Source organism: Burkholderia reimsis (assembly GCF_003294055.1).
Taxonomy (GTDB): domain Bacteria; phylum Pseudomonadota; class Gammaproteobacteria; order Burkholderiales; family Burkholderiaceae; genus Burkholderia; species Burkholderia cepacia.
Genome location: NZ_QMFZ01000033.1, coordinates 57,672 through 101,589, shown reverse-complemented (window position 1 = coordinate 101,589; position 43,918 = coordinate 57,672). Strand labels below are relative to the sequence as shown.

General features: G+C 65.8%; 50 protein-coding genes and 2 tRNA genes (1 of these 52 running past the window's edge). 33 read left to right on the top strand and 19 right to left on the bottom strand.

The annotated features are described in order from the left end of the window. Nucleotides 1–331: 331 nt before the first annotated feature. The 6 genes from rnr (at nucleotide 332) to DPV79_RS30805 (ending at nucleotide 7,540) form a co-directional block, all read left to right on the top strand. Complete coding sequence (gene rnr / locus DPV79_RS30830) at nucleotides 332–2,821, top strand: ribonuclease R (RefSeq protein ID WP_059484518.1); 2,490 nt, start codon at nucleotides 332–334, stop codon at nucleotides 2,819–2,821. A 149-nt stretch (nucleotides 2,822–2,970) separates the two neighbouring features. Then, nucleotides 2,971–3,714, top strand: a complete 744-nt coding sequence (gene rlmB, locus DPV79_RS30825) for a 23S rRNA (guanosine(2251)-2'-O)-methyltransferase RlmB (RefSeq protein WP_021161555.1) — start codon at nucleotides 2,971–2,973, stop codon at nucleotides 3,712–3,714. Nucleotides 3,715–3,811: 97 nt separating this feature from the next. Next, nucleotides 3,812–4,669 carry an N-acetylmuramoyl-L-alanine amidase gene (locus DPV79_RS30820; RefSeq protein WP_059552076.1) on the top strand — a complete coding sequence of 286 codons (858 nt, stop codon included), beginning with the start codon at nucleotides 3,812–3,814 and terminating at the stop codon, nucleotides 4,667–4,669. Between the two features lie 91 nt (nucleotides 4,670–4,760). Then, the gene (rpiA, locus tag DPV79_RS30815) at nucleotides 4,761–5,456 is read left to right on the top strand and encodes a ribose-5-phosphate isomerase RpiA (protein WP_027787641.1); all 696 of its coding nucleotides are present in this window, start codon (nucleotides 4,761–4,763) and stop codon (nucleotides 5,454–5,456) included. A 279-nt stretch (nucleotides 5,457–5,735) separates the two neighbouring features. After that, nucleotides 5,736–6,452: a FadR/GntR family transcriptional regulator gene (locus tag DPV79_RS30810; protein ID WP_021161556.1), complete on the top strand. Its 717-nt coding sequence runs from the start codon at nucleotides 5,736–5,738 to the stop codon at nucleotides 6,450–6,452. 101 nt (nucleotides 6,453–6,553) lie between these two features. Then, nucleotides 6,554–7,540: a Gfo/Idh/MocA family protein gene (locus DPV79_RS30805; RefSeq protein ID WP_113047243.1), complete on the top strand. Its 987-nt coding sequence runs from the start codon at nucleotides 6,554–6,556 to the stop codon at nucleotides 7,538–7,540. A gap of 52 nt (nucleotides 7,541–7,592) precedes the next feature. On the opposite strand, the gene DPV79_RS30800 is transcribed toward DPV79_RS30805, so the two are convergent. The 7 genes from DPV79_RS30800 to DPV79_RS30770 all read right to left on the bottom strand — a co-directional run bounded on the left by DPV79_RS30800 (nucleotide 7,593) and on the right by DPV79_RS30770 (nucleotide 12,885). Continuing rightward, nucleotides 7,593–8,285 (bottom strand): amino acid ABC transporter permease, encoded by a 693-nt coding sequence (locus tag DPV79_RS30800; protein ID WP_039358850.1) that lies wholly within the window; start codon nucleotides 8,283–8,285, stop codon nucleotides 7,593–7,595. 122 nt (nucleotides 8,286–8,407) lie between these two features. Continuing rightward, a complete protein-coding gene (locus DPV79_RS30795) occupies nucleotides 8,408–9,202 on the bottom strand; it encodes a cystine ABC transporter substrate-binding protein (RefSeq protein WP_048020692.1) in 795 nt (264 codons plus the stop codon). Between the two features lie 101 nt (nucleotides 9,203–9,303). After that, nucleotides 9,304–10,341, bottom strand: a complete 1,038-nt coding sequence (locus DPV79_RS30790) for a quinone-dependent dihydroorotate dehydrogenase (protein ID WP_021161559.1) — start codon at nucleotides 10,339–10,341, stop codon at nucleotides 9,304–9,306. A 98-nt stretch (nucleotides 10,342–10,439) separates the two neighbouring features. Further along, a complete protein-coding gene (locus DPV79_RS30785; RefSeq protein ID WP_048020690.1) occupies nucleotides 10,440–11,270 on the bottom strand; it encodes an arginyltransferase in 831 nt (276 codons plus the stop codon). A 33-nt stretch (nucleotides 11,271–11,303) separates the two neighbouring features. Further along, on the bottom strand, nucleotides 11,304–12,068 hold the full coding sequence (gene aat / locus DPV79_RS30780; protein ID WP_113047242.1) for a leucyl/phenylalanyl-tRNA--protein transferase: 765 nt from the start codon (nucleotides 12,066–12,068) through the stop codon (nucleotides 11,304–11,306). 11 nt (nucleotides 12,069–12,079) lie between these two features. Continuing rightward, a complete protein-coding gene (locus tag DPV79_RS30775) occupies nucleotides 12,080–12,625 on the bottom strand; it encodes an NUDIX hydrolase (RefSeq protein ID WP_021161562.1) in 546 nt (181 codons plus the stop codon). 183 nt (nucleotides 12,626–12,808) lie between these two features. After that, nucleotides 12,809–12,885, bottom strand: a tRNA-Met gene (locus tag DPV79_RS30770). Between the two features lie 197 nt (nucleotides 12,886–13,082). Here DPV79_RS30770 and DPV79_RS30765 point away from each other — a divergent pair. From DPV79_RS30765 to DPV79_RS30755, 3 genes are read left to right on the top strand one after another with little or no spacing between them, the layout of a single operon-like run. Then, nucleotides 13,083–13,580, top strand: coding sequence for a heme-degrading domain-containing protein (locus tag DPV79_RS30765; protein WP_048020686.1), 498 nt, complete (start codon nucleotides 13,083–13,085; stop codon nucleotides 13,578–13,580). A gap of 3 nt (nucleotides 13,581–13,583) precedes the next feature. Beyond that, nucleotides 13,584–13,922: a DMT family transporter gene (locus DPV79_RS30760; RefSeq protein WP_021161565.1), complete on the top strand. Its 339-nt coding sequence runs from the start codon at nucleotides 13,584–13,586 to the stop codon at nucleotides 13,920–13,922. A gap of 31 nt (nucleotides 13,923–13,953) precedes the next feature. Then, entirely contained in the window at nucleotides 13,954–15,114 is a 1,161-nt protein-coding gene (locus DPV79_RS30755) for an enoyl-CoA hydratase/isomerase family protein (protein WP_059861797.1), read from the top strand. Nucleotides 15,115–15,229: 115 nt separating this feature from the next. On the opposite strand, the gene DPV79_RS30750 is transcribed toward DPV79_RS30755, so the two are convergent. Further along, nucleotides 15,230–15,658, bottom strand: a complete 429-nt coding sequence (locus DPV79_RS30750) for a hypothetical protein (RefSeq protein WP_006484223.1) — start codon at nucleotides 15,656–15,658, stop codon at nucleotides 15,230–15,232. 340 nt (nucleotides 15,659–15,998) lie between these two features. On the opposite strand from DPV79_RS30750, the gene ssuD reads away from it, so the two are divergent. From ssuD to DPV79_RS30705, 9 genes are all read left to right on the top strand, one after another. Continuing rightward, nucleotides 15,999–17,156 (top strand): FMNH2-dependent alkanesulfonate monooxygenase, encoded by a 1,158-nt coding sequence (gene ssuD, locus DPV79_RS30745; RefSeq protein WP_059496210.1) that lies wholly within the window; start codon nucleotides 15,999–16,001, stop codon nucleotides 17,154–17,156. 17 nt (nucleotides 17,157–17,173) lie between these two features. Further along, nucleotides 17,174–17,986, top strand: a complete 813-nt coding sequence (gene ssuC / locus DPV79_RS30740; protein WP_021161567.1) for an aliphatic sulfonate ABC transporter permease SsuC — start codon at nucleotides 17,174–17,176, stop codon at nucleotides 17,984–17,986. Beyond that, nucleotides 17,983–18,942 (top strand): ATP-binding cassette domain-containing protein, encoded by a 960-nt coding sequence (locus tag DPV79_RS30735; RefSeq protein WP_059484522.1) that lies wholly within the window; start codon nucleotides 17,983–17,985, stop codon nucleotides 18,940–18,942. Before ssuC ends, DPV79_RS30735 begins: the two co-directional genes overlap by 4 nt. 57 nt (nucleotides 18,943–18,999) lie before the next feature. Then, nucleotides 19,000–19,215 carry a TOBE domain-containing protein gene (locus DPV79_RS30730; protein ID WP_113047241.1) on the top strand — a complete coding sequence of 72 codons (216 nt, stop codon included), beginning with the start codon at nucleotides 19,000–19,002 and terminating at the stop codon, nucleotides 19,213–19,215. Nucleotides 19,216–19,353: 138 nt separating this feature from the next. Beyond that, the gene (locus DPV79_RS30725) at nucleotides 19,354–19,551 is read left to right on the top strand and encodes a hypothetical protein (RefSeq protein WP_021161569.1); all 198 of its coding nucleotides are present in this window, start codon (nucleotides 19,354–19,356) and stop codon (nucleotides 19,549–19,551) included. A 55-nt stretch (nucleotides 19,552–19,606) separates the two neighbouring features. Continuing rightward, on the top strand, nucleotides 19,607–19,852 hold the full coding sequence (locus DPV79_RS30720) for a hypothetical protein (protein ID WP_011351864.1): 246 nt from the start codon (nucleotides 19,607–19,609) through the stop codon (nucleotides 19,850–19,852). Between the two features lie 130 nt (nucleotides 19,853–19,982). Continuing rightward, nucleotides 19,983–20,969, top strand: a complete 987-nt coding sequence (dusA, locus tag DPV79_RS30715) for a tRNA dihydrouridine(20/20a) synthase DusA (protein WP_021161571.1) — start codon at nucleotides 19,983–19,985, stop codon at nucleotides 20,967–20,969. Between the two features lie 57 nt (nucleotides 20,970–21,026). Then, nucleotides 21,027–21,102: transfer RNA gene (locus DPV79_RS30710), tRNA-His, on the top strand. Between the two features lie 576 nt (nucleotides 21,103–21,678). Further along, entirely contained in the window at nucleotides 21,679–22,065 is a 387-nt protein-coding gene (locus DPV79_RS30705) for a hypothetical protein (RefSeq protein ID WP_133295745.1), read from the top strand. Nucleotides 22,066–22,315: 250 nt separating this feature from the next. Here DPV79_RS30705 and DPV79_RS30700 read toward each other — a convergent pair whose 3' ends face one another. Next, the gene (locus DPV79_RS30700) at nucleotides 22,316–23,068 is read right to left on the bottom strand and encodes a VUT family protein (RefSeq protein WP_244321837.1); all 753 of its coding nucleotides are present in this window, start codon (nucleotides 23,066–23,068) and stop codon (nucleotides 22,316–22,318) included. Between the two features lie 456 nt (nucleotides 23,069–23,524). Beyond that, on the bottom strand, nucleotides 23,525–23,995 hold the full coding sequence (locus DPV79_RS30695; RefSeq protein ID WP_113047238.1) for a plasmid fertility inhibition factor family protein: 471 nt from the start codon (nucleotides 23,993–23,995) through the stop codon (nucleotides 23,525–23,527). Between the two features lie 325 nt (nucleotides 23,996–24,320). Between DPV79_RS30695 and DPV79_RS30690 the strand changes: the two genes are divergently transcribed. Together DPV79_RS30690 and DPV79_RS30680 are read left to right on the top strand one after the other, a co-directional pair. Continuing rightward, on the top strand, nucleotides 24,321–24,743 hold the full coding sequence (locus tag DPV79_RS30690) for a hypothetical protein (RefSeq protein WP_113047237.1): 423 nt from the start codon (nucleotides 24,321–24,323) through the stop codon (nucleotides 24,741–24,743). Between the two features lie 210 nt (nucleotides 24,744–24,953). Next, nucleotides 24,954–25,580 carry a hypothetical protein gene (locus DPV79_RS30680; RefSeq protein ID WP_113047235.1) on the top strand — a complete coding sequence of 209 codons (627 nt, stop codon included), beginning with the start codon at nucleotides 24,954–24,956 and terminating at the stop codon, nucleotides 25,578–25,580. A 420-nt stretch (nucleotides 25,581–26,000) separates the two neighbouring features. Here DPV79_RS30680 and DPV79_RS30675 read toward each other — a convergent pair whose 3' ends face one another. Next, nucleotides 26,001–26,753 (bottom strand): DUF695 domain-containing protein, encoded by a 753-nt coding sequence (locus DPV79_RS30675; protein WP_059496095.1) that lies wholly within the window; start codon nucleotides 26,751–26,753, stop codon nucleotides 26,001–26,003. Between the two features lie 86 nt (nucleotides 26,754–26,839). On the opposite strand from DPV79_RS30675, the gene DPV79_RS30670 reads away from it, so the two are divergent. The 5 genes from DPV79_RS30670 (at nucleotide 26,840) to DPV79_RS30650 (ending at nucleotide 29,384) form a co-directional block, all read left to right on the top strand. Then, nucleotides 26,840–27,223: a VOC family protein gene (locus DPV79_RS30670; RefSeq protein WP_113047234.1), complete on the top strand. Its 384-nt coding sequence runs from the start codon at nucleotides 26,840–26,842 to the stop codon at nucleotides 27,221–27,223. Between the two features lie 47 nt (nucleotides 27,224–27,270). Next, a complete protein-coding gene (locus DPV79_RS30665; RefSeq protein WP_113047249.1) occupies nucleotides 27,271–27,579 on the top strand; it encodes a phosphatidylserine/phosphatidylglycerophosphate/cardiolipin synthase in 309 nt (102 codons plus the stop codon). Between the two features lie 205 nt (nucleotides 27,580–27,784). After that, nucleotides 27,785–28,027, top strand: a complete 243-nt coding sequence (locus DPV79_RS43780; protein WP_081052453.1) for a hypothetical protein — start codon at nucleotides 27,785–27,787, stop codon at nucleotides 28,025–28,027. Between the two features lie 178 nt (nucleotides 28,028–28,205). Next, nucleotides 28,206–28,748 carry an aspartyl-tRNA synthetase gene (locus DPV79_RS30655; protein ID WP_113047248.1) on the top strand — a complete coding sequence of 181 codons (543 nt, stop codon included), beginning with the start codon at nucleotides 28,206–28,208 and terminating at the stop codon, nucleotides 28,746–28,748. Nucleotides 28,749–28,910: 162 nt separating this feature from the next. Then, nucleotides 28,911–29,384 (top strand): VOC family protein, encoded by a 474-nt coding sequence (locus DPV79_RS30650; protein WP_046545626.1) that lies wholly within the window; start codon nucleotides 28,911–28,913, stop codon nucleotides 29,382–29,384. A gap of 51 nt (nucleotides 29,385–29,435) precedes the next feature. Here the strand turns inward: DPV79_RS30650 and DPV79_RS30645 are convergent, their stop codons facing one another. Then, the gene (locus tag DPV79_RS30645; RefSeq protein WP_113047233.1) at nucleotides 29,436–30,407 is read right to left on the bottom strand and encodes a sensor domain-containing diguanylate cyclase; all 972 of its coding nucleotides are present in this window, start codon (nucleotides 30,405–30,407) and stop codon (nucleotides 29,436–29,438) included. A gap of 264 nt (nucleotides 30,408–30,671) precedes the next feature. Between DPV79_RS30645 and DPV79_RS30640 the strand changes: the two genes are divergently transcribed. Continuing rightward, entirely contained in the window at nucleotides 30,672–30,899 is a 228-nt protein-coding gene (locus tag DPV79_RS30640) for a hypothetical protein (protein ID WP_059484534.1), read from the top strand. Between the two features lie 100 nt (nucleotides 30,900–30,999). Here the strand turns inward: DPV79_RS30640 and DPV79_RS30635 are convergent, their stop codons facing one another. After that, nucleotides 31,000–31,623 carry a phospholipase D family nuclease gene (locus tag DPV79_RS30635; protein ID WP_027787490.1) on the bottom strand — a complete coding sequence of 208 codons (624 nt, stop codon included), beginning with the start codon at nucleotides 31,621–31,623 and terminating at the stop codon, nucleotides 31,000–31,002. Nucleotides 31,624–31,956: 333 nt separating this feature from the next. Then, nucleotides 31,957–32,445 carry a winged helix-turn-helix transcriptional regulator gene (locus DPV79_RS30630; RefSeq protein ID WP_113047232.1) on the bottom strand — a complete coding sequence of 163 codons (489 nt, stop codon included), beginning with the start codon at nucleotides 32,443–32,445 and terminating at the stop codon, nucleotides 31,957–31,959. 169 nt (nucleotides 32,446–32,614) lie between these two features. Between DPV79_RS30630 and DPV79_RS30625 the strand changes: the two genes are divergently transcribed. Both DPV79_RS30625 and DPV79_RS30620 read left to right on the top strand, forming a co-directional pair. Further along, complete coding sequence (locus DPV79_RS30625) at nucleotides 32,615–33,052, top strand: PaaI family thioesterase (RefSeq protein WP_021156998.1); 438 nt, start codon at nucleotides 32,615–32,617, stop codon at nucleotides 33,050–33,052. Nucleotides 33,053–33,200: 148 nt separating this feature from the next. Continuing rightward, a complete protein-coding gene (locus tag DPV79_RS30620) occupies nucleotides 33,201–34,253 on the top strand; it encodes an NADP(H)-dependent aldo-keto reductase (protein WP_113047231.1) in 1,053 nt (350 codons plus the stop codon). An 83-nt stretch (nucleotides 34,254–34,336) separates the two neighbouring features. On the opposite strand, the gene DPV79_RS30615 is transcribed toward DPV79_RS30620, so the two are convergent. Continuing rightward, nucleotides 34,337–35,623, bottom strand: a complete 1,287-nt coding sequence (locus DPV79_RS30615) for an MFS transporter (RefSeq protein WP_104766653.1) — start codon at nucleotides 35,621–35,623, stop codon at nucleotides 34,337–34,339. Between the two features lie 35 nt (nucleotides 35,624–35,658). Next, the gene (locus DPV79_RS30610) at nucleotides 35,659–37,080 is read right to left on the bottom strand and encodes a M20 family metallopeptidase (RefSeq protein ID WP_059496083.1); all 1,422 of its coding nucleotides are present in this window, start codon (nucleotides 37,078–37,080) and stop codon (nucleotides 35,659–35,661) included. Nucleotides 37,081–37,246: 166 nt separating this feature from the next. Here DPV79_RS30610 and DPV79_RS30605 point away from each other — a divergent pair, with 166 nt between their 5' ends. From DPV79_RS30605 to DPV79_RS30590, 4 genes are all read left to right on the top strand, one after another. Beyond that, a complete protein-coding gene (locus DPV79_RS30605; RefSeq protein WP_059484538.1) occupies nucleotides 37,247–38,200 on the top strand; it encodes a LysR family transcriptional regulator in 954 nt (317 codons plus the stop codon). 64 nt (nucleotides 38,201–38,264) lie between these two features. Further along, the gene (gene mnmH, locus DPV79_RS30600) at nucleotides 38,265–39,392 is read left to right on the top strand and encodes a tRNA 2-selenouridine(34) synthase MnmH (protein WP_059858343.1); all 1,128 of its coding nucleotides are present in this window, start codon (nucleotides 38,265–38,267) and stop codon (nucleotides 39,390–39,392) included. Then, nucleotides 39,389–40,447 (top strand): permease, encoded by a 1,059-nt coding sequence (locus tag DPV79_RS30595; protein ID WP_113047230.1) that lies wholly within the window; start codon nucleotides 39,389–39,391, stop codon nucleotides 40,445–40,447. The genes mnmH and DPV79_RS30595 overlap by 4 nt, the downstream gene beginning before the upstream one ends. Before the next feature lie 101 nt (nucleotides 40,448–40,548). Further along, nucleotides 40,549–40,971, top strand: a complete 423-nt coding sequence (locus DPV79_RS30590; protein WP_021157006.1) for a hypothetical protein — start codon at nucleotides 40,549–40,551, stop codon at nucleotides 40,969–40,971. A 37-nt stretch (nucleotides 40,972–41,008) separates the two neighbouring features. Here DPV79_RS30590 and DPV79_RS30585 read toward each other — a convergent pair whose 3' ends face one another. Together DPV79_RS30585 and nodI are read right to left on the bottom strand one after the other, a co-directional pair. Further along, the gene (locus DPV79_RS30585; RefSeq protein ID WP_113047229.1) at nucleotides 41,009–41,842 is read right to left on the bottom strand and encodes an ABC transporter permease; all 834 of its coding nucleotides are present in this window, start codon (nucleotides 41,840–41,842) and stop codon (nucleotides 41,009–41,011) included. A 6-nt stretch (nucleotides 41,843–41,848) separates the two neighbouring features. Beyond that, entirely contained in the window at nucleotides 41,849–42,763 is a 915-nt protein-coding gene (nodI, locus tag DPV79_RS30580; protein WP_021157008.1) for a nodulation factor ABC transporter ATP-binding protein NodI, read from the bottom strand. A gap of 337 nt (nucleotides 42,764–43,100) precedes the next feature. On the opposite strand from nodI, the gene DPV79_RS30575 reads away from it, so the two are divergent. Continuing rightward, nucleotides 43,101–43,598, top strand: a complete 498-nt coding sequence (locus DPV79_RS30575; RefSeq protein ID WP_021157010.1) for a universal stress protein — start codon at nucleotides 43,101–43,103, stop codon at nucleotides 43,596–43,598. Between the two features lie 109 nt (nucleotides 43,599–43,707). Here DPV79_RS30575 and DPV79_RS30570 read toward each other — a convergent pair whose 3' ends face one another. Next, a protein-coding gene (locus DPV79_RS30570; protein WP_113047228.1) for a DUF2939 domain-containing protein crosses the window boundary here: on the bottom strand, nucleotides 43,708–43,918 show its final stretch. It continues 503 nt past the right edge of the window; the window shows 211 of its 714 coding nt (coding positions 504–714); the start codon falls outside the window, past its right edge; it ends in the stop codon at nucleotides 43,708–43,710.

Below are 43,918 nucleotides of genomic sequence, written 5' to 3'. Positions count from 1 at the left end.
CCAGGAGAGGACTCGAACCTCCACGATGTTGCCACCGCTAGGACCTGAACCTAGTGCGTCTACCAATTCCGCCACCTGGGCACGTTTTGCAGTAGCTGCTTGCTGCAAAGAAGCGAAATTATAGCGCCCCAATTAATCGTGTCAACACTTTTTTGCGATGCACTGCAAACCGGGCTCCGCCGCGCCTGCCGGCGGCATTCCCCGTCATTTGGCGACACAGGCGGGTGATAGAATGACCCGCCGCCGTCAATATAGAACTGTCTGAAGGACACCTCTATGTTGATGCCGTGCACCATCAGTCAACGCAACGAGAACAATCATCGACAAACCCTTGAGCAAATATCCGTACCCCATTCCGAGCCGTGAAGAGATTCTCGGCGTGCTGCGTACGAGCGACGCGCCGCTGGCCGCCAACGACATCGCCGAAGCACTGTCGATCAAGCGTCAGGAGCGCGAGGGGTTCTTCCGGCGTGTCGCCGCGATGGAGCGCGACGGCCAGATCCGCCTCGACAAGCGCGGCCACTACCAGTTGACCCATCCGTCGAACTTCGTCGCCGGGCGCGTGCAAGGGCATCGCGACGGCTACGGGTTCGTGATCCGCGACGACGGCCAGGACGACCTGTTCCTGCCGAACGGCGAAATGCAGAAGGTGATGCACAACGATCGCGTGCTCGCGCGGATCGTCGGCTACGATCGCCGCGGCCGCCCGGAAGGGCACGTCGTCGAAGTCACCGAGCGCGCGAACAAGCGCGTGATCGGCCGCCTGCTCAACGAGAACGGCGCGCTGATCGTCGCACCGGAAGACAAGCGCATCGGCCATGACATCCTGATCACGCAGAACGTGAAGAAGGCGAAGGTCGGGCAGGTCGTCGTCGTCGAGCTGACCGATTTCCCGAGCCGCCATTCGCAGCCGCTCGGCCGTGTCGTCGAGGTGCTCGGCGACATCGACGATCCGGGCATGGAAATCGAAATCGCGGTGCGCAAGTACGGCGTGCCGCACGAATTCAGCCAGCCGGCGCTCGACGAAGCCGCCGCGCTGCCCGACAAGGTGCGGCCGACCGACCTGCGTTTCCGCGTCGACCTGCGCGACGTGCCGCTCGTGACGATCGACGGCGAGGACGCACGCGACTTCGACGATGCCGTCTACTGCGAGCCGGTGAAGGTCGGCCGCGGCGACGGCTACCGGCTGATCGTCGCGATCGCCGACGTGTCGCATTACGTACAGCCTGGGAGCGCGCTCGATGCCGACGCGCTCGAGCGCAGCACGTCGGTCTACTTCCCGCGCCGCGTGATTCCGATGCTGCCGGAGAAGCTGTCGAACGGCCTGTGCTCGTTGAATCCGCAGGTCGACCGTTGCGTGCTCGCGTGCGACATGGTGATCACCGGGCGCGGCGAGATCAAGGCGTACCAGTTCTACCCGGCCGTCATCCATTCGGCTGCGCGCCTCACGTACACCGAAGTCGCGGCCGTGCTGTCGAACACGAAGGGGCCGGAGGCCGCGCGCCGCGCGGACCTGCTGCCGCACCTGCAGGATCTGTACGGCGTCTACAAGTCGCTGTTCGCCGCGCGGCAGAAGCGCGGCGCGATCGACTTCGACACGACCGAGACCTACATCGTCTGCAACTCGCAGGGCAAGATCGAGCAGATCGTGCCGCGCCAGCGTAACGACGCGCACAAGCTGATCGAGGAATGCATGCTGGCCGCAAACGTCTGCGCGGCCGATTTCCTGAAGCGCAACAAGCATCCGGGCCTGTACCGCGTGCACGCGGGGCCGACGCCGGAGAAGCTCGAGAACCTGCGTGCGTTCCTGCGCGGCATGGGCCTGTCGCTCGGCGGCGGTGACAAGCCGCATGCGAGCGACTACGCGGCGCTGATGGCGCAGATCCGCGACCGGCCCGATGCACAGATGCTGCAGCCGATGCTGCTGCGCTCGATGCAGCAGGCCGTCTACAGCCCGGACAACATCGGTCACTTCGGCCTGGCCTACGAGGCGTACGCGCACTTCACGAGCCCGATCCGCCGTTATCCGGACCTGCTCACGCATCGCGCGATCTACGCGATCCTGTCCGGCAAGAAATACGTGCCGAAGGCACCGGACGGCTTCGAGCTGAACACCGCGCTGTCGCCTCGCGCCCGTGCGATGCAGCAGGCCGACGACGAAACGCGCGGCCGCTCGCGCTCGAATACGGCGATCTGGGAAGAACTCGGCCTGCACTGCTCGGCGAACGAGCGCCGCGCGGACGAAGCGTCGCGCGACGTCGAGGCCTGGCTCAAGTGCTACTTCATGCGCGACAAGCTCGGCGAGGAGTACGGCGGGATGGTGAACGGCGTCACGTCGTTCGGCATCTTCGTGCAGCTCGACACGCTTTTCATCGAAGGGCTCGTGCACGTCACCGAACTCGGCTCGGACTACTTCCAGTACGACGAAATCAAGAACGAGCTGCGCGGCGAACGGACGGGCATCCGCTATCGTCTGTCGGATCGCGTGCGCGTACAGGTGAGCCGTGTCGATCTCGACGCGCGCAAGATCGACTTCCGCCTCGTGCGCGATACGCCGGTGAAGGCGCCGCGTCCGTCGCCCGCGCCGGCTTCGGCTGGCGGCGGTATCGACCGTAACGGCCCGCGTGTCCGTGCTCTGCCGCAGGCGGAAGAACCCGCGCCGCGCCGCAAGAAGGCCGCGAGCGCGCCGAGCGTCGCGGTGAAGGACGCGCGCGCCGCGCGTGCCGCCGCGAAGAAGAAGGGCGGTAGTGCCGGCAACGGCGGCGGCGGTGCGGCGGCGAAGCCGACCGCGAAGAAGACCCGCGCCCGCAAGAAGTATTGAGCGTTCGGGGCGGCGCCATGCGCACGCCCTGCAGTATCGAGAGACGCCGCGTTACCGGTCATCGGCCGGCAACGCGGCGCTTTCCTTTTCCATGGATCGCGGCTGCGCGCGTCGCGCGGCCGCACGTTTGATCGAAGGTTGTTCCAGTCATGTCACGTCTGAAGGTTCTTTACGGTTTTCATGCGGTGACCGCACGTTTGCGGCACGATGCATCGACGGTTGCGGAGGTGCTGTACGACCAGACGCGCCGCGACCGCCGCATGCAGGACTTCCTGCACGCCGCGAAGGAAGCGGGCGTGCGGCTGATCGCGGCCGATGAAACGCGTCTGTGGGGCCTCGCACATACCGAGCGCCACCAGGGCGTCGTCGCGCGTGTCGAGGACATCCCGCTCGCGCAGAACCTGTCCGAACTGCTCGACGGCATCCAGGGCCCCGCGCTGCTGCTGGTGCTCGACGGCGTCACCGATCCGCACAACCTCGGCGCATGCCTGCGTGTCGCCGATTCGGCCGGTGCGCACGCGGTGATCGCGCCGCGCGACCGTGCGGTCGGCCTGAACGCGACCGCCGCCAAGGTGGCGAGCGGCGCGGCCGATACGGTGCCGTACATCACGGTGACGAACCTCGCCCGTGCGCTGCGCGAGCTGAAGGACGCCGGCGTGTGGGTCATCGGCACGTCGGACGAAGCCTCGGCAACGCTCTACGAAACGAAGCTCGACGGCCCCGTCGCGCTCGTGATGGGCGCGGAAGGCGAAGGCATGCGCCGGCTCACGCGCGACACCTGCGACGAAGTGATGAGCATTCCGATGGCCGGCAGCGTCGAAAGCCTGAACGTGTCGGTCGCAAGCGGCGTGTGCCTGTACGAAGCCGTGCGCCAGCGGCGCGTGAAGGGCTGACGCAGCCCGTCCCGCGCGGCTTGCGCGGGCCTCGAATGACCCGAACGACGCGTGCCGCGATCCGGTGCGGCACGCGGCCCTCCGGAGCGCGCGACCGATGACCCTGTTCCGCATAGGCGCATCCTGCGCCGTGCTGTGCCTGCTGGCTGCCTGCACGTCGCCGACGCTCGTCGAACGCGGCACCTACTATGCCGACACGAGCCTGCACGCGCGCGGTGCCGATTCCCGGATCCGCTTTCTCGTGATGCATTACACCGAAAGCGACGAGGCGAAATCGCTGCGCACGCTGACGGGCGATTCGGTCAGCGTGCATTACGTGATCCCGCCTCAGCCGCGCATCGAGCGCGGGCTGCCCGTCGTCTACCAGCTTGTTCCGGAATCGGAGCGCGCATGGCACGCGGGCGTCAGCGAGTGGCAGGGCACGACCGAGCTGAACGCGGTGTCGATCGGCATCGAGAACGTGAACCGCGGCCCGCTCGATCCGCAGAACCGCACCTGGCAGCCGTATCCGCCCGAGCAGGTCGCCGCACTGACCCGGCTGTCGAAGGACATCGTCGCGCGATACGCGATTCCGCCGACGCGCGTGGTCGGGCACAGCGACATCGCGCCACAACGCAAGATCGATCCGGGGCCGCTGTTCCCATGGCATGCGTTGGCGCAGGCCGGTGTCGGTGCGTGGCCGGACGCCGCGACCGTGGCGGCGCGGCTCGCCGGTCGGGATCCGCATGCGCCGGTCGACGTGCGCGAACTGCAGCTCAAGCTCGCGCGCTACGGCTACGACGTGGCGACCGACGGCGTGCTCGACGAACGTACGCGACGCGTGTTCGCGGCGTTTCAGATGCATTTCAGGCCGGCCGACTACGCGGGTAATCCGGACGCCGAAACCGATGCGATCGCGCAGGCGTTGCTCGACAAGTACTTCGCCGGCACGCAACCCGCGGCAGATGAGCCCTGAACCCGCGGCGCACCGCACGCCGAAAAACGCGGGCCGTCATCCGACTCCGGTAAACTGGCGGTTTTCCGCAATCCCGCAGCTTTACCACTCCATGACTCAAGACGAACTCAAACGCCTCGTCGGCCAGGCCGCCGCCGACTACGTGATCCAGAACGTGCCGGAAGGTGCCGTGATCGGCGTCGGCACCGGCTCGACCGCCAACTGCTTCATCGACGCGCTCGCCGTCGTCAAGGCGCGCTATCGCGGCGCCGTGTCGAGCTCCGTCGCCACGACCGAACGCCTGAAATCGCACGGCATCAAGGTGTTCGACCTGAACGAGGTCGACTCGCTGCAGGTGTACGTCGATGGCGCCGACGAGATCGACGCGGGCGGCGCGATGATCAAGGGCGGCGGCGGTGCGCTCACGCGCGAGAAGATCGTCGCATCGGTGGCCGACACGTTCGTCTGCATCGCTGACGCCAGCAAGCGCGTGCCGGTGCTCGGCGCGTTCCCGCTGCCGATCGAAGTCGTGCCGATGGCACGCACGGCGATCGGCCGGCGCGTGACCGCACTCGGCGGCGTGCCCGTGCTGCGCGTGACGAAGGACGGTGCGCCGTACATCACCGACAACGGTAACGAGATCATCGACGTGAAGGGGCTGCAGATCGCCGACCCGCGCGGCTTCGAAGCGCAGGTGAACGCATGGCCGGGCGTCGTGACGGTCGGCCTGTTCGCCGAGCGCGGCGCGAATCTGTGCTTGCTCGGCACGGAAAACGGCGTTGAAACGATCGTTTATTCGGCTAATTGAAAGATATGGAAAGCAGTCCGTAACGGTATGCCATGTACCGTAATGAACTGAATGTTTAAATCTTGTGGAATTCGGGGCCCGGTAGGCGCAATGCGCTTCCCGGGCCTTATTTTTAGCCGTATAAATCACCCCGTCAAAAAGAGGGATAACCCTGTCAGGTGTTTACCAGATAGCGAAATGTCCTCGAACTCATCAACTTATAGATCATAAGAACAGTCGTAACCAGGGCCGGCGGAACTGCGGAGCAGGTGTTCGCAAATCGACGCACGGGGAGGTGTCATGGAGCAGGGCAAAGACCGGTCACTGGTCGCCAAAGTGATGGATGGGCTTGTCTCGGGTATCGTCGAAGACAAGTACGGCGGCATCTTGCCGCCGCAGGACGTGCTGTCGAAAGAGTTCGATGTGAGTCGCACCGTGATGCGGGAAGCGTTGTCGATGTTGCTTGCGCGCGACATGCTCGACGTGCGTCCGAAAGTCGGCACGCGCGTGCGTCCGATGCGCGACTGGCGCATGATCGACGAAGACGTGGTGAGCTGGCGCTTCCGGGCGAAACCCGATCCGCAGTTCATGCGCGACGTCATCGAATTCCGGATGCTGATCGAACCGCGCGCGACCGCGCAGGCGGCAGTGCGCGCAACGGCGGCGGACATCGCGGGCATCCGTGAAGCGTTCGATGCGTTCAAGGTGCTGCAGCCGGGCGACCCCGGCTACGACACGGCGGACGAGTTGCTGCACACGCGGATCGTTCAGGCGAGCGGTAACCAGTTCTTCCAGCAGATGGCGGCGATCGTACGCGGCGCGGTGCGCCTCGTGAATCCGCGTGTCGTGCAGAAGGAGGGCGCGCACGACGTCGTGGTGAAGGCGCATGCGCGTGTGGTCGACGCAATCGAGCGGCGCGACCCGCGCGAAGCCGAAGCCGCTTCGCTCGCGCTGATCGATTTCAGCGCCGACGAGATCTCGCGCGATTTCTCCGTCGACGTGCCCATGCGCGCCTGACGCGGCGCGTTTCGCTCATCCGTGTGCCGCCGGGCCGTTTATCATGACGTCCGGCCGGCAGCGTGCCGGCCATCGTCATACGACCGACACGGAAGATCTGGATGAACGACAACGACCATCGCCCGGTGCGCTTCGGCATCATCGGCGCAGGCAGCATTGCGCGCCGCTTCGCGCAAAGCCTCGCACATGTGCCGGGCGCCACGCTCGCCGGTGCCTGGGCCCGCCGCGCAGACGCCGCGGCAGCCTTTTGCGGCGCGCACGGCGGTTCGCCTGCCGCAAGCCTCGAAGCACTCCTCGCGAGCGATATCGACGCGGTCTACATCGCGACGCTCCATGACAGTCACGCGCAGTACACGCTGGCCGCGCTTGCCGCCGGCAAGGCCGTGCTGTGCGAAAAACCCGCGACGCTGAACGCGGCGCAGCTCGACACCGTGCTGCAAGCGGCACGCGACGCCGGGCGGCTTTTCATGGAGGCGATGAAGCCGCCGTTCTTCCCGCTGTACCGCCAGTTGCGCGCGCACCTGCAGGACGATCCGATCGGCGAGATCCGGCTCGTACGGGCAGGGTGCGCGTCGTCGTCGGTACCCGGCGACCATTCCGTCTATCGCCTCGATCGCGCGGGCGGTGCGCTGCTCGATATCGGGATCTACGAGACCTTTCTCGCGGTCGACTGGCTCGGTGCGGCGCTCGACGTACAGACGCTCGGCCGCGTCGGCTCGACGGGTGTCGACCTGTTCGCGAGCCTGAACAGCGTGCATGCGCACGGCGGGATCGCACAACTTTTTTGCGGGCTCGACGTGATGGGGCGTGGCGACGCGCTGATTGCCGCAGCCGGCGGCCACGTGACGATTCACGAGAAGTGGTGGAACCCGGTGCGCGCGACGATCCGCTATGCGGACGGGCGCACCGTCGAACTCGACGCACCGGCTGAAGGCGGCGGATTGAACTACGAGACCGCGCACTTCTGCGACCTGCTGCGCGCAGGCAAGACCGAAAGCCCGATCATGACGCACGATCATTCGCGGCAGATGATCGCGATGACCGATGCCGCGCGAGCGGCGCTCGGCGTGCGCTATTCGGGCGAGTAAGCGGGAAGGAAGGCGCCGGGCGCGCGCGGGCGGCCCGGCGAACGGCCGGTGCTCAGTGCCGCGTCGGCAGCGACAGGCGTTTTTCGTACCAGCGCTGCACCCATTCGAGGACCTGGCACAGGATCCAGTACACGGCCGCGGCGGCGAGATAAAGCGGCAGCGGCTGATAGGTCGCCGCGATCACTTCTTGCGCACTGCGCAGCAGTTCGGTCACGGTGATCACGGACACGAGCGACGTGTCCTTGATCAGGCTGATCAGGCTGTTCGACAGGCTCGGCACCGCGATGCGCAGCGCCTGCGGACCGATCACGTAGCGCAGCGTTTGCCCCCACGACAGCCCGAGGCTGTACGCGGCGAGCCATTGGCCGCGCGCGATCCCGTTGATCGCGCCGCGCATGCTTTCCGACATGTACGCCGCGACGTTCGCGGACAGCGCGATGACGCCGGCGGGCGTCGGGTCGAGCGAGATGCCGAGGCTCGGCAGCCCGTAATAGATGACGAAGATCTGCACGAGCAGCGGCGTGCCGCGCATCAGGCTCACGTACGCCCGCGCCAGCCACGCGAGCGCGTTGACCCAGATGCGTTCGAAGCCGTCGAGCGCTTCGCTTTGCCGGATGCCCATCATCGCGAGCACGACGGCGCCAAGCAGGCCGAACACCATCGACAGCACGGCGAACTTGACGGTCAGCACGGCACCCTGGGCGAGCACCGGCAGCGATTGGACGAGCAGGGACGTTGTCGACATGGAATACGAATCGAATGCGTGCGCGAAAGCGCAATCATAAACCGGACGAACAAAACAAAGGGCGGCATCGTTACGGATGCCGCCCTTTCCGGCCCGCCGTCCGGCGGGAAATGCAGGCGTGCTTACTTGATCGGTTTCGTCACGTCGATGCCGAACCATTTGTCGGAGATCTTCGTGAACGTGCCGTCGGCCTCAAGTTGCGCCATCGCGTCGTCGATCGCCTTCTGGAACTTCGGATTGCCCTTCTTGAACGGGATGCCCGACGGGTTCGCCGAGCCGACGTTCGCGCCCGGGCGCAGCGGCAGTTGCGAATTCTTCGTCAGGTACGCGAGCATCAGGCGGTCGTTGAGCGCGGCGTCGAGTCGGCCGGCCGCGAGATCGCGCAGGTACTCGGGCGCGCCCGGGTACGTCTTCACGTCGATGCCGGGCACCGACTTCGCCATGTCCATGTAGTTCGTGCCGAGCGCGACGCCGAGCTTCTTGCCCTTCAGGTCATCCAGCGACTTGAACTCGCGCGTGTCGTCCTTGCGCTGGATCAGCTGCGCGGACGAAAACGTGTAAGGCGGCGAGAAGTCGAGCGTTTCCTTGCGCTTGTCGGTGATGCCGACCTGGTTGGAGATCACGTCGAACTTGCCGGCCTGCAGACCCGCAATGATGCCGCTCCATTCGGTCGTCACGAATTCCGCCTTCACGCCGAGCTTCGCGGCCACGGCTTTCGCGATGTCGACGTCGAAGCCGACGAGTTCGCCTTGCGGGTTCTTCGAGTTGAACGGCGGGAACGTGCCTTCGAGGCCGACCCGCAGCGTGCCGCGTTGTTTCACCTGGTCGAGGAGGTCGGCCGCATGCGCGGTGGCGGCAGCGAGCGACGTGCCGATCAGGCCGGCAACCAGCAGCTTCTTCAGCAGCGCAATCTTCATCGTGTGTTTCCTTGCCCTGTCCGGGTCATTGATTCTGGTAACGAGGGCCGATGATAGCAAAAATGCAATCGACCTCTAAATACCGTTTGTTTATGCCTATATTACGCGGTGCGTTCGCGGGCGACGGCCTTCACGCATTCCGCGACGAGCGCGGGGCCGCGGTAAATGAAGCCGGTATAGAGCTGTACGAGCGCTGCGCCGGCCGCGAGCTTCGCACGGGCGTCCTCGCCCGAGAAAATGCCGCCGACGCCGATGATGGGCACTTCGCTGCCGACTTCCGCGTGCAGCTTGCGGATCACTTCGTTCGACGCGTCGAACACGGGGCGGCCCGACAGGCCGCCGGCTTCGTCCGCATGCGGCAGGCCCTGGACGGCCGCGCGCGACAGCGTCGTGTTGGTGGCGATCACTGCCTCGATCTTGTGGCGCAGCAGCGTGTCGCCGATTTCCTTGACCTGCTCGTCGTCGAGATCGGGCGCGATCTTCAGCGCGAGCGGCACGAGCTTGCCGTGCAGGTCGGCGAGGCGCTGCTGCTTGTCCTTCAGCGCCGCGAGCAGCGCGTCGAGCTCGCCCGCGCCCTGCAGCTGGCGCAGGTTCTTCGTGTTCGGCGACGAGATGTTGATCGTTACGTAGCTCGCGAACGGGTACACGCGCTCGAGGCAGTACAGGTAATCCTCTGCGGCGCGCTCGATCGGCGTATCGGCGTTCTTGCCGATGTTCAGGCCGAGGATGCCCCGATAGCGGGCAGCCTGGACGTTCTTCACAAACTGGTCGACACCGTGATTGTTGAAGCCCATCCGGTTGATCAGTGCCTCGGCCTGCGGCAGGCGGAACATCCGCGGGCGCGGGTTGCCGGGCTGCGGACGCGGCGTGACCGTACCGACCTCGATGAAGCCGAAGCCGAGTGCCGCAAGGCCGTCGATGGCCGCGCCGTCCTTGTCGAGGCCTGCCGCGAGGCCGACCGGGTTGCGGAACGTGAGCCCCATCACGGTGCGCGGCGCGTCGGGCACGCGGGCCGACAGCGCGCAGGCAAGGCCCGTGCGGCCGGCCGCGCCGAGCGCGCGCAGCGTGAGGTGGTGAGCGTCTTCCGCATCCATCTTGAACAGGGATGCGCGGGCCAGCGGATAAAGGGAACTGAACACGGGAATAGGGCGGACAGCCGGAATGGATGACAACCCGCTATTTTACCGGGAGTTGAGCGGCAGGGGCGCGCTTCGCGTCCTCGCCCCCGCAGCGCGTGTCAGCCCGAGCCGGAATGTCCGCCCGGCAATGGCGCGCGGGCCAGTGCCGCGTCGACGGGCGGCAGGTCGATCCGATCCGGATCGAGTATCTTCCAGCGGCCGTCGATCAGCCCTTCGAGCGGGTGGAAGTTCGCCTTGTAGGCCATCTTCGGGCTCTCCCGGATCCAGTATCCGAGATACACGTAGGGCAGGCCGAGGCTCCTGGCCTGCTCGATCTGCCACAGGATGTTGTAGGTGCCGTAACTCGTGTGCTGGTCGTCGGGCTCGAAGAACGTGTAAACGGACGACAGTCCGTCGCCGAGGATGTCGATCATGCTGACCATGCGCAGCCTGCCGGGCTCGCCGCCCGGTGTGTCGAGGTCGCGGAATTCGACGAGGCGCGAATTGATCCGGCTCTGCAGCAGGAATTGCTCGTACTGGTCGCGGCTGTCGCGATCCATGCCGCCGCCCGCGTGGCGTGCGGACTGGTAGCGCATGTAGAGCGCGTAATGCTCTTCGTCGTAGTGCAGCGGCGAAACCGTCGCGACGAGCGTGCGATGCCGCTTCCACATCCGGCGCTGCGTACGCGACGGCGCGAACGCGTCGACGGGGACGCGCACCGGCACGCAGGCACGGCAGCCGTCGCAGTACGGGCGGTATGTGAAGACGCCCGAACGCCGGAAGCCGGCCTTCACGAGCTCGGTATAGATGTCGGAATTGATCAGGTGGCTCGGCGTCGCGACTTGCGAGCGCGCGACGCGGCCGTCCAGATAGCTGCACGGATAGGGCGCCGTTGCATAGAATTGCAGCGCCGAAAGCGGTGAAAGCGGCAGCTCAGTCGGATGAGTCATGGGCAGCTCTCGTTGCAGGGAGGGAGTGCCGCGCTAGCGCTCGATTCCGGAGGGAGGCGCCGTTTCGGCGCGGCCCGTCAGCGCGGCGAGCACGCGCTTGTCGAACTGCCACGGAATCGGCGGTTCGGCTACCGCGCTGCGCACGTGAGCGACAAAGGCCTTGCGTGCGATCTCGCGGCCGCCGAGCGACGCTAGATGCGACGTATTCTGCTGGCAGTCTATCATTTCCAGCCCCTGCTCGCGAAGGTGCGCGACGAGCGTGGCCAGCGCGATTTTCGATGCGTCGGTCGCGTCCGCATACATCGACTCGCCGAAAAACATCCGCCCGAACGACACGCCGTACAGGCCGCCGACGCGTCGCCCGTCGCGCCAGGTCTCGATGCTGTGCGCGTTGCCGGACCGGTAGAGCGACGTGTATGCATCGATGATCTCGGCCGTGATCCACGTGCCGCGCTGCCCGCGGCGCGGCGCCTGCGCGCAGGCGCGCATCACGCCCGGAAAGTCGTGGTCGACGCGCACTTCCCATTCGGGTTCGCGCAGCACGCGCTTCAGCGTCTTGCGCAGCGAAGGCGACACCTTGAACTCGGCCGGCACGAGGATCATGCGCGGGTCGGGGCTCCACCACAGCACGGGCTGGCCGTCCGAATACCACGGGAAGATGCCGCGCAGGTATGCGTCGATGAGGCGCGACGGCAGCAGGTCGGCGCTCGCGGCGAGCAGCCCCGGCGCGCCGGTCGCGGGGCCGAGCGCGCGTTCGATGGGCGGAAACGGATCGTCCGGGCCGAGCCAGGGGACCATGGGGCGAGGGCTCAGCCGTTGCGCAGCGAGCGGAAGATATCGCCGGTGTGCACGCCGTAGTCGCCGGCGGCGCGATCGGCGAAGAAGAATCGCAGGGTCTGGCTGACGGTCGGGAACGCGATCTCGTCCCACGGGATGTCGGCTTCGTCGAACAGCTTCACTTCGAGGCTTTCCTCGCCGGCTTCGAATCCCGGATCGGTGAGCCGCGCGAGGTAGAACAGGTGGACCTGGTGCACGTGCGGCACGTTGAGCAGCGTGAACAGGTTCTGCACCTCGACGCGCGCACCGGCTTCCTCGAGCGTTTCGCGCGCGGCGGCTTCGGCCGTCGTCTCGCCCATTTCCATGAAGCCCGCGGGCAGCGTCCAGAACCCGTAGCGCGGTTCGATCGCGCGGCGGCACAGCAGGATCTGATCGCCCCAGACCGGGACCGTTCCGACGACGTTGCGCGGATTCTGGTAGTGGATCGTGCCGCAGTGATCGCAGACGAAGCGCTCGCGGTTGTCGCCCGGAGGAATGCGCGCGATGACTTCGTGACCGCAGACGGAGCAGAATTTCATGTCGAGTGGAAGGGACGAGGTGATGCGAGTGTATCACCGGGTCGCGGCATTCTTGAACGGCTGCGCATGCCGGCCGCGTGTCGCGCGAAGCGGAAGGTGCGGATGCGCGAAGAGGGGCGGGAAATGCGACGGGAAAACAAAAAGCCCGGCACGGAGCCGGGCTTTTTGCATGAATCTGGACGTTGGTTGCGGGGGTAGGATTTGAACCTACGACCTTCGGGTTATGAGCCCGACGAGCTGCCAGACTGCTCCACCCCGCGTCCGTCGAAGGAGTGAATTATAAGGAGTTACCCGAACGGGTGCAAGCACTTTCTGACAATCGCGCGTCGTGTCTTGTAGGGACGGTACGTCGGGCGCGTGCGCTAGAATCGAACGGTTTGTTTCGCCTCTTCGCCAGCGGCGCCGTGCGCGATCGCATCGGCGCCGTTGCAACTCTCATTACTGCATCGACGGATTCATGGACATCGCTCACGATCTGCAATCGATCGGCGCGCAGGAACAGGCGCTCGTGTTTCCCCATTTCGACCCGGCCCGCGCGTGGGCGCTCGGCAACCGGATGCATGCGCTCGCGGCGTCTCGCGGCCATGCGGTCGCGCTCGACATCGTCACGTTCGGCCAGCCGCTGTTCTACGCGGCGCTCGCCGGCGCCACGCCCGACAACGCCGACTGGGTGCGCCGCAAGCGCAACGTCGTCGCGCATTTCCGCCGCAGCTCGTACGCCATCGGCCTGCGCATGCAGCAGGCGGGCGCGACGCTGGCGGACAAGCACGGGCTGCCGATCGCCGAATATTCGGCGCACGGGGGTTCGTTTCCGCTGACCGTCGCCGGCGCCGGCGTGATCGGCTCGATCACCGCGTCCGGGCTGCCGCAACGCGCGGATCACGAATTCGTCGTCGAGGTGCTGTGTGCCGAGCTCGGCCACGACTACGCCGTGCTGGCCCTCGCAAGGAGCTGAGCGATGCAGCTTCCCGGTTACGCATGGCTCGCGATCGCGATCGTCGCGGAAGTGGTCGGCACGTCCGCGCTGCGCGCGGCGGACGGCTTCACGCGCTTCTGGCCGTCGGCGCTCGTCGTCGCCGGCTACGGCATCGCGTTCTACTGCCTGTCGCTCACGTTGCGCACGATGCCCGTCGGCATCATCTATGCCGTCTGGTCGGGTGCCGGCATCGTGCTGATCACGCTCGTCGCGATGCTGCTCTATCGCCAGGTGCCGGACCTGCCGGCCGTGATCGGCCTCGGCCTGATCATCGCGGGCGTCGTCGTGCTGAACCTGTTTTCGAAGATGCAGGCGCACTGAGCGTGCGACTGCCATTTGCCGGATGGCCCTCATGACCGATTCCACCTCCACTTCCGCAGCCGGTTCCGCCGAATCCGCCCAGCCCGACGTACGCGCGTATGTCGCGAACCGCATCGGCTTTCTCGAACTGAACCGCCCGAAGGCGCTGAACGCGCTGTCGGTCGGCATGATCCGGCTGATGCAGCAGGCGCTCGACGCGTGGCGCGACGATCCCGAGGTCGTCGCGATCGTCGTGCACAGCCCGCATCCGCGCGCGTTCTGCGCGGGCGGCGACGTGCGCTTCTTCCATGACGCATGGCAGCGCGGGGACCGCGATGCGGTCGATACGTTCTTCATCGACGAATACACGCTGAACCACGCGATCTTCACCTATCCGAAGCCTTACATCGCGCTGATGCACGGCGTCGTGATGGGCGGCGGCATGGGCATTTCGCAGGCGGCGCGGCATACGGGCGGCCTGCGTGTCGTGACCGACTCGACGAAGATGGCGATGCCGGAAACGCGTATCGGCCTGTTCCCGGACGTCGGGATGAGCTGGTTCCTCGCGCGCACACCCGGCGCGATCGGCCGCTATCTCGCCGTGACCGGCGCGACGCTCGACGCTGCCGGCGCGCTGTACGCGCAGCTCGCCGACGTCTATCTGCCCGATGCCGCGCTGCCGGCGCTGCTCGACACGCTGCGCCACGCGCGCATCGACAGCGGCGCGCAGGCCGTCGCGTGCGTAGCCGAAGCGGCCGCCGCACACAAGGTCGTGCCGACGCCCGACACGTCGGCGCTGGCCGACGCGCGCGCGGGGATCGACCGGCATTTCGCGCAGCCCGACATCGGCGCGATTCTCGCGTCGCTCGACGCCGAGCAGGATTGCGCGGCCGTCGACGGATGGGTCGAGAAGGCGACTCATGCGATGCGCGAACAGTTGTCGCCGCTGTCGATGGCCGTGTCGCTCGAAGTCGTCGAACGTGCACGCGGCGCGACGATGGCCGATTGCCTGCGGCGCGATCTCGACCTCACGCGCTCGACGTTCGCGCGTGGCGACGTGATCGAAGGCGTGCGCGCGCTGATCGTCGACAAGGACCACCAGCCGGTCTGGCGTTTCAAGTCGTCCGCCGATATCGATCGTGCAGACGTGCTCGCGATGTTCGACAGCCCGTGGACACCTGACACGCATCCGCTGCGGAATCTGCAGGACTGACGTCGGGCCGACCGACGCGCGAGCCGGAAACGAAAAGGCCGCCTGCAGGTGCAGGCGGCCTTTTGCATGGATGTCGACCGCCCGGCGGCCGAAGGGCGTGGCGCTTGCGTCCGCGTTACTCGTCGCCGGCGTCGTCCGACATGAACGCGCGCATGAACACGAGCGCGCCGAAGCCCCATACCGCGTTTGCCGCGAAGCCGGCGGCGAGCACGGGCATCATGTTGCCCGACGGCCAGATCCCGCGCAGCGGATCGATCGCGAACACGCGGGCGGCCGTCAGCACGATGCCGCCGAACACCAGCGCGCCGATCCACGATGCCTCGCGTTCCGGCGAGACGCGCAGCAGCCACGCCATCGGGATCGCACAGCATGCGCTGATCAGCGCATTCGCGACAAATTCAGGAATGCCGAGCGGCGCGAACGGCTGCGTGGAGAAGCCGGTTGCGGCGATCAGGTCGGCCGTATGAAGGAGTGCGAGCGTGGCTTCGCGAAAGAACAGGGCGGCCAGGAAGCCGGACAGGAATGGCAGGATGACTTTCTGCATCGATGAGTGCACCGCAGGCGCGCACGGCCGGGGCTGTACGCGCGGAGTTATTCGGATAGGTGCGCCATTATAGGGCCCGCTCGCGGTGATATTCGCTCCAGCGTCGTGCTAATCACGAAAGCGGAAAACCTAAGCTCAAAAAAATCGTTCCAAAGCCCTGTACCGATCCCTAGACTGATTTCCCAGAAACAGCCGTGCAATCGCGTCCTCGCCCGCTGCACGGCCTGACCGGCGAACCATCCCGATTCGAACGCACACCATGCATGCGCCGCTGATCCGCGACGCGAGCAGGGCGGTGTTTTTTCAAATTCCGGCAAGGACAGTCAAGCAGGAGCAGCAGATGAATGTGTTCTGGTTTATCCCCACGCACGGCGACAGCCGTTATCTCGGTACGGCCGAAGGTGCACGCGCCGCGGATTACGATTACTTCAAGCAGGTGGCGGTTGCGGCCGACACGCTCGGCTACGAGGGCGTGCTGCTGCCGACCGGCCGTTCCTGCGAGGATGCGTGGGTCGTTGCGTCGAGCCTGATCCCGGCGACGCAGCGCCTGAAGTTCCTGGTCGCGATCCGTCCCGGTATCGCGTCGCCCGGGCTGTCGGCGCGGATGGCCGCGACGTTCGACCGTCTGTCGGGCGGCCGCCTGCTGATCAACGTCGTGACGGGCGGCGATGCCGCCGAACTCGAGGGTGACGGCCTGTTCGCCGATCACGACACGCGCTACGAAATCACCGACGACTTCCTGAACATCTGGCGCGGGCTGCTGTCCGCGTCGCACGACAACGGCGGGTTCGACTACATCGGCAAGCACCTGCAGTCGAAGGGCGGCAAGGCGCTGTATCCGCCCGTGCAGCGTCCGCATCCGCCGTTGTGGTTCGGCGGTTCGTCGCCGGCCGCGCATCAGATCGCGGCCGATCACATCGACACCTACCTGACCTGGGGCGAGCCGCCCGAGGCCGTCGCGAAGAAGATCGCCGATATTCGTGCCCGCGCGGAAGCCCGCGGCCGCAAGATCAAGTTCGGGATTCGTCTGCACGTGATCGTGCGCGAGACCGAGGACGAAGCATGGCGCGACGCGGAGCGCCTGATCAGCCGCCTCGACGACGAAACCATCGCCCGCGCGCAGAAGGCGTTCGCGAACATGGATTCGGAAGGCCAGCGCCGGATGGCCGCGCTGCACGGCGGCAAGCGCGGCGGCCGCGAGGCCCTCGAGGTGTATCCGAACCTGTGGGCCGGCGTCGGCCTCGTGCGCGGCGGCGCGGGTACCGCGCTCGTCGGCAATCCGGAGCAGGTCGCGGAGCGCATGCGCGAATACGCGGATCTCGGCATCGAAACCTTCATCCTGTCCGGTTATCCGCACCTGGAGGAGTCGTACCGTTTCGCGGAACTCGTGTTCCCGCTGATCAAGGGCAACGGCGCGGCGAAGGCGACCGGCCCGCTGTCCGGCCCGTTCGGCGAGATCGTCGGCAACAGCTATCTGCCGAAGGCAGCCCAGAGCTGAGTGACAGGAGGCCTGCGATGACAACGAAAACGTCGACGACGGGCGCGGCCCTGGCCGCCCGCGCATGGCGCGGCGTCGCGCCGTGGCTCGTGCCGCTCGCGCTGCTGGTGGCATGGGAAGTCGGCGCCCGCGTCGGCTGGCTGTCGACCCGCGTGCTGCCCGAACCCGTGGCGGTCGTGCGAGCGGCCTGGTCGCTCGTGACGTCGGGGGAAATGTGGGCGAACGTGAAAGTCAGCACATGGCGCGCACTGTTCGGTTTCGCGATCGGCGGCGGTGTCGGCCTCGCGCTGGGGCTCGCGACCGGCTTGTCGAAGGCGGCCGAGGTCGCGCTCGATTCGACGATCCAGATGATCCGCAACATCCCGGCGCTCGCGATGATTCCGCTCGTGATCCTGTGGTTCGGCATCGACGAGAAGGCGAAGCTGTTCCTCGTCGCGCTCGGGGTGTTCTTTCCGGTCTACATCAACACGTACCACGGGATCCGCTCGGTCGACGCCAACCTGATCGAGATGGCGAAGAGCTACGGCGTGCGCGGCTTTGCACTGTACCGCGACGTGATCCTGCCCGGTGCGCTGCCGTCGATTCTCGTCGGCGTGCGCTTTGCGCTCGGGCTGATGTGGGTAATGCTGATCGTCGCGGAAACGATCTCGGCGCAGTCGGGCATCGGCTACATGACGATGAATGCGCGTGAATTCCTGCAAACCGACGTGGTGGTGGTCGGCATCCTGCTGTACGCGGTGCTCGGCAAGCTGGCCGACGTGCTGGCGAAATGGCTCGAGCGTGTGACGCTGCGCTGGCACCCGGCTTATCAATCAGGAGCAAAGGCATGAATGCGACGACTTCGGCGGCCGCCTACGGCCCGCTTGCCGGCGCAGACCTCGAGGTCGAACTGGCGCAGGCGCGTGTCACGGACGGCGACGCGCGGGATGCGGCGATCCTCGACCGTGACGGCAGTGCGTCCATCGTTCCGCTCGCGCGGCGGCGGGCAGGAAGCCCGGCACCCGACGACGCGGTGACGCTGTCGGGTGTCAGCAAGCGCTTCGGCGCACGCACGGTGCTCGACGACGTCGAGCTCGGCATCGCACGCGGCAGCTTCGTCGCGATTGTCGGCCGCAGCGGCTGCGGCAAATCGACCCTGCTGCGTCTCGTCGCCGGGCTCGAGCAGCCGAGCAGCGGCGCGCTCGTGACGCGTGGCGAAGGCGGCGGCGTGCTCGACACGCGGATCATGTACCAGGATGCGCGCCTGCTGCCGTGGAAGACCGTGCTGCAGAACGTGATGCTGGGCCTCGGACGCGGCGCGCGCGACAAAGCGCGTGCGGTGCTCGACGAAGTCGGCCTGCTGGAGCGTGCGAACGACTGGCCCGCGCAACTGTCGGGCGGCCAGCGGCAGCGTGTGGCACTGGCCCGCGCGCTTGTTCACCGGCCGCAACTGCTGTTGCTCGATGAGCCGCTCGGCGCGCTCGACGCGCTGACCCGCATCGAGATGCATGCTCTGATCGAGCGGTTGTGGCGTGAGCACCGGTTCACCGCGCTGCTCGTCACGCACGACGTGCAGGAGGCCGTCGCGCTCGGCGACCGCATCCTGCTCATCGAGCAGGGGCGCGTGGCGCTGGATCAGCCGGTGCCGCTCGACCGGCCGCGCGCCCGCGCATCGGCCGCGTTTGCGGCGCTGGAGGATCGCGTGCTGAAACGCGTGCTCGCCGGCGGGCCCGGTACGGACGCGCCGGGCGAGGTGCACGAGGCAGACAACGTTCGACCGGTCGGGCAGATCCGCTGGGCCGTTTAAATCCGGGCGGCAGCGGCCGCCCGTTCTGAGATCTTTTTCTTCGGAGCGATCAACCTGATGAGCATCACTGCAATCAACGTACGTAACCAGTTCAAGGGCAAGGTGAAGGAGATCATTCGCGGATCCGTGGTCTCCGAGGTCGACGTCGAGACGCCGTTCGGCATCGTCACGTCGGTGATCACGACCCGTTCGGTCGACGAACTCGAGCTGAAGGTCGGCGCGGAAGTCGTCGCGCTCGTGAAATCGACCGAAGTATCGATCACACGCCTCTGAGCGTGTGTCCCGCGCCGGGCGGCGCCGCGGGCAACCTGCCCGTTGGCGCCGCCCGGCATTTGCGCAGCGCGTTTGCCTTGGTATTCGACGTCCGGACGAAGTGCTAGGATGGAGCGACACCGATGCCGGAGGCCACGCATGACCCCCATCCTTTCCCCCGAAGCCATCGAGGCGCTGAAGTGGATCGACCAGTTCGGCGAAAGCCGGCCGGTTCCCGCTGCGTTCGACGACGTCGTCTACGCGTTGCTGAACGAGGGGCTGATCTATCAGGCGGCGGCCGGCCGGGTCGACCTGACGGCCGATGGCAAATCCTTTTTGTCCGACGAATACGATTGAGCGCACGGCGCCGGCCGCGCGGGCGGCCTGGTGCTGCGTCGCCACGGAGCGTGCGATGGAACCGAGAGGCAGCGACCTCGGCGATTTCAGCGAGCCGTATCGCGGCTTCGAGATCGAGGTGAAGACCGAGCAGGTCTGGGACGGCGAGCATGCGCATTACCGCGTGCTGCAGGGCGATGCCGTGCGGATCGACTGGCGGCTCGTCAAGGTGGACGGGATCCTGCTGACCGAGCGACGCGTGATCGAGCGCGTGCTGGACGAGGCGCGGCGGGCGGTCGATGCGGAGCTGGGCGAGGGGTAGCGTGCATGCCGGGCAGGCCTGCCCGCTGTTGCGGTAAAATGCCCGGTTGTTTCCGCGCCGTCTGGCCTGTTGCCCGAAATCCATGTCCGTACCGTCCTCGCTTCCTCCCCGCCGCGTATCCGTCGCGCCCATGCTCGACTGGACCGATCGTCATTGCCGTTCGTTCCACCGGACGCTGACGCGCGATACGTGGCTGTATACGGAAATGATCACGACGGGCGCGCTGTTGTTCGGCGATGCCCAGCGGCATCTTGCGTTCACGCCGAACGAATCGCCGGTCGCGCTGCAGTTGGGCGGCAGCGAGCGCGACGATCTTGCGCGCGCGGCGAAGCTCGGCGAGCAGTGGGGCTACGACGAAATCAACCTGAATTGCGGATGTCCGTCCGAGCGTGTGCAGCGCGGCGCGTTCGGCGCGTGCCTGATGAACGAGCCGCAGCTCGTCGCGGACTGCGTGAAGGCGATGCGCGATGCGGTGTCGGTGCCGGTCACGGTCAAGCACCGGATCGGCGTCGACGCGGTCGAGGACTACGCATTCGTGCGCGACTTCGTCGGCACGGTGGCCGAGGCTGGTTGCGAAACGTTCGTCGTGCATGCACGCAATGCGATCCTGAAAGGGTTGTCGCCGAAAGAGAACCGTGAGATCCCGCCGCTCAAGTACGACTATGCGTATCGGTTGAAGCGCGATTTTCCTTCGCTCGAGATCGTCATCAACGGCGGCATCACGACACTCGACGAGGTTGCGCAGCATCTCGAGCATGTCGACGGCGTGATGCTCGGCCGCGAGGCGTATCACAACCCGTACGTGCTCGCGGAGGTCGATGCACGCTTCTATGGGTCGACCGCAGCGACGCCGACGCGCGAAGAGGCCGAGGCGAAGCTGATCGAATACTGCGCGGCCGAACTGAAGCGCGGCACCTACCTCGGCGCGATCGTGCGGCATGCGCTCGGACTGTATCGCGGCATGCCCGGTGCACGTGGCTGGCGTCGTGTGCTGTCGGACAACAAGAAGCTCGCACGCGGCGATCTGGCCGTGTTCGACGAGGCGCGCGCGCATCTGAACGAGGCCGAAGAAGTTTTTGAAAAAAAAGCTTTGCAAGATTCAAAAGTGTTCGTATAATCTTGTTCTTCGCTGCTGAAACACAAAAGCAGCGAAGAACAAAAAGCAGTAACAGTGGTGGCTGTAGCTCAGTTGGTAGAGTCCAGGATTGTGATTCCTGTCGTCGTGGGTTCGAGTCCCATCAGCCACCCCACAGAATGCATTAACAAAACAGGCGCTCAGGCGCCTGTTTTGCTTTGCGGGAAGGCAATCAGGCGCAATAGCGTCGATTCGAGCCTCGTCGTCTCCAGAGCGTTCTGCTCGCCAGCCAGCCATCCATCCATTTTGTACATCCAGTCGCGAACAACTCGAAGTCGTGCTTGAGCTGCATCGCTCACACGAGCGGGGGCATTCCGGCCAACGGTATCGCGATCGCGTAGACATGCCGCGTGTTGTACGGAAGGGGCGTGTCGTACTTCGTGCAGTCCAATATTGCGGTGCCGGGAATCCGAGTGAAGGAACGCCGCCGCGCCAATGCGCCGAAAGGAGCGGGCGGTCAAATTTTCGGTTGTGTTTTGCGCGCTGTTGGCGGAGCGGCGTTCTACGGTAAATTGACGGGCTCCACAGGATTTGGAATTCGAGGCTTCTCGGGGAATCCATGCGGTCAAAGAGTAAACCCGTTGCCCAGACAACGGAACGGCAAACCGATTCAAGGCCACAGATTACGGGCATGACGACTCTCAGGGTAGTGAGGGCGTCGTTTTATCTGATCGCTGGAGTCGCGCCTGCGATGCCCCTGCTGATCTTGTCGTGGCTCGTGTTTATCCTTTTTTTGCTGAATTGGACCGTGGATTGGCCTATAGCGTGGTCTTTCCTTTTTTCCAACGCAGGCGGCATCGGCTTGCTTCTCGCAACTTGCGTTTTGCCGCAAAAGGCACGGATCAAACACATTGCGGGAGTCAGCGCTCTCTTGATCTGCGGGAGCGTCGTCAGCTTCCCGTCGGCCATTGCCTCGTTTGAAAAAATCGTCGATAACCACCGAATCGGTTATCACATGCACCCGGTGGATTTTGGTGACTTTGCCCTCATCGCGTGCAACGTCGTGGCGATCGTGTATCAGCTGGAAGTGCTTGCAACGCTGCTTGCAAGACGCTTGGCCAGGGTTCCCGCCCGATAGGTTCTGATCCGCGTCATCCTCGCAACGTCATCGCGCTGTTTCCCTTTCTTGAGCAGGTGAGTCAGGCGCTGAAGCTGCCACAAGATGCGGGATGCGCGACGACCTTCATCTATCAAAACGTCGTCGCCGCTATTCGGACGGCAAGCGCATGGCGATGGGGTATGGCGCGACAGATCGGGATTGCTGCTTTTGGGCGGCCGGCCAGACGCGCATTCGAACGTAGCGAATGCCGTGAAAATCAAACCTGTCCTCAACGATCGACCACATTGCTCGCGATTCCCGCCTGAACCGATCGAGTGTTTCGAAACACCACCCACGACCACAAGGCACCGCCAGCCACCTTGGCGACGAACTGCAGCGCGGCGATCGCCGGAAACACAGCCCCGAACGCAATAAGCGGAAAGATGATGGAGTCGACAGCCGCACCCGCGACGTTCGCGCTGTTTGCGCGCGCCAGTATCGGAAAGCGGCGTGCGAGTTGAAACACGATTGCGCTCGCCACGGCTGCCGAACCGAACGCCACCAGGGACGCGACGGCGATTTCCTTGGCGGCGGGATTGAGTGCGTAACTGACGACACCGGCGGCAGCGATCAACGCAAACATTCGCGACCAAAGCGCGCGGCCTCGCCAATCGAGGTGGAGCCGGTCTCGAATCGCGAGATCGAGGCCGATCAGCAGGAACGCGATGATCGGTGTTGCAGCCGGCCCGAAATGAGCGACCATCAGGTTGGCGACGGCGACCGCTGCGATATAGATCAAGACGTACATGATTCCCCTGCGGTAAAGAGTGCGCGCTGCGTCGATTCGGAGCCGAAGTTTGCCATACATGGCCGATTGAACGGACGGGCGCTCCGCCAGGCGCAAGCCAGGTCGAACAGCGCGTGATTGACGGAAAGCCAGGGTTGAGCGCGACAGGATATCGCCACTATGCCGCCGGTATTCGTCAATCCTTTGTCGACGCGAGATTGTATGGCCGTATTCAGTCGACGTGATGTTGCGCAAGTTGCGCAATTTCCTTTTTCGACTAAGGTTCTCGCTTCCGGTGCCGTTATCTTTCCTGGACAGCCCTCGTGCCTCGAATGCTGATCCGTTTTCTTGCCTGCTCGCGTTTCGCGTGAGCAGGCTTTTTTCGTTTATGGCGGAATGAGACAGGGACTTGGCGCGAGCCGACAGCGCGCAACAGTCTTACATTGGTGTAACGTATCGACTTCCTCGTGCCCTCATGCTTGCAGGGCCGTTCGATCCCGACAACCAATGACAGTGTCGGGATTTTTTTTGTCTGGGCCTCGTTGCATTGGCAACGAGCTGCAGCGGGGCATGAACCCGGCATGGCGTCCGGCAGACAATCGCTGACGCGATCGCGTCAGCCGTGACGGAGGCGAACGCCTCTAAGCGGTATATTTTGCGGCGAGACGTCCTGATCGAGAGAGCCATCGCCGGGCGAAAGCCGAACGTACTTCACAGTGACTCGCCACAGTAGTGCACGAGCAAATCGGCTTCCGTCTCGTGCACTTCGACGGGCAGGGTCGTTGCACCTGCATAGGCAAGATAGCGCGCGCGATGCTGGCCGTTCCGGAACGACGCGACTCCGACCTTCGACAGCCCGGGGATGCCGAGCAGCGTTCGTGTTCTCGTCTCGCGAAACGTGATGTACGGCATGTCCGGAATCCTGTCCTGTTCAGGATCGAGGAATTCGCGAATGCCCGCGGCTTTTCCCGGTGGCCAGTAAAGAACAGACGGCAACACGTAGTCCGTCGTGTCCCGGTCGGCACATGTCAGCAGTTTCGTCAGGTCGATCGTCACGACCCGGTGTCGCGTATCGTCGCACGAGAATACCCGCTTGAGGTGCGTATAGGCATAGGGAGTGTGTCCGGGAAGCTGGACAATCCAGACCTCTACGCCATTCTGTTGTGCGCGGGCGAGTGCCATTTTTTCCTCTGGTATTGCAAGCGGCCGTCCTGGCCGGAGTTTAGCAGTGCGGTTGCGATGGCGAAGCAGGGCAATACCCGGAACAGGAAAGCGCGGTGACTTGCAGCGGAACTGAACCACGAGCGAAAGCGCAGAGGGGAATGGCGGGCAAATCGAGTACAGTCATGTGTCGGCGATCGTTATCGACAGGTTATGAGAATATCGTGATCCCGCCAGCGGGAATGAGTCGTCGCGCGAATTTCATGCAGAATTCACACTGTGTCGCGAAACCCGGCAAGCGCGGATGATCACAAGAACAGAGAGGGCGGATTGACCGGAGAAAACCATGTCGTCGAAACTTGAGATCGAATATCTCGATTACTGTTTCACCGGGACGCTCGAAATCAGGGAGTCCGGTCGGACGGGCGTTGTCGATTGGCATCTCGAATCCGGTTCGCGAAGCAAGACGCTTGCGTGGATCGTATTCGACCGTTATCTCGAGCGGAGTGATTTCGCGGATGAAGAGGATGCGCGTGCCAATATCGTCGACTGGCTGGAACGGCTGGCCGATCCGGGATCGGGTGCGTCCGCCCAGATGACGAAGGCGAATGGGGTCGCTGCCGGCACGATGGCGGCGGGCGCGTCGACTGCGTCGAACGCTTCAACTTCATCGACCACATCGACTGCCGAAATCGTCGGCGAAACCGTCATCGACATCGCCAGCGATCTCGACTGGATCGAGATGGTTGCCGAATGGCTTTTCAGCTGACCGGTATGAGGACGAAACCCGGTGTCATGACGCGCGCGCTCTTGTGTTCGAGAAACATGGTTTCAAAAAAAGATGCAGAAAAAATGAAGCCGGAATCGTGTCGCTCGGAAAAATAGAATAAACCTGCTTTGACAGCCGCCGCGACTTGCCGGAGACTTGCCCCGGGCCTGAAAATATCCGCTTGCATTAAAACAAGATCAAATTCCAGACATGAAAAGAAGGGCGCTGCTGACGGCGGGCGTGATCGTTGTCGCCGCCGGCCTGACAGGCTGCACGGCAATGCTGTTCGAAGATAGCCGATACGAAGAGACGGTCGACCGATTCCTCGTCAGCGAGGATGGCAAGAAATTCGTCGTGCTCGGCGAGAAATATCACTACATCTTCGATATGCCCGAGCATCTCGGTGCCGTGCTGGCATCGCCCTACCGCAAGTCGATCAACGCGTCGCTCCATGGATTCGTCGCGCAGGGCAGCAAGATCTCGGGCAAGTTCCGGCTCCAGCTCCGTCGCGCCGATATGACCGACGAGGGCTGGGACCGCGCGCTGGAGGACGGCTTCGCGAAGCGCGGGAGCAGCGATCTGGAGATGAAGGGTGAACTGGCCGGTTCGCGTTATCTGGCCGACGGTTTTGCACAGGGCAAGACGTGGTCGTCGTTTGCGCATTCGTACAAGATCGACGTCACCGACCGCATCACCACGGCGGGCAAGGCCGTGCGCGTGCTCGCGACCCCCGTCACGCTCGCGGCCGACGGCGTGATGATGATCGGGGCGGTGGTGTTGTCGCCTGTCATCGTGGTGTTGCTCACGCCGGTCGCGGGCGTCGCGCTCGGGCCGTGACGCGATCCGCGCGGCACGGGAGCGTGCCGGTTGCCGCGGCATCGTCACCAAATGGTGAGTTGCCGCACAGATCGTTGCGCGGCCGGCGCTCACAATCTGGCCGGTTGACCGTTCTTCCCCGGCCCGGTCAACCATTTCCCCGCTCGCTCGCGCAGGAGCGGGGGCTTTTTGCCCGTCCGACGCCGCAAGGCCGCGTCGGCGGAACCGGACAGGCGTTCGGCGGGCAGCGCAATCGCACCGGTTGCGTGCCCTGCATCCGATCGCCTGGTCCGCACGTATCGCTTTCCTCGTGCCTGAGCGAACCCTCAGGCCCATCGCCGGTTTCGGCCGGTGATGCCTTGGTCCCGGCGGCGCGCATCAATGCCGCCGGGATGTTTTTTGCGCCGGATGCGGTGCATCACGTCGCTTGCGGCGGGTAGGTCAACCCGCTCGGCCAGCCTGTTCGATGCTGGTTTCCCATCCGTCGTATTCCCCTCCGAACGAATGTACCTCGCGATTGATCGCGACCGTATGGCGTGTGATGTCGGCCAGTGCCATGGTGCCCTCGTGCGAGAACCGTACGGCCGACTTGCCGTCCTCGGTAGGGGCGACCGATTCGACCGGATAGCCTTTCGCTTCGGCCCAGTCCGCGAACTGATGCGCGTCGCTCTGGTCGGGGAAGTACGCCCAGTGCATCACGCGCCGGCTGACATCACCGGCGTCGCCTTTCTTCCGCAATTCGTCCAGCACGCGCATGTCGCGCATGATCTGCCGGTCGTCGTCGGTCGGGTAGAGCGTCTGCCAGTACGCTTCCTTGTCCGGATCGTCCTGGTGCGCGTACTGCAACGCGTAGGTCGTCTGATCGGCCAGCGCGTCGATGATCTCCGCCGCGGCCTCTTCGTCGAGCGATACGTAGAAAAGGAAATCCCGATGGCCGTCGACGGTGATGCGGCCGACCTGCACACCACCTTTCGCCGTGATCGCGGCGTCCAGCAGGTCCTCGATCTTCGCGAGACCGGCGAATTCGTCGCCGGTCGGCAGGCCTTCCGGCGTCGGATGCGCAAAGGGGACGCGCACGCTGAGCAGCGACGTGCGCGGATCGCCTTCCGCGATTTCCGCAAAGTCGTGGTTGAAGCTGATGAAAGCCTGATGGTCGCCCATTCTGGCAGGGAAGGTTCCCCAGGCGTCGGTCATGTGTTTCTCCCGTGCACGATTGTCTGTTGACGGTTGTAAAGCGTCCCAATGTATCATCGAAAATCGCGTTGACCGGAGGGGCGCGCATGATCGAGAGTCTGGGCATCCTGGTGCCGGTCGAAGACGATCGCTTTCGGGCGGTGGTGGATTTCTACCGTCTGGCGCTTGCGCTGCCGGTTCACTCCGAAGGCGTGTCGGCTGCGGGGAATCCGTGGCACCGCTTCGTGATCGGCGGAGCAACGCTGACCGTTCACACCGGCAGCGGCGGCAGGTTTCCGTATCCGGAGTTCCGGCCGACCGGCCATGGCATTGCGCTGGCCGTCGAAGTCGCGCACGTGTCGGAAGCCGTCGCACGGCTCGAGTCGTGCCGCATCGGCATCCTGAACGAGTGGGACTACGGCGACGGCACGGTTGCGATTTCCGTGGCGGACCCGGCGGGAAACGTCTGCGAGATCTGGGGCCGTCCGTGACCGCGCATCGGTACGGCGGGCCGCAAAAATATTCGAAGGAGATGCCGATGTCGATGTTTGCGGTGAATGGTGTGCGAATCGATCCGCTCAGCGCGCGCGTGACGCACGTGCGCTGGGCGGCCGTGAATCCGTCCGACCGGTCGTGGGCGGCGACGCCGAGCGAGGCGCCGGTGGCGGACGTGGCGCGCGCGCTCGCGTCCGGCAATGATGTCCGCGCAATCTTTTCGGCATCGGACGCCACCGTGATCGGGCCCCGGCTCAAACGCGTGCTGTATCGCGATGCATCGGAAGGCATCGAACTCGACATCGATGCAACGAACGAATCGCGCACGTTGCGCGATCTGCCGCAAATCTGACCGAAGGGGCATGCGCCGTCGCTAGCACGCGTCGTCGCATGAATGGCGGCACCTGGCCGAACGGTCGCTCGCACGACGTCGATCACGAGGAGTAGTATTGGACGATCGTCATGCCGCATGGCCGGTTGTGCCGAACGGTTTGACGGGTCACGCGATCTTCAGCGAGCCGTTACCGGAAGCGAACTTCGCAAACGCGTACGAGATCATGTCCAGATCGCTCATCGCTCCGTGGGCGTCCGCGCTTTGTCTGGCGCTGTCGGCTTGCCAGACGGCGTCCGAGCCGCCTCCGCTGCCGTCGCCCGACACCGCGTCGGCAGCCGCAGCCGTTCCGGCGTCGTCGCCCGCCGCGCCGATCCGTGGCATCGGCCTGGCGCCTCATCTGGCAGGGCAGAGTCATTGGGCCACCGGTCAATGCACGACCAACGGCACCGTCAAGGTGTGCAACTGAATATGGCCGGTGCCGGCCGGGCACTGCCCGTTCCGCGTGGACGAGTGCGTGCTGCCGTGCGTCGATGCGTAACTTTTTCGATCACGATCATTTCCCGTCGGCACGCCGACCTTTTCAGCGCATCGACAGGGTGTCCGGCTTCGATCACCCGGCGGCCGTCGAGGTGAGCGATCGCACAATGAAAGACGCACTTGAATCCACCGATTCCGGCTGGCACGTCGATCCGGTCGCGGGAACGATCGCCGGCCAGTTGCCGGTGACACTGGCGGTTGACGGCCGAAGCCTGAAAAGAAGGGCGATCGTATGCATGGTGCTGGCCGCGGCAAGCCTGTGCGGTTATGCGGCCGCCCCGGCACTCTGGCCGGTAGCGGCGCTGGCCGGATTGCTGGCGCTGGCGGGGGCCGCCTTCCTCGTGTCGTCGCGACGCAGGATGGCGCTGCATGTCGACGAGACGGGTTTCAGGCTGATCGGAGGCTTACGCGAACAACCCGTCACGCCATGGCGTGATGTCACCGAATTCCGGATCATCAGCGTCGCAGGCAATCGCTATATCGGTTACCAGTTCTCGGCGCATTCGTCGCGCACCAGGGTGCCGGGCGGCGTGATGCTGCCGATTGCCCGGTTTGCCGATCTTCCGCTCGATGCGGTGGCAGGACTGCTCGAGGCATGTCGCCGGCAGTTCGGCACGCCGGACAACGAGGCCGACCGAACGGGCGGGTGACGCCCGATGCGGCGACCCCGAGCGCCCTGATACTCGAGAAAACAAAAAAATGCAGGGCGCCGTGTCGATTTCCGCCGGGGTCGTCCGTCGTAGCATCGGAGGCGTGCGCATCGCGCGTCCGTCCCGATTCCGATACGACAACCGAACGAAGGAGCGACACCCATGTCCACGTCCGTCAAACCGATCCCGGAAGGGATGCGTACGCTGACGCCGCACCTGATCTGCGCCGGCGCAACCGCAGCCATCGACTTCTACAAGCGCGCGTTCAATGCGAGCGAACAATTTCGGCTGGCGATGCCTGACGGCCGGCTCGCGCACGCGTGCCTCGTGATTGGCGATTCGACACTGATGCTGGTGGATGAAATGCCCGAACACGGCGCGCTCGGGCCGAAGGCCCTGAAAGGCACGCCGGTCTGCCTGCACCTGTACGTGCCTGACACGGACGCCGCGATCGCGAAGGCGGTCGCGGCCGGCGCGACGGTGACGATTCCTGCCGCAGACATGTTCTGGGGCGACCGCTACGGACAAGTCGAGGATCCGTTCGGACACCGCTGGTCGCTCGCGACGCACCAGCGCGACCTGACGCCCGAGCAGATCGCGGAGGCGATGGCCAGCGCGCCGCCGTGCGGCAGCTGACACAGCCGCGCCACCGCAATTGAACGGCAGGGCGGCGGCATGCACCCGCGCTCACGCGCCGGCCGTCTTGCCGCGCTGCTTGTGCTCGTACATCCGTTGGTCGGCCGATGCGAGCAGGCCGGCCACGTCGCGATGGTGCGCGGGGTCGTAGTCGACGTACCCGACGCTGAACCGGATGTCATAGCCGCGTGCGTCGGCCGTGTTGCGCTGCGCAAGCGCCTGCGTCACGCGCTCGACCGGCTCGGCGACGTCGGCCGGATCGGTGGCACTCAGCAGCACGACGAACTCGTCGCCGCCAAGCCGTGCGATCACGTCGCTGTCGCGTAGTGCGCCCGTCAGCGTGTCGGCAAATGTCTTGAGCGCGCGGTCGCCCTCGGCGTGGCCGAAGCGGTCGTTGATCGCCTTGAAATCGTTCAGGTCGAAGAACAGCAGCACCGCGTGACGACTCAGGCGATCGCACAGGCTCAGCACGTGGCGGGCCAGGATCTCGAAGCCGCGGCGGTTCGTCAGCTGGGTGAGCTCGTCGGTGGTCGCGAAATGCAGCGCGGCGATCTCGCGTTCGGTCATGTGGGCGAGATCGCCGAGCAGCGCGAGCTCGTCGGGTTCGAGCGAGCGCGGCCGCGTGTCGATCAGGCACAGCGTACCGATGGGCGCGCCGTTCGGCGCCACGAGCGGCCGGCCGGCGTAGAAGCGGATCCCGGGCGCGCCGGTGACGAGTGGATTGTCGTGGAAGCGATCGTCGTTCAATGCATCCTGGATCACCATCGTGTTGTCCGCGAGCAGCGCATGGGAGCAGAACGACACGTCGCGCGACGTTTGCGTGACGTCGAGCCCCGCATGGCTCTTGAACCACTGGCGATCGTCGTCGACGAGACTGACCAGTGCGATCGGCACGTCGAACAGCCTGCGTGCAAGACGGGTCAGGCGATCGAAGCGTTCTTCGGGCGGCGTGTCGAGGATCGAGAGCGAATGAAGCGTATCGAGGCGGGCCGCCTCGTTGGCCGGTTTCGGTGCAATTTGCATGGATCGTGTCCTTTGTCCCGGCTGCGAGGCCGGTCACGGGATCGTATGCCGGACAGTATCGCGCATTGCGCGGCGTATCGCCATGCCGGCGATCCGGAAGCGGGCGGTTTCGGCCTGGCCCGGATCGTTGCAGATGCGGTGAGAAGCGGGCGTCATGGGCCCGCGTTTCGCCCCGATGCGCAATCCGGTGCGCGACGTCTCAAGGTGCCCGGCGCAGTGCCGTAAACAGGGCGAGTCCAATCGTTCATCGCCTTCCATTGCACCATGGTTCGAATTCTGTACGCGGGTTATCTCGCGTTTGCGCTGTATCTTCTTTATCCGATGGTCCAGAACACGCTGGTATTCGGCGTCGCATGTGTGAGCAACGCGCTGCCGGGCGGCGCCAGCGGCTTGTCGACATCGTCGGCACGCGGCGCGGGTGAGCACGCGAATCGCTGCGCGCCGACGACGCAGGCCGGTGCCGCGACGGGGCGGACGGCTGAAATCCATTAAGCAGGCAACGCGTTGGCCGTTCGGCCGAATTGAGCGTCGCGCGATGCTCGCCGATCATCTGCAACACGGCGGATCGAACACGAGGTGAGCGCGGCGCGTGTCAGTAGCTGGAACGGTACGGCGTGCCCTGGTCGAAACGGCTTTGCCAGTGCGTGAGATAGCGCGACGCGAGTTGCGGGTTGTTCCACACCACGACGACGTTCTCGGAATTGCGGCTGGCCGCCGACGCGCTGTAGTTGAACGAGCCCGTTTCGACGTGCTCGGCGTCGATCACGAGGTACTTGTCGTGATGGATCGCATAGGCGTCGATCGTGCGTGTCGGGATGCCTGCGTTGACGAGCAGGTTCAACGCCTGCTTGCTGCTCTTCGCGCGATTGCCCTTGTCGTCGACCACCACCGCGACATTCACGCCGCGTCGCTTGGCGGCGAGCAGTGCGCGCGTGACGGGCGGCGACGTGAACGAATAGGCTGCGACGCGGATCGAACTGCGCGCGGCGCCGATCGCTTTCAGCACCAGCGCTTCGGCGCCGCCATCGGGCGAAAACGCCGATTCGACGACCTGTGTTGCGGGCGCTTCGTGAGTGGGGGCCGGTAGCCACCGCGACACGAAGTCGATCGCCTGCTGGAGCAGCGATTCGCTTTGCGTCTTGCCGAAAGCGGTGAACGGTGTGGCGAGCAGGGAGGCGGCGAGACAGGCAGCGGCGAGGCGATTGCGCGACAACATCTTGGACAGCGAATAATTTCGAGACAGCGGGCCGTGAGTGTAACGCACACGTGGCGGCCCGGTCACGTGCGGATGCCAAGGGATGACGCATCGCGAAGACCGGCGATGGCAGAGGCGGTGACGCAAAGTTGCGTTGTGCGGGATCCGTGCATGCGATCGGATCGATCGGCGGATGGGGGGCGATGGCGGCGCGTGAATGCGCATGCGACGGCAGGGTGTCGGCGTGCAAGCCGTGTGAGAGTGCAACCAGGTCGGCTCGCTGGAACCGGCGACAGCAGCGCGAACGCAACGAACGATCCGTGTGCGTCACACGCTCCTGTATGCGCGGATGCGTCAGTCCTCGGCCGAAGCCGTTCCGGCGGCTTCTGCTGCGACCCATCCGGGGCCACGCTCCGGCTGCACGTCGCGCGCGTCGAGCGGCTCGCCGCACGCCGAGCATACGGTGACCGCGTGCATCAGATGGCCGCAGGTACGGTGACGCAACTGCACCGGTGGCCCCTGGCCGTCGTCTTTCCAGCGGTCTCCCCATGCGGTCAGCGCGAGCAGGGTCGGGTAGAGGTCGCGGCCCTTGTCCGTCAAACGATATTCGAAACGCGGCGGGCGTTCCTGATACTCGTGCTTGGCCAGCACGCCTTCGTCGACGAGCCGCGCGAGCCGCTCCGCCAGCACATGGCGCGTGATGCCGAGCTGGGTCTGGAACGCGTCGAAGCGGCGGCAGCCGAGGAACGCGTTGCGGAGGATCAGCATGGTCCAGCGGTCGCCGAGCACGGCAAGCGTACGCGCGACCGAACAGTTCAGCGTGCCGATGTCATCCCATTTCATCGTCGAGTCTCTTGCGGCGGTTCAGCGAAATAGCGGGCTCGATTATAGAACCCGCCTTCGACTGCAACGAGCCCGGCCTCGTTGACAACGACCGTGGTCGTTGTGAATAATGAGTTCCAATTTGGAACTTACTCGCGCGGCGACGCGCTTTCAACCCGGAGACAACCCGATGAACCCGCTTTCCCTGTCTGGTCTCGATCTGCTGCGCGCAGCGGTATCGGGCGATGCGCCGCTCGCGTCGATTTCCGAGACGATCCCGATGCGTCCGCTCGACGTCGAGCTCGGGTATGTGAAATTTTCGGCGCGGGCGGACGGCCGGCACCTGAACCCGCTCGGCGGCGTGCACGGCGGGTTCGCGGCGACGGTGCTCGATTCGGTCACGGGGTGTGCGGTGCATTCGATGCTCGATGCGGGCGTCGGCTACGGTACGGTCGATCTGCATGTGAAGATGCTGCGACCCGTACCGCGCGACGTCGAGCTGGTTGCGGAAGGGCGCGTGATTCACCTGTCGCGTTCGCTGGGCGTTGCCGAGGGCACGCTGAAGACGCCGGATGACAAGATCGTCGCGCATGCGTCGGCGACCTGTTTCATCCAGCGGCCGCAGTAACGGTGGGCCGCAACGCCTTCGTTCGAGCCCTGCGCGTGAACGCTCGCGCCCGTACCGAAGGCCGCCTGTAAGCGTGTGCGGCGCCTGTCTGAAGCGGTCGCTTCAATGTGATAGCGTTCCTGCTTTCCACCGACGCGACAGGAACAGCATGGAATACCGCACACTTGGCGATTCGGGCATCGAGGTCAGCCTGATCGGCCTCGGCACGATGACGTGGGGCGAGCAGAATTCGGAGCGCGATGCGCACGAGCAGATCGACTACGCGATCGGGCAAGGCGTGACGCTGATCGATGCCGCGGAGATGTATCCGGTGCCGCCGAAGCCCGATACGCAGGGGCGCACCGAACAGTACATCGGCACGTGGCTCGCGCAGCATCGCGCGCAGCGCGAGCGCATCGTGCTTGCGACGAAAATCGCGGGGCCGGCGCGGCAGCCGCATAATCCGCGCCATATTCGCGGCGAAGGCAACCAGTTCGACCGGAAGAACCTGACCGAAGCGCTCGACGGCAGCCTCAAGCGCCTGCAGACCGACTACGTCGATCTTTATCAGCTGCACTGGCCCGACCGCAGCACGACGACGTTCGGCCGTCCCGCCTATCCGTGGGTCGACGACGCCTACACGGTGCCGATCGAGGAAACCCTCGGCGTGCTCGCGGAATTCGTGAAGGCCGGCAAGGTGCGCGCGATCGGCGTGTCGAACGAAACGCCATGGGGCGTCGCGCAGTTCCTGCGCGCGGCCGAGAAGCTCGGGCTGCCGCGTATCGCAAGCATCCAGAATCCGTACAGCCTGGTGAATCGCACGTTCGAGAACGGGCTGTCGGAGTTTGCGCATCGTGACGGCGTCGGCCTGCTTGCGTATTCGCCGCTCGCGTTCGGCTGGCTGTCCGGCAAGTACGAGAACGGTGCGCGTCCGGCCGGCGCGCGCATCACGCTGTTCGAGCGCTTCCAGCGTTACAGCAAACCGCAGGCCGTCGAGGCGACGTCGCGCTATGTCGCGCTCGCGCGGCGTCACGGGCTGTCGCCCGCGCAGCTCGCGCTGGCGTTCGTCAACAGCCGGCCATTCGTGCGCAGCAACCTGGTCGGCGCAACGTCGCTCGAGCAGTTGAAGGAGAACATCGGCAGCGTCGACGTGAAGCTGTCCGACGAGATCCTCGCCGAGATCGATGCGCTGCATGAGCTGCAGCCGAACCCGGCGCCGTAAACGGCGCACGGCCCGCGCGGCGACGATGCCGATGCCGCTAAGGGCCGCACCGGCGGCGCGTCGCCGCGCCGTCGTTTCTTCCGTTATCGCATCTTGAGCCGGGTGCGCGCGACGAACAGCGCGACGAGGCTCAGCACCGCACACGCCATCAGGTAGAGCGCCGGCGATAGCCGGTTGCCGGTCGCGCTGATCAGCCAGGTGATGACGAACGGCGCGAAGCCGCCGAACAGCGTGACCCCCGTGTTGTAGCTGACCGCGAGCCCCGTTGCGCGCGTCTGCGACGGGAACAGCTCGGCCATCAGCGCCGGCAGCGCGCCGCAGTACATCGCCTTCAGCGCGCCGATCCAGACCAGTGCGGCGAGCATCGTTGCGAACGACGCGTGGCGCGTGAGCCAGGCGAACGTCGGCCACACGCTGACGAGCATCAGCACGGCCGCGGCCGCCATCATGCGGATCCGCCCCGTGCGATCGGACAGGTGGCCGACGACCGGCGTGACGAGCGTGAGCACGAACCCGGTCGCGAGCGTCGCCGCGAAGCCCGTCGACGCGGGCAGGCCGAGCTGCTTGATCGCATAGGTCGGCATGTACAGCACCATGTAGTTGATCGCGGTCGAGATCACGAGCGCGCCGATCGACAGCAGCAGCCGCAGCTTCTGATCCGCGAACAGTTCGCGCACGGGCGCTTCCGAGCGTGCCTGCGTCTTGAACTCGACGCCTTCGTCGACGTAACGGCGGATGTACAGCCCGACCGGGCCGATCGCGAGCCCGAACAGGAACGGCACGCGCCAGCCCCAGCTTTCGAGTTGCGCGGTTGTCAGCGTGGATGTCAGCAGCGCACCGAAGCCCGACGCGAGCAGCGTCGCGAGTCCCTGGCTCGCGAACTGCCAGCTCGACATGAAACCGCGCCGCTGCGGCGCGTGCTCGACGAGGAACGCGGTCGAGCTCGCGAATTCGCCGCCCGCGGAAAAACCCTGCATCAGCCGCGACAGCATGATCCCGAGCGGCGCGAGTATGCCGATCGATGCGTAGGTCGGCATCGACGCGATCAGCAGCGTGCCGGCCATCATCATCGCGATCGACAGCAGCAGCGACGCCTTGCGGCCCGCGCGATCCGCGTACGCGCCGAGCACGAAGCCGCCGATCGGCCGGATCAGGTAGGACAGGCCGAACGTGCCGAGCGTGAGCATCAGCGACGTCGCTTCGCTCGTGGCGGGGAAGAACAGCTTGGCGATCGTCACCGCGAAGAAGCCGTAGACGATCAGGTCGAACCATTCGAGTGCGTTGCCGATCGACGCCGCGAAGATGATGCGCCGGATCTTCGCGGCGCTGGGGAGGGCGGCTTCCTGCGAGGTCAGGGTGGTCGTGTTCATCGTGTGGGCAGGTCCCGTGAAAGGGGCGAAGCGCGTTACAGGGTGGCGCCGGCCGCGGCGGGCGCCGCGCGGCGAACGGTCGGGGCGTCGTCGCCGAGATCCCAGAAGAGGCCGGCCATCATCTGCAGCCCCTCGCTGACGACGCTCGCGAGCAGGTGCTCGTCGGGCGCGTGCTGCGAGCACGCAGGGTACGAATGGGGTACCCACAGGGTCGGCAGCCCGAGCGTGTCGGCGAACACTTCGTTGGGCAGCGTGCCGCCGAGATTCGGCAGGATCGCGGGTTTCTTGCCGGTGGTCCGCGCCAGCGACGCGACCGCCCAGCGGACCCACGGATCGTCCGGCGACACGCGCGTCGCCGGTGCACCGCGCTCGACGTCGATCTCGATGTCGGCGAAGCCATGCGCATCGAGGTGCGTGCGCAGGTGCGCATGCAGCGCCTGCCAGTCGGTGCCGACGACGAAGCGCAACTGGCAGTGCGCGTACGCGGCCGGCGGGATCGCGTTGACGGGGTGCTCGGGGTTGCCGGCCTTGAATGCGAGGATCTCGAACGTGTTCCAGCCGAACACGCGCTCGGGCGCGGTGAGGCCGGGCTCGCCCCAGCCGGCGTCGAGCGCCGGATCGCCGGGGCCGCCGCCGACGCAGAGATCGGCGAGCGCCTCGCGCACGGCGGCCGGGATCGGCGGCGGACGCAGCCCCGCGACGCGAATCGCGCCGCGCGCGTCGACGAGGCTCGCGAGTGCGTGCGCGAGCACGATCGCCGGATTGCGCAGCAGGCCGCCCCAGTTGCCGGAGTGATGCGCGCCGTCACGGGCGCGCAGGCTCAGCTTGAAATTGACCGAGCCGCGCGAGCCGAGGAACACCGTGGGGCGCGCGGCGGCGATGCGCGGGCCGTCGGACGCGATCAGCACGTCGGCTGCGAGCGCGTCGCGCTCCTGACGGCACAGTGCGTCGAGGCCCGGCGAACCCGTTTCCTCGCCCATCTCGATCAGCAGCTTCGCGTTGAAGCCCATCCGGCCGCCGCGCGCGTCGAGCACGCTCGCCAGCGCGGCCAGGTTGATGGTGTGCTGGCCCTTGTTGTCGGCGCTGCCGCGGCCGTACCAGCGGTCGCCGTCGGCCGTCAGCGTCCACGGCGACAGCGGTGCGCGCCACTGCGCGTCGTAGCCGCGCACGACGTCGCCGTGGCCGTAGATCAGCACGGTCGGCAGTGCATCGTCTTCGTGGCGCGATGCGAGCAGGAACGGGCCGCCGCCGTCGACGGGATTGTCGACGATCCGCGACGTGAAGCCGAGGCGCGCGGCCTCGGGTGCGATCTCGTCGGTCAGGTAGGCGCGCAGCGCGGCACCGTTGCCGCTCTCCTGGCTTTCGGTTCGCAAGCCGACGCGGCGGCTCAGGGTCGTGAAGAACGCACCGGATTCGAACTGGTTCAGCGCGTGCTGGATGGCGGCGGTACGGCTCAAGTCGTGTCTCCTCTGTCGGGTTCGCTGCACGTGGCGGATCGTGCGTGCAGGGTGAAGTGCGACCGATTCTAGAAAGCCGTTTTTTTTGTCACAATGATCGAATTTCGAACCTTTCTTTGCCGAAAAGGCAAAGCAGCGCGGCCGGCAGCCGGGTGGAGACAGAACAATGGCGGCTTTCCTGCATGGCCTGGCGTTGCGGTATTTCGTCGAGGTGGCGCGCACCGGTTCGATCAGCGACGCGTCCGCGCGGCTGCACGTGGCTGTCTCGGCGATCAGCCGCCAGATCGCGAAACTCGAGAGCGAGCTCGGCGCACCGCTGTTCGAGCGCCGGCCGCGCGGGATGGCGCTGTCGGAGGCCGGGGAGCGGCTTCTGGCGTTCGCGCAGCGCAGCCTGCTGGAGGCCGAGCACGTGATGAAGGACATCGGCGGGCTCGACGCGCTGCACGGCAGCCTGCTGAAGATCGCCTGCTCGGAAGGGTTCGCGATCGATTTCCTGCCCGGCACGCTCGCGCGCTTCAAGGCGCGCCATCCGGGCGTCGATTTCTCGGTGTGGGTCGTGTCGCCGGCGGAAGCGACGCGGCGCGTGCGCGACGGCGACGTGGACATCGCGTTGAGCTTCAGCCTCGCGCCGGAGAAGGGCGTGCGCGTCGAACATACCGAGCGCGCGCCGATCTTCGCGCTGGTGCGGCGCGACCATCCGCTAGCGACGCGTGAAGCGGTGTCGCTCGCCGATGTCGCGCGTCACCCGCACGTGCTGCCCGAGGCTGGCACCACGGTGCGCCAGCTGATCGACATCGCATGCGCGCTCGACGGGCTGCTGCTCGAGCCTGAACTGACGAGCAACAATACGGCGGCGATGTACGGTTATGCGCGGCGCACGGGCGCGGTGATGTTCACGGGGCTGCTGTCGGTGCGCGACCGCTGCGCCGCGGACGGCTTCGTCGTCGTGCCCGTGACGAACCCGCAGTTGCGCGAGCGCAGCATCCAGGTGCAGACGATGGCGGGGCGCGACCTGCCCGCGTCGGTTCGCGCGTTCCGCGACCATCTGATCGACGCGATGCAGGCCGCATCGCCGCCGCCGGCCGCCGCGCGCGGCCCGAGACGCCGGCCCGTGAGATAATCGCCAATCCGCCTTCCGTGCCCATGCGGCTCATCGAGCCGCATCGCCCCTGTTCGACGCCAAATTGAAGAACCTGATTGTCACCCTCGATCGCGCCGGCGAGTTCGACGAGATCATCGACGTGCGCACGCCGCTCGAGTTCGCCGAGGATCATATCCCCGGCGCGCTGAACGCGCCCGTGCTCAGCAACGAGGAGCGCGTGCTCGTCGGCACGATGTACCGACAGGTGTCGCCGTACGAGGCGACGCGCGTCGGCGCGGCGATGGTGGCACGCAACATCGCACGTCATCTCGACACGACGTTCGCCGACCGGCCGCGCAACTGGCGGCCGCTGATCTACTGCTGGCGCGGCGGCAAGCGCTCGGGCTCGATGACGACCTGGTTCAACCTGATCGGCTGGAAGGCGCGCCAGCTCGACGGCGGCTACAAGTCGTACCGCCAGTCGGTGTGCGCGACGCTCGACTCGCTGCCGACGCGCTTTCGCTACATCGCGCTCGTCGGCCATACAGGCTGCGGCAAGACGCGCCTGCTGAACGCGCTGCGAGACGCGGGCGCGCAGACGCTCGATCTCGAGGCGCTCGCGTGCCATCGCGGTTCGCTGCTCGGCGCGCTGCCGGGCAAGCCGCAGCCGGCGCAGAAGGGGTTCGATTCGGGGCTCGTCGAAACACTGGGGCGTTTCGACCCCGAATGGCCGGTGTTCGTCGAATCGGAAAGCCGCAGGATCGGGCTCGTGCAGTTGCCGATCGCGTTGATCGAAGCGTTTCACGCAGGGCCGTGGGTGCATGTCGACGCGGCGCACGACGAGCGCATCGCGTTCCTCCTCGAGGATTACGCGCACCTGTTCGACGAACCGGACGCGTTCAAGGCGCAGCTGCACCGGCTGATCGGCCTGCACAGCCGCGAACAGGTGACGCACTGGAAGGCGTTGATCGATGCCGGCGCGCGTGCCGAACTGTTCACCGAACTGATCGACAAGCATTACGATCCCGCGTATGCGCGCACTTATCGCGCGACGTACAACAAGCCGAACCGGGCGCTGACGTTCACGTTCCGGCCCAACGCGGCCGATGCGTGCGACCAGGCGCGCACGCTGCTGGCGCAACTCGCGCAGGCCGGGCTGCCCGCGTCGGCCGCACTTGCGGCAGGCATGAAGCCCGCCACCGACAATAACCAATCGACGATCACACGATGACGACCACACGCACCCAACCCAGTCCGGCACTCGGCTGGATGACCTTCCTGCTGATCGCGGTCGCGGGGCTGTTCTATGTGAAATGGTTCCCGTACTACAACAAGGCGTTCGTTGCCGCGGAGCATCATTCGATCGGGCAGTCGATCCTGATGGGCACGTCGGCGGCCGCGCCCGCGCCGTCGCTGAAAGCCGCGCTCGACTACGCATGGGCGTACGGCAAGGCGATCTGGCAGGCGATGGTGCTCGGCTTGCTGCTCGGTTCGGCCGTGCAGGCGCTGCTGCCCGCGCACTGGGTCGCGCGCGTGCTCGGCCGCACCGGCTTCGGCAGCGTCGCCGCGGGCGGCCTGCTGTCGTTGCCCGGCATGATGTGCACGTGCTGCGCGGCGCCGGTCGTCGCGGGGCTGCGTGCACGCCATGCCTCGCCGGGCGGCGCGGTCGCGTTCTGGCTCGGCAACACGGTGCTGAACCCGGCGGCGCTGGTTTTCATGGGCTTCGTGCTCGGCTGGCACTGGAGTGCGTTGCGCCTCGTGCTCGGCGTCGCGATGGTATTCGGGATCGGCTATCTGCTGAACCGGATCGCGCGCCCTGAAGACGCCCGCATCGACGATGCGCAGCTCGCCGCGCTGGCGGCCGAGCAGGCCGCGGCCGGCAATCCGTTCGTGCGCTGGATGAAGCTGCTCGCACGCATGGCCGTGCGGCTCGTGCCCGAATACATCGTGCTCGTGCTGTTGCTCGGCGCCGCGCGCGCATGGCTGTTCCCGCATATCGGCCCGGACATCGGCAATCATCTCGGCTGGATCGTCGCCTTCGCGGTCGCGGGCATGCTGTTCGTGATCCCGACGGCGGGCGAGGTGCCGATCATCCAGGCGATGCTGTCGCTCGGCATGGGCGTCGGCCCGGCCGCCGCGCTGCTGATGACGCTGCCGCCGATCAGCGTGCCGTCGCTCGCGATGCTCGCGCGTTCGTTCAAGCCTTACATGCTGGCCATCGTCGCGATCCTTGTCGTCGTGTTCGGGATCGCGAGCGGCCTGCTCGCGGTCGCGTTCGGGTTCTGACGCGCGCAAGCGGTGCGCCGGCCGGGCGCAATCGTCGTATTCATCCGGCGCCGCCGTTTCACGCGTGCGGCGCCATTTACAAGAAGCAAACAGGAAAACGCATGACCCAACCGAAGATTCATCCTCGACTCGAAAAGGCGCTGACGCGCGGCGATCTCGCGATCCGCCAGGCCAATTCCGCGCGGGCGACTGCCGTGCTGAATGCACTCGGCACGATGATCATCGAGGCCTCCGCAACGATCGGCGTCGAGGCCAGCATCGACATTCCGCAGGGCGATCGCATTTACGATCCGGTCAACGGCCTGTGGCCGCAGAAGATGCTGGTGTCGTTCGACGGTCCGGTGGACGAAGCCGACAAGGAAGAACTGCGCACGGTTTATCTGCTCGCCGACGATCCGGGCACGCAGTTCCGCGTCGAATGGCATCGCGCGGACGGCAAGCTCGGCCGCCAGGAAGGTGGCCCGCTCGCGACCGTCGCGTTCCTGACCGACGTCGAGATTCCGTGGAGCGACGACGACGAATAACGTCGTCGCATGAAGCCGGCGCCCAGTGCGCCGGCCGTCAGCGCATCATGCGCCGCCGGAACAGCCAGGCGGACAGCAGGAATCCGCCGACCGCGTAGCCGGCGAGCACCGCGACATGCAGCGCGACGTCGGTCGCCGGCCGGCCGAGCATCGCGGGCCGGATCAGCTCGACGGCGTTCGCGAGCGGCAGTGCCTGCGCCGCATGCCGCGCGATCGGCGGCAGTTGCGTGGTCGGGAAGAACACGCCCGACAGCAGCAGCATCGGCGTCAGCACGAGCGTCTGATAAAACATGAAGAAATCGTAGGACGGTGCGAGCGCCGTGACGATCATCGCGATGCTTGCGAACGCGAGGCCCGCGAGCGCGATCACGGGCAGAGCCGCGAGCATCGACGGAAACCGCGCATAACCGAGCGCCCCCGCGACGAGCATGATCGCGGCCCCCGACAGCATCGCCTTGCTGGCCCCCCAGACGATCTCGCCGAGCACGATGTCGCCGAGCGCAAGCGGCGTATGCATGATCGCTTCCCACGTGCGCTGCACGTGCATCCGCGAGAAACCCGAATACATCGACTCGAAGCTCGCGGACATCATCACGCTCGAGCCGACCGTACCGGCCGCGAGGAACGCGATATACGACACGCCGTCGACATGGCCGAGCATCAGGCCGAGCCCGAACCCCAGACCGAACAGATAGATCATCGGATCGGCAAGATTGCCGAACATCGACGCGAGCGCGAGCTTGCGCCAGACGAGATAGTTGCGCCGCCAGACGGCGATCCAGTTGGTTGCGTTCGCGGGCATCGCGATCGCGAAGCGGGACACGCGTGGCGGTGCCGACGGGGCGGTGGCGGAATAGTTGCGCACGTCCATGATCGATCAGTCCTGCATTTCGCGGCCCGTGAGCCGCAGGAACACATCTTCCAGATTGGCCGGGCGATGCAGATAGCGCAACCCCGTGCGACCCTTGAGTCGCGCACTGAGCGGTTCCGGGTCGCTCACGTAGCAGAACAGTGTCTCGCCGCTGATCTCGGTGTGCTTCGCGAACGCCGCCAGCTCGTCGCGCAGCGTGGCCGGATCGGGCCCGTAGATCTCGATCACGTCGCAGCCGATCTCCGATTCGATCAGCGCGTGCGGCGCACCTTCGGCGATCTTGCGGCCTTCCTCGATCACGCACAGCCGGTCGCACAGGCGCTCGGCTTCTTCCATGAAGTGCGTGGTGATCAGGATCGTCTTGCCTCGAGCGAGCAGCGAGCGCAGGCGCTCCCACATGAGGTGGCGCGCCTGCGGGTCGAGGCCCGTCGTCGGCTCGTCGAGCACCAGCACATCGGGATCGTTGACGAGCGCACGGGCGAGCGTGAGCCGGCGCTTCATGCCGCCCGACAGCTCGCCGACCTTCGCATCGGCCTTGTTCTCGAGCTTCGCGAATTCGAGCAGGGGTTTCACGAGCGCGTGCGCGGCCTGCGCCGACATGCCGAAATAGCGGCTGAAGACGAGCAGGTTCTCGCGGACGGTGAAGTCGGGGTCGAGATTGTCGAACTGCGGGACGACCCCGACACGCTGGCGCGCATGTCGCGCACGCGATGGAACCGGTTCGCCGCAGAGCGAAATGGTGCCTGCATCGGGATGCGTGAGGCCGAGCAGCATTTTCAGCGTGGTGGTCTTGCCGGCGCCGTTGGGGCCGAGCAGGCCGTAGCATTCGCCGGCCTGCACGGTGAACGACAGGCCGTTGACGACAAGCTTGTCGCCATAGCGCTTTTCGACGTTCCGGAAATCGATCGGTGCAACGAGCATGGGTAGGTTGTCGTTGTATGCGGGCGCGGCAGCGTTTCGCTGCCGGATGCGTGGCCGGTTGGCGAACCGATCGGACGATGGCCTGTCACACGGGCATGACCGACGCGCACGACGCCGGCGCCTGGTGGCCCGCTGGAGTACGAACGGGCCATTCTAGTGCATCGGCTGCGTCTCTTCAGGGCATGCCTGTGCGGTGCGATGCATGCGCGCACCCATCGTGCACCGCATCATCGCGCACGCGCCGCGCGGAGCGAATCAGCGTTTTCCATCCCTTGCGTCCTGAATTGCGGCGCACCATGATGAATGCGTAGGCTCGTTGTTGCGATAGGGAGGTTTCATGGCTAGCTACAACAAGATTCTGCTGTGTTACGACGGCACGCTCGAAGGGCGCAAGGCACTGCGCTGCGGCGCCAATCTCGCGATGGACCTGAAGGCCGAGACGCATTTGCTGTCGGTCGTCGACATGCGCTCGAGCATTGCACAGAGCGCGGGTTTGCTGACCGACGTCGCGTGCGGCCGGTTCGAGGAAACCGCGCGTGAAATCCTGCAGGAAGGGGTGAACTGGCTGCGCGAGCGCGGCGTGCAGGCCGAAGGCCATTTCGCATTCGGCTATCCGATCGACGAAATCGCGAATCTCGCGACGGAACTGAACGCCGATCTCGTCGTCGTCGGCCACCGGTGCCGCAGCGGGCTGTCGAGATGGTGGATGGGCTCCGGCAACACGCAACTGCTCGATCGCGTGAACTGCAGCATTCTGGTTGCGTGTTCATCGGCGCAAGAGCAGAAGGCCGAAATCGCACGCGAGCGTGAAGCGGCCACGGCGAACGGCAAATGATCCAATGATTCGATGACTGCGTGGCTGGCGAACCGAGCCGGTCAGGCAGTCACGCCGCCTCAGTGGCTCGGGCGATGACCCCGAGCCAGTCAAGTCCTGTCGAGCCCTGTCAAGCGTGCAGGTCGATGGCGGACAACTTCCACGAGAACAGGCCGAAGCGGTGGAATATCGCCGCATAGCGCGTGCCGTCGGCACTGCGCTGGTAGGTCACGACGAATTCATCGATATTCCGGTAGCCGGCGCTGGTTTGCTGCTGATGCGGCGAATGCGCTGCATCGACCGGGCTGGCCGGCGCGGCAGCAGCAGGGGGCGGCGATGAT

Bases quoted from the DNA above. Each gene is read 5' to 3' on its own strand.
- nodI (WP_021157008.1), bottom strand. From the start codon at position 42,763: ATGCTCGTTGCACCGATCGATTTCCGGAACGTCGAAAAGCGCTATGGC.
- DPV79_RS30665 (WP_113047249.1), top strand. From the start codon at position 27,271: ATGTCGATGTTTGCGGTGAATGGTGTGCGAATCGATCCGCTCAGCGCG.
- DPV79_RS30690 (WP_113047237.1), top strand. From the start codon at position 24,321: ATGTCGTCGAAACTTGAGATCGAATATCTCGATTACTGTTTCACCGGG.
- DPV79_RS30650 (WP_046545626.1), top strand. From the start codon at position 28,911: ATGTCCACGTCCGTCAAACCGATCCCGGAAGGGATGCGTACGCTGACG.
- DPV79_RS30760 (WP_021161565.1), top strand. From the start codon at position 13,584: ATGCAGCTTCCCGGTTACGCATGGCTCGCGATCGCGATCGTCGCGGAA.
- rpiA (WP_027787641.1), top strand. From the start codon at position 4,761: ATGACTCAAGACGAACTCAAACGCCTCGTCGGCCAGGCCGCCGCCGAC.
- DPV79_RS30795 (WP_048020692.1), bottom strand. From the start codon at position 9,202: ATGAAGATTGCGCTGCTGAAGAAGCTGCTGGTTGCCGGCCTGATCGGC.
- DPV79_RS30645 (WP_113047233.1), bottom strand. From the start codon at position 30,407: ATGCAAATTGCACCGAAACCGGCCAACGAGGCGGCCCGCCTCGATACG.
- DPV79_RS30675 (WP_059496095.1), bottom strand. From the start codon at position 26,753: ATGACCGACGCCTGGGGAACCTTCCCTGCCAGAATGGGCGACCATCAG.
- DPV79_RS30695 (WP_113047238.1), bottom strand. From the start codon at position 23,995: ATGGCACTCGCCCGCGCACAACAGAATGGCGTAGAGGTCTGGATTGTC.
- ssuC (WP_021161567.1), top strand. From the start codon at position 17,174: ATGACAACGAAAACGTCGACGACGGGCGCGGCCCTGGCCGCCCGCGCA.
- DPV79_RS30750 (WP_006484223.1), bottom strand. From the start codon at position 15,658: ATGCAGAAAGTCATCCTGCCATTCCTGTCCGGCTTCCTGGCCGCCCTG.
- DPV79_RS30810 (WP_021161556.1), top strand. From the start codon at position 5,736: ATGGAGCAGGGCAAAGACCGGTCACTGGTCGCCAAAGTGATGGATGGG.
- DPV79_RS30775 (WP_021161562.1), bottom strand. From the start codon at position 12,625: ATGAAATTCTGCTCCGTCTGCGGTCACGAAGTCATCGCGCGCATTCCT.
- DPV79_RS30765 (WP_048020686.1), top strand. From the start codon at position 13,083: ATGGACATCGCTCACGATCTGCAATCGATCGGCGCGCAGGAACAGGCG.
- DPV79_RS30620 (WP_113047231.1), top strand. From the start codon at position 33,201: ATGGAATACCGCACACTTGGCGATTCGGGCATCGAGGTCAGCCTGATC.
- DPV79_RS30595 (WP_113047230.1), top strand. From the start codon at position 39,389: ATGACGACCACACGCACCCAACCCAGTCCGGCACTCGGCTGGATGACC.
- DPV79_RS30615 (WP_104766653.1), bottom strand. From the start codon at position 35,623: ATGAACACGACCACCCTGACCTCGCAGGAAGCCGCCCTCCCCAGCGCC.
- DPV79_RS43780 (WP_081052453.1), top strand. From the start codon at position 27,785: ATGTCCAGATCGCTCATCGCTCCGTGGGCGTCCGCGCTTTGTCTGGCG.
- DPV79_RS30720 (WP_011351864.1), top strand. From the start codon at position 19,607: ATGGAACCGAGAGGCAGCGACCTCGGCGATTTCAGCGAGCCGTATCGC.
- DPV79_RS30805 (WP_113047243.1), top strand. From the start codon at position 6,554: ATGAACGACAACGACCATCGCCCGGTGCGCTTCGGCATCATCGGCGCA.
- aat (WP_113047242.1), bottom strand. From the start codon at position 12,068: ATGGTCCCCTGGCTCGGCCCGGACGATCCGTTTCCGCCCATCGAACGC.
- DPV79_RS30705 (WP_133295745.1), top strand. From the start codon at position 21,679: ATGCCCCTGCTGATCTTGTCGTGGCTCGTGTTTATCCTTTTTTTGCTG.
- DPV79_RS30630 (WP_113047232.1), bottom strand. From the start codon at position 32,445: ATGAAATGGGATGACATCGGCACGCTGAACTGTTCGGTCGCGCGTACG.
- DPV79_RS30755 (WP_059861797.1), top strand. From the start codon at position 13,954: ATGACCGATTCCACCTCCACTTCCGCAGCCGGTTCCGCCGAATCCGCC.
- DPV79_RS30735 (WP_059484522.1), top strand. From the start codon at position 17,983: ATGAATGCGACGACTTCGGCGGCCGCCTACGGCCCGCTTGCCGGCGCA.
- dusA (WP_021161571.1), top strand. From the start codon at position 19,983: ATGCTCGACTGGACCGATCGTCATTGCCGTTCGTTCCACCGGACGCTG.
- DPV79_RS30640 (WP_059484534.1), top strand. From the start codon at position 30,672: ATGGTTCGAATTCTGTACGCGGGTTATCTCGCGTTTGCGCTGTATCTT.
- DPV79_RS30680 (WP_113047235.1), top strand. From the start codon at position 24,954: ATGAAAAGAAGGGCGCTGCTGACGGCGGGCGTGATCGTTGTCGCCGCC.
- DPV79_RS30730 (WP_113047241.1), top strand. From the start codon at position 19,000: ATGAGCATCACTGCAATCAACGTACGTAACCAGTTCAAGGGCAAGGTG.
- DPV79_RS30725 (WP_021161569.1), top strand. From the start codon at position 19,354: ATGACCCCCATCCTTTCCCCCGAAGCCATCGAGGCGCTGAAGTGGATC.
- rlmB (WP_021161555.1), top strand. From the start codon at position 2,971: ATGTCACGTCTGAAGGTTCTTTACGGTTTTCATGCGGTGACCGCACGT.
- ssuD (WP_059496210.1), top strand. From the start codon at position 15,999: ATGAATGTGTTCTGGTTTATCCCCACGCACGGCGACAGCCGTTATCTC.
- DPV79_RS30585 (WP_113047229.1), bottom strand. From the start codon at position 41,842: ATGGACGTGCGCAACTATTCCGCCACCGCCCCGTCGGCACCGCCACGC.
- DPV79_RS30635 (WP_027787490.1), bottom strand. From the start codon at position 31,623: ATGTTGTCGCGCAATCGCCTCGCCGCTGCCTGTCTCGCCGCCTCCCTG.
- DPV79_RS30605 (WP_059484538.1), top strand. From the start codon at position 37,247: ATGGCGGCTTTCCTGCATGGCCTGGCGTTGCGGTATTTCGTCGAGGTG.
- DPV79_RS30800 (WP_039358850.1), bottom strand. From the start codon at position 8,285: ATGTCGACAACGTCCCTGCTCGTCCAATCGCTGCCGGTGCTCGCCCAG.
- DPV79_RS30785 (WP_048020690.1), bottom strand. From the start codon at position 11,270: ATGACTCATCCGACTGAGCTGCCGCTTTCACCGCTTTCGGCGCTGCAA.
- DPV79_RS30575 (WP_021157010.1), top strand. From the start codon at position 43,101: ATGGCTAGCTACAACAAGATTCTGCTGTGTTACGACGGCACGCTCGAA.
- DPV79_RS30590 (WP_021157006.1), top strand. From the start codon at position 40,549: ATGACCCAACCGAAGATTCATCCTCGACTCGAAAAGGCGCTGACGCGC.
- DPV79_RS30625 (WP_021156998.1), top strand. From the start codon at position 32,615: ATGAACCCGCTTTCCCTGTCTGGTCTCGATCTGCTGCGCGCAGCGGTA.
- DPV79_RS30670 (WP_113047234.1), top strand. From the start codon at position 26,840: ATGATCGAGAGTCTGGGCATCCTGGTGCCGGTCGAAGACGATCGCTTT.
- DPV79_RS30655 (WP_113047248.1), top strand. From the start codon at position 28,206: ATGAAAGACGCACTTGAATCCACCGATTCCGGCTGGCACGTCGATCCG.
- DPV79_RS30820 (WP_059552076.1), top strand. From the start codon at position 3,812: ATGACCCTGTTCCGCATAGGCGCATCCTGCGCCGTGCTGTGCCTGCTG.